Origin of the sequence: Shewanella sp. c952 (assembly GCF_019654975.1) — a bacterium.
GTDB lineage: Bacteria > Pseudomonadota > Gammaproteobacteria > Enterobacterales > Shewanellaceae > Shewanella.
On record NZ_BPEW01000015.1, the window covers coordinates 1 to 57,671 of the forward strand.

Annotated in this window: 49 protein-coding genes (1 of these 49 running past the window's edge); 18 read left to right on the plus strand and 31 right to left on the minus strand. The window is 43.0% G+C overall.

Going from position 1 to position 57,671, the window contains the following annotated elements; genetic code table 11:
* Window positions 1-421: 421 nt before the first annotated feature.
* Window positions 422-1,843 (minus strand): cytochrome c oxidase accessory protein CcoG, encoded by a 1,422-nt coding sequence (gene ccoG / locus K5R16_RS11555; RefSeq protein ID WP_220737724.1) that lies wholly within the window; start codon window positions 1,841-1,843, stop codon window positions 422-424.
* An 88-nt stretch (window positions 1,844-1,931) separates the two neighbouring features.
* On the opposite strand from ccoG, the gene K5R16_RS11560 reads away from it, so the two are divergent.
* The 3 genes from K5R16_RS11560 to K5R16_RS11570 all read left to right on the plus strand — a co-directional run bounded on the left by K5R16_RS11560 (window position 1,932) and on the right by K5R16_RS11570 (window position 3,808).
* Window positions 1,932-2,285: a hypothetical protein gene (locus K5R16_RS11560; protein ID WP_220737725.1), complete on the plus strand. Its 354-nt coding sequence runs from the start codon at window positions 1,932-1,934 to the stop codon at window positions 2,283-2,285.
* A gap of 241 nt (window positions 2,286-2,526) precedes the next feature.
* Window positions 2,527-3,429: a 1,4-dihydroxy-2-naphthoyl-CoA synthase gene (locus K5R16_RS11565; RefSeq protein ID WP_220737726.1), complete on the plus strand. Its 903-nt coding sequence runs from the start codon at window positions 2,527-2,529 to the stop codon at window positions 3,427-3,429.
* A 181-nt stretch (window positions 3,430-3,610) separates the two neighbouring features.
* A complete protein-coding gene (locus tag K5R16_RS11570) occupies window positions 3,611-3,808 on the plus strand; it encodes a DUF2061 domain-containing protein (RefSeq protein WP_220737727.1) in 198 nt (65 codons plus the stop codon).
* A 15-nt stretch (window positions 3,809-3,823) separates the two neighbouring features.
* Here the strand turns inward: K5R16_RS11570 and K5R16_RS11575 are convergent, their stop codons facing one another.
* Window positions 3,824-5,020, minus strand: coding sequence for a potassium/proton antiporter (locus K5R16_RS11575; RefSeq protein WP_220737728.1), 1,197 nt, complete (start codon window positions 5,018-5,020; stop codon window positions 3,824-3,826).
* A 517-nt stretch (window positions 5,021-5,537) separates the two neighbouring features.
* On the opposite strand from K5R16_RS11575, the gene K5R16_RS11580 reads away from it, so the two are divergent.
* The 5 genes from K5R16_RS11580 (at window position 5,538) to K5R16_RS11600 (ending at window position 9,768) form a co-directional block, all read left to right on the plus strand.
* Window positions 5,538-6,347, plus strand: a complete 810-nt coding sequence (locus K5R16_RS11580; protein ID WP_220737729.1) for a phosphate ABC transporter substrate-binding protein — start codon at window positions 5,538-5,540, stop codon at window positions 6,345-6,347.
* A gap of 83 nt (window positions 6,348-6,430) precedes the next feature.
* Window positions 6,431-7,336 carry a phosphate ABC transporter permease subunit PstC gene (gene pstC / locus K5R16_RS11585; RefSeq protein WP_220737730.1) on the plus strand — a complete coding sequence of 302 codons (906 nt, stop codon included), beginning with the start codon at window positions 6,431-6,433 and terminating at the stop codon, window positions 7,334-7,336.
* Window positions 7,336-8,193: a phosphate ABC transporter permease PstA gene (gene pstA / locus K5R16_RS11590; protein WP_220737731.1), complete on the plus strand. Its 858-nt coding sequence runs from the start codon at window positions 7,336-7,338 to the stop codon at window positions 8,191-8,193. The genes pstC and pstA overlap by 1 nt, the downstream gene beginning before the upstream one ends.
* A gap of 12 nt (window positions 8,194-8,205) precedes the next feature.
* On the plus strand, window positions 8,206-8,955 hold the full coding sequence (gene pstB / locus K5R16_RS11595) for a phosphate ABC transporter ATP-binding protein PstB (protein ID WP_220737732.1): 750 nt from the start codon (window positions 8,206-8,208) through the stop codon (window positions 8,953-8,955).
* Window positions 8,956-9,492: 537 nt separating this feature from the next.
* Window positions 9,493-9,768: a hypothetical protein gene (locus K5R16_RS11600; RefSeq protein ID WP_020915085.1), complete on the plus strand. Its 276-nt coding sequence runs from the start codon at window positions 9,493-9,495 to the stop codon at window positions 9,766-9,768.
* Window positions 9,769-9,832: 64 nt separating this feature from the next.
* On the opposite strand, the gene glmS is transcribed toward K5R16_RS11600, so the two are convergent.
* The 19 genes from glmS to mioC all read right to left on the minus strand — a co-directional run bounded on the left by glmS (window position 9,833) and on the right by mioC (window position 30,149).
* On the minus strand, window positions 9,833-11,662 hold the full coding sequence (gene glmS / locus K5R16_RS11605; RefSeq protein ID WP_220737733.1) for a glutamine--fructose-6-phosphate transaminase (isomerizing): 1,830 nt from the start codon (window positions 11,660-11,662) through the stop codon (window positions 9,833-9,835).
* Between the two features lie 84 nt (window positions 11,663-11,746).
* Entirely contained in the window at window positions 11,747-12,517 is a 771-nt protein-coding gene (locus K5R16_RS11610) for a DeoR/GlpR family DNA-binding transcription regulator (RefSeq protein ID WP_220737734.1), read from the minus strand.
* 158 nt (window positions 12,518-12,675) lie between these two features.
* Window positions 12,676-14,823 carry a TonB-dependent siderophore receptor gene (locus tag K5R16_RS11615; protein ID WP_220737735.1) on the minus strand — a complete coding sequence of 716 codons (2,148 nt, stop codon included), beginning with the start codon at window positions 14,821-14,823 and terminating at the stop codon, window positions 12,676-12,678.
* 297 nt (window positions 14,824-15,120) lie between these two features.
* Window positions 15,121-16,488, minus strand: coding sequence for a bifunctional UDP-N-acetylglucosamine diphosphorylase/glucosamine-1-phosphate N-acetyltransferase GlmU (gene glmU / locus K5R16_RS11620; RefSeq protein ID WP_220737736.1), 1,368 nt, complete (start codon window positions 16,486-16,488; stop codon window positions 15,121-15,123).
* 98 nt (window positions 16,489-16,586) lie between these two features.
* Window positions 16,587-16,943, minus strand: coding sequence for a DsrE/DsrF/TusD sulfur relay family protein (locus K5R16_RS11625; protein WP_220737737.1), 357 nt, complete (start codon window positions 16,941-16,943; stop codon window positions 16,587-16,589).
* Between the two features lie 616 nt (window positions 16,944-17,559).
* A complete protein-coding gene (locus K5R16_RS11630; protein ID WP_220737738.1) occupies window positions 17,560-17,988 on the minus strand; it encodes a F0F1 ATP synthase subunit epsilon in 429 nt (142 codons plus the stop codon).
* 44 nt (window positions 17,989-18,032) lie between these two features.
* Window positions 18,033-19,409, minus strand: coding sequence for a F0F1 ATP synthase subunit beta (gene atpD / locus K5R16_RS11635; RefSeq protein WP_020915095.1), 1,377 nt, complete (start codon window positions 19,407-19,409; stop codon window positions 18,033-18,035).
* A gap of 35 nt (window positions 19,410-19,444) precedes the next feature.
* Window positions 19,445-20,305, minus strand: a complete 861-nt coding sequence (atpG, locus tag K5R16_RS11640) for a F0F1 ATP synthase subunit gamma (protein WP_220737739.1) — start codon at window positions 20,303-20,305, stop codon at window positions 19,445-19,447.
* 48 nt (window positions 20,306-20,353) lie between these two features.
* Window positions 20,354-21,895 carry a F0F1 ATP synthase subunit alpha gene (atpA, locus tag K5R16_RS11645; RefSeq protein ID WP_220737740.1) on the minus strand — a complete coding sequence of 514 codons (1,542 nt, stop codon included), beginning with the start codon at window positions 21,893-21,895 and terminating at the stop codon, window positions 20,354-20,356.
* Between the two features lie 14 nt (window positions 21,896-21,909).
* Window positions 21,910-22,443 carry a F0F1 ATP synthase subunit delta gene (gene atpH, locus K5R16_RS11650; protein ID WP_220737741.1) on the minus strand — a complete coding sequence of 178 codons (534 nt, stop codon included), beginning with the start codon at window positions 22,441-22,443 and terminating at the stop codon, window positions 21,910-21,912.
* Between the two features lie 16 nt (window positions 22,444-22,459).
* Window positions 22,460-22,930, minus strand: coding sequence for a F0F1 ATP synthase subunit B (gene atpF, locus K5R16_RS11655; RefSeq protein WP_220737742.1), 471 nt, complete (start codon window positions 22,928-22,930; stop codon window positions 22,460-22,462).
* A 37-nt stretch (window positions 22,931-22,967) separates the two neighbouring features.
* Window positions 22,968-23,219 (minus strand): F0F1 ATP synthase subunit C, encoded by a 252-nt coding sequence (gene atpE / locus K5R16_RS11660; protein ID WP_011639455.1) that lies wholly within the window; start codon window positions 23,217-23,219, stop codon window positions 22,968-22,970.
* Between the two features lie 65 nt (window positions 23,220-23,284).
* Window positions 23,285-24,079 (minus strand): F0F1 ATP synthase subunit A, encoded by a 795-nt coding sequence (atpB, locus tag K5R16_RS11665; RefSeq protein WP_220737743.1) that lies wholly within the window; start codon window positions 24,077-24,079, stop codon window positions 23,285-23,287.
* A 12-nt stretch (window positions 24,080-24,091) separates the two neighbouring features.
* Complete coding sequence (locus K5R16_RS11670) at window positions 24,092-24,475, minus strand: ATP synthase subunit I (protein ID WP_220737744.1); 384 nt, start codon at window positions 24,473-24,475, stop codon at window positions 24,092-24,094.
* A 224-nt stretch (window positions 24,476-24,699) separates the two neighbouring features.
* Entirely contained in the window at window positions 24,700-25,587 is an 888-nt protein-coding gene (locus tag K5R16_RS11675) for a ParB/RepB/Spo0J family partition protein (protein ID WP_220737745.1), read from the minus strand.
* 9 nt (window positions 25,588-25,596) lie between these two features.
* The gene (locus K5R16_RS11680) at window positions 25,597-26,385 is read right to left on the minus strand and encodes a ParA family protein (RefSeq protein WP_020915103.1); all 789 of its coding nucleotides are present in this window, start codon (window positions 26,383-26,385) and stop codon (window positions 25,597-25,599) included.
* A 230-nt stretch (window positions 26,386-26,615) separates the two neighbouring features.
* A complete protein-coding gene (gene rsmG, locus K5R16_RS11685; RefSeq protein WP_220737746.1) occupies window positions 26,616-27,239 on the minus strand; it encodes a 16S rRNA (guanine(527)-N(7))-methyltransferase RsmG in 624 nt (207 codons plus the stop codon).
* Between the two features lie 119 nt (window positions 27,240-27,358).
* Complete coding sequence (mnmG, locus tag K5R16_RS11690; RefSeq protein ID WP_220737747.1) at window positions 27,359-29,248, minus strand: tRNA uridine-5-carboxymethylaminomethyl(34) synthesis enzyme MnmG; 1,890 nt, start codon at window positions 29,246-29,248, stop codon at window positions 27,359-27,361.
* A gap of 460 nt (window positions 29,249-29,708) precedes the next feature.
* On the minus strand, window positions 29,709-30,149 hold the full coding sequence (gene mioC / locus K5R16_RS11695; RefSeq protein WP_220737748.1) for an FMN-binding protein MioC: 441 nt from the start codon (window positions 30,147-30,149) through the stop codon (window positions 29,709-29,711).
* A 274-nt stretch (window positions 30,150-30,423) separates the two neighbouring features.
* Here mioC and K5R16_RS11700 point away from each other — a divergent pair, with 274 nt between their 5' ends.
* Window positions 30,424-31,839 carry a sodium:alanine symporter family protein gene (locus K5R16_RS11700; RefSeq protein WP_220737749.1) on the plus strand — a complete coding sequence of 472 codons (1,416 nt, stop codon included), beginning with the start codon at window positions 30,424-30,426 and terminating at the stop codon, window positions 31,837-31,839.
* 105 nt (window positions 31,840-31,944) lie between these two features.
* Here K5R16_RS11700 and K5R16_RS11705 read toward each other — a convergent pair whose 3' ends face one another.
* On the minus strand, window positions 31,945-32,586 hold the full coding sequence (locus tag K5R16_RS11705; RefSeq protein ID WP_220737807.1) for a LysE family translocator: 642 nt from the start codon (window positions 32,584-32,586) through the stop codon (window positions 31,945-31,947).
* Between the two features lie 241 nt (window positions 32,587-32,827).
* On the opposite strand from K5R16_RS11705, the gene K5R16_RS22615 reads away from it, so the two are divergent.
* Both K5R16_RS22615 and K5R16_RS11715 read left to right on the plus strand, forming a co-directional pair.
* A complete protein-coding gene (locus K5R16_RS22615; RefSeq protein WP_220737750.1) occupies window positions 32,828-33,337 on the plus strand; it encodes a type II secretion system protein in 510 nt (169 codons plus the stop codon).
* 285 nt (window positions 33,338-33,622) lie between these two features.
* Entirely contained in the window at window positions 33,623-34,552 is a 930-nt protein-coding gene (locus K5R16_RS11715; protein WP_220737751.1) for a DUF1186 domain-containing protein, read from the plus strand.
* Window positions 34,553-34,723: 171 nt separating this feature from the next.
* Here the strand turns inward: K5R16_RS11715 and K5R16_RS11720 are convergent, their stop codons facing one another.
* A complete protein-coding gene (locus K5R16_RS11720; protein WP_220737752.1) occupies window positions 34,724-37,882 on the minus strand; it encodes a DUF3427 domain-containing protein in 3,159 nt (1,052 codons plus the stop codon).
* Window positions 37,883-38,056: 174 nt separating this feature from the next.
* Between K5R16_RS11720 and K5R16_RS11725 the strand changes: the two genes are divergently transcribed.
* Window positions 38,057-40,564, plus strand: a complete 2,508-nt coding sequence (locus tag K5R16_RS11725) for a helicase-related protein (protein ID WP_220737753.1) — start codon at window positions 38,057-38,059, stop codon at window positions 40,562-40,564.
* A 468-nt stretch (window positions 40,565-41,032) separates the two neighbouring features.
* Here K5R16_RS11725 and mnmE read toward each other — a convergent pair whose 3' ends face one another.
* From mnmE to rpmH, 5 genes are all read right to left on the minus strand, one after another.
* Window positions 41,033-42,394: a tRNA uridine-5-carboxymethylaminomethyl(34) synthesis GTPase MnmE gene (gene mnmE, locus K5R16_RS11730; protein ID WP_220737754.1), complete on the minus strand. Its 1,362-nt coding sequence runs from the start codon at window positions 42,392-42,394 to the stop codon at window positions 41,033-41,035.
* Between the two features lie 117 nt (window positions 42,395-42,511).
* The gene (gene yidC, locus K5R16_RS11735) at window positions 42,512-44,140 is read right to left on the minus strand and encodes a membrane protein insertase YidC (protein WP_220737755.1); all 1,629 of its coding nucleotides are present in this window, start codon (window positions 44,138-44,140) and stop codon (window positions 42,512-42,514) included.
* Window positions 44,141-44,143: 3 nt separating this feature from the next.
* Window positions 44,144-44,398, minus strand: coding sequence for a membrane protein insertion efficiency factor YidD (gene yidD / locus K5R16_RS11740; RefSeq protein ID WP_079891898.1), 255 nt, complete (start codon window positions 44,396-44,398; stop codon window positions 44,144-44,146).
* Window positions 44,365-44,721, minus strand: coding sequence for a ribonuclease P protein component (gene rnpA / locus K5R16_RS11745; protein WP_220737756.1), 357 nt, complete (start codon window positions 44,719-44,721; stop codon window positions 44,365-44,367). The genes yidD and rnpA overlap by 34 nt, the downstream gene beginning before the upstream one ends.
* 15 nt (window positions 44,722-44,736) lie before the next feature.
* Window positions 44,737-44,874 carry a 50S ribosomal protein L34 gene (rpmH, locus tag K5R16_RS11750; RefSeq protein WP_011867659.1) on the minus strand — a complete coding sequence of 46 codons (138 nt, stop codon included), beginning with the start codon at window positions 44,872-44,874 and terminating at the stop codon, window positions 44,737-44,739.
* A gap of 445 nt (window positions 44,875-45,319) precedes the next feature.
* Here rpmH and dnaA point away from each other — a divergent pair, with 445 nt between their 5' ends.
* The 5 genes from dnaA to K5R16_RS11775 all read left to right on the plus strand — a co-directional run bounded on the left by dnaA (window position 45,320) and on the right by K5R16_RS11775 (window position 52,622).
* The gene (dnaA, locus tag K5R16_RS11755) at window positions 45,320-46,705 is read left to right on the plus strand and encodes a chromosomal replication initiator protein DnaA (protein WP_220737757.1); all 1,386 of its coding nucleotides are present in this window, start codon (window positions 45,320-45,322) and stop codon (window positions 46,703-46,705) included.
* 19 nt (window positions 46,706-46,724) lie between these two features.
* A complete protein-coding gene (dnaN, locus tag K5R16_RS11760) occupies window positions 46,725-47,825 on the plus strand; it encodes a DNA polymerase III subunit beta (protein WP_220737758.1) in 1,101 nt (366 codons plus the stop codon).
* A gap of 116 nt (window positions 47,826-47,941) precedes the next feature.
* Complete coding sequence (gene recF, locus K5R16_RS11765) at window positions 47,942-49,024, plus strand: DNA replication/repair protein RecF (RefSeq protein ID WP_220737759.1); 1,083 nt, start codon at window positions 47,942-47,944, stop codon at window positions 49,022-49,024.
* 16 nt (window positions 49,025-49,040) lie between these two features.
* A complete protein-coding gene (gyrB, locus tag K5R16_RS11770; protein ID WP_220737760.1) occupies window positions 49,041-51,458 on the plus strand; it encodes a DNA topoisomerase (ATP-hydrolyzing) subunit B in 2,418 nt (805 codons plus the stop codon).
* 123 nt (window positions 51,459-51,581) lie between these two features.
* Window positions 51,582-52,622, plus strand: coding sequence for an HDOD domain-containing protein (locus K5R16_RS11775; RefSeq protein WP_220737761.1), 1,041 nt, complete (start codon window positions 51,582-51,584; stop codon window positions 52,620-52,622).
* Window positions 52,623-52,700: 78 nt separating this feature from the next.
* Here the strand turns inward: K5R16_RS11775 and glyS are convergent, their stop codons facing one another.
* Together glyS and glyQ are read right to left on the minus strand one after the other, a co-directional pair.
* Entirely contained in the window at window positions 52,701-54,770 is a 2,070-nt protein-coding gene (gene glyS / locus K5R16_RS11780) for a glycine--tRNA ligase subunit beta (protein WP_220737762.1), read from the minus strand.
* An 11-nt stretch (window positions 54,771-54,781) separates the two neighbouring features.
* Window positions 54,782-55,687 carry a glycine--tRNA ligase subunit alpha gene (gene glyQ, locus K5R16_RS11785; protein WP_220737763.1) on the minus strand — a complete coding sequence of 302 codons (906 nt, stop codon included), beginning with the start codon at window positions 55,685-55,687 and terminating at the stop codon, window positions 54,782-54,784.
* Window positions 55,688-55,804: 117 nt separating this feature from the next.
* On the opposite strand from glyQ, the gene K5R16_RS11790 reads away from it, so the two are divergent.
* Window positions 55,805-56,371: a DNA-3-methyladenine glycosylase I gene (locus K5R16_RS11790; RefSeq protein WP_220737764.1), complete on the plus strand. Its 567-nt coding sequence runs from the start codon at window positions 55,805-55,807 to the stop codon at window positions 56,369-56,371.
* Between the two features lie 362 nt (window positions 56,372-56,733).
* Here the strand turns inward: K5R16_RS11790 and K5R16_RS11795 are convergent, their stop codons facing one another.
* On the minus strand, window positions 56,734-57,671 hold the end of the coding sequence (locus K5R16_RS11795; protein ID WP_220737765.1) for an amidohydrolase family protein. 2,257 nt of this gene lie beyond the right edge of the window; 938 of the gene's 3,195 nt are visible here — the last part of the coding sequence; the start codon falls outside the window, past its right edge; the stop codon is at window positions 56,734-56,736.

The following is a 57,671-nucleotide window of genomic DNA, read 5'->3' on the forward strand; positions in this document are numbered from 1 at the left end:
GCGTGAAGTCATCTTTCATACTTCGCCGAAGACGCTAGGTCGTTGGCTTGAGGAGGCGTATTCTACACTCTCCAGTGGCGGCGTCAAGCGCTTATTTTAAGAAGTTTTTCAAGCGATGATTTCTTAATCACTCTCGTGAAAAGAAGCATTACCCGAAGCCCTTAAAGCGTTTGTCACCTGAGGTTAATTTCCGAAGAAGTTAATCTCTCTAACACCGCTGCAAGTCCCGTGCTACCTAAGCTTTCGTTTAGTTAGTTGGCCTGCTGTGCCGTGTCAGTGGATGCGCATTATAGGCAAATCCTGACAGAGCACAAGGGGCTAAATGAGAAAAAATGAAATAATACGTCTAAGCGGACATTTCTCAAACGATACGCACAAAAAAGGGGCTAAAAGCCCCTTTTTGTCTGTTTAAACCGTTCTATTAGTTACCAAAGAAGCGCGACTCTTGTTTTGCTTCAATCTCACCATCATCAGTTTCAACTTCAAAATTGATATGCGTCATGGCTCTAGAAAGCTCAACGGGGTCTACCGCAATACTGATTGGAAGCGTTAATACCTCACCGCCACTGAGCGTTACCTGTTGTGGGCCAATCCATTTGTAATTCGATAAGCCTTCTACACTCAAGTTATATATATGGGTATCTTCGGTCTTATTGAGGACCTTTAAGGTAAAGGTATTCTCAATCAGCCCAGCATCCGTTTCTCTGAATAGAAGATTACGGTCACGGATAACATCAATACGAATAGGCGCAATTGTGGCTGTAGCATATACAAAGACCAAAACCATCACCGCTAAAATGACGCCATAGCCAACAAGCTTAGGACGGAGAACTTTCTCTTTTATACCTTCAAGCTTATTTTCAGTAGTGTAACTAATCAGCCCTTTGTCATACCCCATCCTGCTCATGGTAGTATCGCAAGCATCAATACAAGCTCCACAGTTAATACACTCATACTGCAGGCCATTGCGGATATCGATGCCAGTCGGACATACTTGCACACATAAATCACAATCAATGCAGTCACCTAAACCCAACTCTTTTGGATCTGCTTTGCGAGATCTAGGACCTCGGGTTTCGCCGCGCTGAGTATCGTAACCCACTATATAAGTATTCTTATCAAACATGGCAGACTGGAAGCGTGCATATGGGCACATATGCAAACACATAATCTCTCGCATCCAACCCGCGTTCCCATAAGTGGCAAACGTAAAGAAGATAACCCAGAAATAGACTGAACCGCTGGCATTAAGCGTGAATACCTCTATATATACTTCCCTTGTAGGAACGAAGTAAGAGACAAACGTCATTGCAGTAAGTAGTGAAATTAGTAGCCAAGCACCATGTTTTGCCGTTTTTCGCTTAAGTTTGTCGAAGCTCCATGGCATTTGATCCTGCTTCATGCGTTTATTACGTGAGCCTTCGAGCTTTTCTTCAAACCACATAAAGATAAAGGTCCACACGGTTTGCGGGCAAGTATAACCACACCAAACTCGACCTAAGTAGGTGGTCACGAAAAACAGACCAAAAGCGGCAATCATTAATAGGGCAGCCAAGAGAGTGAAATCTTGCGGCCAAATAGTGAGTCCGAATACATGGAATTTTTGTTCGGCAAGATTAAACCAGACCGCTTGACGATCCCCCCAAGGGATCCATGGAAGCAGCAAAAAGAACAGCATTGCTATCCAACCTAAACGACGACGCAAGGTTGTCCATAAGCCTTCAACCGCTCTCACATAAATTCGGTTACGCGGATTAAACCTGTCCGCTTTATTGGCGTCAGGTTGATGAATTTTGATTCTTTCTACTTTTGAAAAGTCTTTTTTATTTTGCTCTGCGCTCATTTTGTAGCCTTACAGCTTTAATATTGCTAGAAAACTAGCTTATTATAACGCTTATACTACAAGTTATTCACCTATATAGGACTAATTGATGAAAGGCTGGATTTTGTTGGCGCTAATTGGCGGTATTCTTTATTACCTTTATACCGAGACCGATACACTGGATGAACCTGTAGCCGAAGTTCAAGCTATTTATCAACAAGCTGAAGATAAGCTTGATAGCATGACAGGGACTCAACTGAAGCGGATCGACCATAAGGTGGATCTTCTTAAAACGGATATAGTAGATAGACTATCAGCCGCTGAGCAACAGACGCTGCAAGTTATCACTCAATCACAAACCAAGTTAGATGAATTCAAACAGGATTATTGTGGTAACGGGGCTGATAAGCACAGTAGCTTTAGTAAAGAAAATCAAACCTATATATGCGATAAACTGAACTAAAGCAGCTCAGAATCGCCTGTTAGGGGTATTTTGAGCTTGCTACTTCTGCGGCGAATAAATTCATAAGGGAACAACCATTATGTGATTTATTCGCCTTGAACTAGTTCGTCAAAAACACGCTTAATTGATCAACCTCTTATACTGATTGGTATTAGTGGCTAATCTAATTGACCTGAGATCTGATTCCGCCTAGCCTTTACTCATTATTTGTTAATAAACCAAATGAAAAGGCTAGCCACTCATGACTGAAAAAGTATCTGACATTTTTGACCCTGCATTATGGGATGTCGTACCTGGATTTAATTTCGAAGATATTACCTACCACAGAGCTAAAGATCAGGGAACGGTTCGGGTGGCAATAAACCGTCCGGACTGCCTAAACTCATTCCGCCCAAAGACGGTAGATGAACTATACACTGCACTTGATCATGCTCGCCAATGGTCAGATGTAGGTTGCGTATTGATTACTGGTAATGGTCCATCAGCAAAAGGACAACACTCTTTCTGCGCTGGCGGCGATCAACGGATCCGTGGCAAAGACGGTTACAAGTATGAAGGTGCAGAAGAGGGTACCGCTGACGTTGCTCGTATGGGCCGTTTGCATATTCTGGAAGTACAGCGCTTAATCCGCTTTATGCCAAAAGTCGTCATTGCGGTTGTACCTGGCTGGGCTGTTGGTGGTGGCCATAGCTTACACGTAGTTTGTGACCTCACCTTAGCATCAAAAGAGCATGCAGTATTCAAGCAAACCGATCCAGATGTTGGCAGTTTTGATTCAGGTTATGGCAGTGCTTACTTAGCCAAAATGATTGGACAGAAACGTGCACGCGAGATTTTCTTCCTAGGCTTTAACTACACTGCTGAAGAAGCTTTTGATATGGGTATGGTTAACCGTGCTATTCCACACGCAGAGCTTGAAACGGAAGCTTTAAACTGGGCAAAAGAGATCAACTCAAAGTCACCAACGGCAATGCGCATGCTTAAATACGGTTTTAACCTTCCAGATGATGGTTTAGTGGGTCAACAACTGTTTGCGGGTGAAGCTACTCGTTTAGCCTATGGCACCCCAGAAGCACAAGAGGGGCGTGATGCATTCTTAGAAAAACGTGAGCAAGACTTCTCATCTTTTCCATGGCACTACTAATTTACAGTGTTAGTCGCTAATTAGAATACGCGTAAACCCATCAATACATTAATGTTATTGATGGGTTTATAACCAATTTATCTTTCTAATCGAATAGTCCAATCAAACTTATCTATATAAGCCCCTTTAAAACGCAAATGATAATCGTTATCATCTATGTAACTTTTAAAGGAGCACCATTATGACTAAAACCATGACTTTTGCGATTCTTCACTTTAGCGTTGCATTCACGATTACTTATCTATTAACCGGTAGTATTGTTATAGGTGGTGCTGTTGCTTTAATCGAGCCCGCTGTAAACACTGTTGTTTTCTATTTCCATGAAAAAGTATGGAAAGGCATTGAGTCTAAAAATGCCCTTCAAAACGCTACTGTATAACTAATTGATACCCTCTTAGTCTTTGTCAGCGTTATTCAAGCCGAGTTTATTTGCCAGTGGCGCAATAGCTCCCCCTTGGATAAACACAGAAAACAGTACGATAAAGAACACCATATGCACGATATCAAGCGCCCCAGGAACTCCTGCAGCAGCAGGGATCAGTGCAAATACAATAGGAGTTGCTCCTTTTAAACCTATTGATGAGATAAATAAGCGCTTTTTCCAGCTTGCTTTAACAAAAGGTAAGTAACAGATCTGTACAGCTAAAGGCCTAGCGACCAGTATCAATAAAATAGCTGGTAATAGGGAGCTCATAAATACTCCCGCTAATGACTGAGGGAAGATCTGTAAGCCCAACACAATAAACATCAACGCTTGCGCTAACCAAGATAAGCTATTAAAGAAGTGCTGATTAACTAACTGCCCTCGTTTAATCCCATTACCAATCACTACACCGGCAATGTATGAAGCCAATAAAATATTGCCTCCGAGAACTTCTGCACCATAAGTCGCAATAATAAAACTCGCTAATACAAACACAGGAATGAGGCCAAACTCAGATAGGTGTATACGGTTCAATAACCAAACAGCCACCTTAGCGATACCGAAACCGACTACCATAGCGACACCAATTTGGGTTACGAGCTCTAAAGCTATCTCAGATGCCACCACACTCTTACTCGTAGACAGTGCCATATCGGTTAAGAAGATTACCAGTAACATAGCAACTGGATCGTTGGTAGCCGATTCAAACTCTAATACTGTGTCGGTTTGCTCTTTTAGTTTGAGTTTTTTAGATTCAAGAATTGAGAATACCGCTGCGGCATCAGTTGATGACACTATGGCAGCAAATAGCAAACAAATGATAAAGTCAAAATCCAATAACCAATATAGAATTACCGCAAAAAACAGGGTGGTAAACAGCACCCCAAAAGAGGCCAAAACCCCTCCCTCTTTATAGGCCACCTTGATCTTGTCTGTTGAGGTATTGATACCACCAACAAACACAATCATGTTCAGTGCTAAACCGCCTATCCAGGCCGTTTTATCTAAATCATCGTAAACAAAGTTAAACTCTCCATTACCTAACAGTAAGCCCACACCCATAAAAATAAGCAACGAAGGAATACCTAAGGTTCTTGAGGGATGATGCAGCAATATTCCGACCACGATCAAAATAGACATACCAATCATGATCATTTCAGTGGTCATAAAATTTCCTTAAGTAAAAGTGGTGTTGCTGGGCGAAAACAGTTTATGAAGCTTAGTATAGTTATATTGCTATAGCTGATACCTAAGATAGAGAGTAAACCAAGCCAATTAGAGTCAAATAGTGACTGTCATAAAAGATTAATAATTAATTTATCAAACATTCTTTAGCACTAAATATACTACAAAAAGCCTATTAGATTATTAATTTAAGCTGAAACAAAAGTGAACCCCAATAAGGCCCGCATTTATTTAGCTGCGAAACTTAGCTTTCAGCTACTACCGTGGTGCAGATACTGTTCCAAAAAGTGATTTAAGAAATCTAGTCTTAAACTTTGTTAATTTTAGAAAGCCCATCAACTTTACTCAAGTAATGCCAATATTCACCAGCCAGCCATCAGCGTTGCCTCTAAAAAGCTGTCACTTAACTGTCATATTTCTCTGTCTTAATGCAATCGCCTTCAGTGAGGCACTAATTTGGTTTCGTATTTAGACAACTTAAAGAAGAGTAGGAAAAGTAATGAAAAAAGTTATTGGCTTATTAACTGCTGTAGGTTTGATGGCATCACCACAAGTTCTAGCGGGCACCGTTACCGTTTCAGGCTCAACTTCCGTAGCTCATGTAATGGAAGTACTGGCTGAAAACTATCAAAGCGTGACGGATAAGAATGTTGAAGTGCAGAGCACGGGTTCTTCTGCAGGTATTCGTGCCGCCAAGAATGGCACCAGCATGATAGGCATGTCATCACGCAATATAAAACAGAGTGAACTCAGCAGTGATACCAAAGAGATTGTCATCGCACGAGATGGTATTGCAGCAGCAGTTAACAATGCAAATCCAGTTAAAAACTTAACCCAAGAGCAAATATCAAAAATCTATCGCGGTGAAATTAAAAACTGGAGTGAAGTTGGCGGAGAATCTCGCCCAATAGTTGTGGTTACCCGTGAAAATGGCTCCGGTACCCGCGGCGCTTTTGAAGAGATAATGAAACTACAGCGTACGATTAACGGCCACAAGGTCACCGCTATTACTCCAACCGCACAAGTTGGCAATGGCAACGGAATGATTAAAACCATCGTGGCTAACAACCCTTTTGCAATCGGCTATATCTCACTCGGCAGTGTTGATAGCAGCTTACGCGCAATCGATGTTGACGGTGTGGCTGCAACTGATGACAACATCGCCGCTGGCGACTACCAAATTGCTCGCCCATTTATTGTATTAGTGGACAAAAATGCCCCAAGCACTGCACAAGAATTCATTGAATACATCATGTCAGCTGACGGCCAAGGTATTGTCGCAAGCGAAGGTTATATCCGCGTTCAATAACCATCAACAATAAACAAAGAGGAGTTTAAGCTTCTCTTTGTTCATTCCATTTAGCGTCAGCCGTAATATGTCGAGACAAAGTGATGAACACAGCCAGTAAAGCCCGAGCGCAAGGAATGCAACTCGCCCCAGCAAAGAACTTTGATTGGAAGGAGATGTTTTTCCATCTGCTTTTCTTAGCAAGCGCCATGGTAGGTGTGATCTCTGTAGCCACTATAGGGTGGTTTGTATTCCAAGAAGGACTACCCGCTTTTAAAGAAGCTGGCGTGGTTAACTTGGTACTAGGGCGGGAGTGGTTACCACCAGCTCTATACGGCATATTCCCGATGATAGTATCAACCCTAATATCAACAGCTGGCGCTGTTGTAATAGGTGTGCCTATCGCAATATTAACCGCTGTATTTTTAGCTGAGCTAGCCCCCAAATGGCTGGCAGATATAGTTCGCCCAGCAGTCGAACTATTGGCCGGTATACCTTCAGTGGTATATGGTTTTTTCGGTCTAGTGATAATAGTCCCAGCTATCGAAACGTTATTTAATATCCCTGCAGGTAACACCATTCTCGCTGGGATTATCGTACTGGCAATAATGATTCTGCCAACAGTGATAACCATTTCAGAAACTTCATTACGCGCATTACCACCGGTATATAAAGAGGGTGCACTTGCACTCGGTGCATCGCATATTTACAGCATATTTAAAGTACTTATTCCTGCTGCACGTAGTGGCATATTTACCGGAGTGGCATTAGGTATCGCTCGTGCTATCGGCGAGACCATGGCCATTATAATGGTGATGGGAAACGCACCGGCAATGCCAGGTTCCATACTCGAACCCGCTAGAACATTAACCGCCAACATTGCAATGGAGATGTCTTATGCCACAGGTATTCACTCCAGCGCACTCTACTCTACAGGCATCGTCCTATTGGTATTCATTGTGTTACTTAACGCCAGCTTGTTATACCTAAACCGTAAGAGGAGCTACTAATGCTTCAAGATAAGCGCATTTTTAATAGAGAGCGACAAGACAAACTGCTATTTGCAGCTATCTGGGGCGCTGCAGCCATCACCATCTTGTTCTTACTCTGGGTGGTCTGGCATATTCTAAGTAACGGTTTAGCATATGTGAGCTGGGAGTTCATTACAGGTGCTTACACCCGTATCGGTGAAGCTTCTGGTATTTGGGCCATGATAGTTTCTACTGTTTATATGGTGGGACTGTCACTCGCTATCGCAGCCCCCATCGGCATTATGACCGCAATATACTTAACCGAATATGCTGCGCCAGGCAGTAAAGTGGTCAAAACTATTCGTTTCTGTACCGAGTCTCTCGCCGGGATACCATCAATTGTGTACGGTCTATTCGGTATGACATTCTTCGTCACCACCCTAGGTTTAGGCTTCTCAATACTTTCGGGTTCACTGACCTTGGCAATGTTGATCTTACCAGTAATTATTCGTACCACAGAGGAGGCATTACTGGCAGTGCCGATGAGTTACCGTGAAGGTGGATACGCCCTTGGTAGCTCTAAAATCTATACGATATATCGCCTTATTTTACCTAGCGCCTTGCCCGGCATTGTCACCTCAATAATCTTAAGCACGGGTCGAGTGATTGGCGAGTCAGCGCCGGTCTTTTTAACCGCAGGCATGGTCACCCAAATCCCAGAGTCAGTGCTTGATTCAGGCCGAACCTTAACCGTTCATCTGTATAAGCTAACTCAAGAACTATTTACTCAACATGAATGGGACCAGGCCTACGCAACAGCAACCGTGCTGATTGTATTGGTACTACTACTCAACATGACCACCAAATTTATTGCTACACGCATGAACAAACATTAAAAGGTTATCCCAATGAATAAGCTAGAAGTGAACAACTTAAACCTATTTTATGGCGACAACCATGCGCTAAAAGATATCTCTTTGCCAATACCTTCACGCCAGGTTACCGCATTGATTGGCCCGTCAGGTTGTGGAAAATCAACACTGCTTCGCACTTTAAATCGCATGAATGACTTAGTCGCGGGTGTAAAGATTGAAGGTGATGTGATGTTTGAAGGTAACAACATCTATCAAGACGTCGATGTTAAGCAACTAAGAATGCGGGTTGGTATGGTCTTTCAAAAGCCCAATCCTTTTCCAATGAGCATTTATGAAAATGTGGCCTTTGGGCTCAAAGCTCAAGGGGTAAAAGACAAAAAAGTATTAGATGATGCCGTCGAGGAAGCATTAAGCAGTGCTGCATTATGGGATGAAGTTAAAGATAGGCTCGACTCACCAGGTCAAGGTTTATCAGGTGGACAACAGCAAAGGCTTTGCATCGCCCGCACGATTGCAATGAAACCAGAAGTGATATTAATGGATGAGCCCACCAGTGCGCTCGACCCAATTGCTACTCATAAAATAGAGGAGCTGATGGACGAGCTGCGACAGAAGTTCACCATAGTGATAGTGACCCATTCAATGAATCAGGCTAAGCGGATCTCAGATAAAACGGCTTTCTTCTGGATGGGCGAATTAGTCGAACACGGTGAAACTAATCAAATATTCAATCAACCAGTCGACAAACGTACCCAAGGTTATGTCAGTGGTGAGTTTGGATAAACGGTTACTAATCAATGTCACGCTCATCCCCTGTATGAGCGTGACAGTTCTGTACTAGATAAAATGCTCCCCCATTAAAAGATCGACTTAACGCTATAAAGCGTTAATACTTGCCAAATTGAATCAATAGCGTAAATTCAGCAGCCTGCTTGCTGACTCCGTCAACTCGCACCTCAATCCAGTAGTAGCCGATTAATACTGTGTCTATAGGACGTATATGCAGGTCGAATTTTACAATACAAAATCCCATGTTTCGGAAACAAAACATATCTCGCAAGCATTACTTATTTTGCTGTCTAAGGGCTTGGCCCTAGAGGATCTGCCAAAAGCCAAGGCGCTAATACTCGCGGGTGATAAATTCCAATTTAGAAATACTTACAGTATTAGCCTACTCACAAAGAAATAGTATAAAAGCATTATTAATTCGTCATAACTCCCCCTCAAATGAGCTAACTTTTGCAGGCTAACTTGTTTAAATTATGTTAATCGGTTAGCTTCGAACTATGGGTTAAATCATATACAGGGGTTACAACTTATATGGAAAGAATCAGAGAAGCTCAAGAACACTTAAAAAGTGAATTCGAAATTTATAATAATGCCTCAGCTAAAAAGCTCCCTCCTCTCGATATTGATTGCCCAGAAAAGCTCGAAACCATGCTTGAATTTGTCACTCGGCGAGAATCTTTAAAACAAGCTAAAAAACTCAGCTCGCCACCAGCAGGCAAACTTAAAGCCGCAATAGCAGACACACTATTGTTGCTAGATAACTTCGATATAAAAATTTCGAAAGAGAAAGGTGCTGCAGAAAAGTAGCTTTTATCAGTATAAAAAAGCCTCCCAATTTGGAGGCTTTTTTATTGTCAGCAATAAGCGCTGTTTATTCTACGGTTACTGACTTAGCCAAGTTACGTGGCTGGTCAACGTCAGTACCTTTAATTAATGCCACATGATATGACAATAACTGTAGGGGAATAGTGTAGATAAGCGGTGCCATAAATTCATCACAATGAGGAACAGGGATCACCTTCATGGTGTCGTCTGACTCAAACTCTGCATCTTTATCAGCAAAGACATACATCAAACCGCCACGAGCACGCACCTCTTCAACATTAGATTTAAGCTTTTCAAGCAACTCATTGTTTGGTGCAACGACAATAACAGGCATATCGGCATCAATAAGCGCTAATGGACCATGTTTAAGCTCACCTGATGCATAAGCTTCGGCGTGAATGTAAGAGATCTCTTTCAGCTTCAACGCACCTTCCATAGCAATCGGGTATTGATCGCCGCGACCTAAGAATAATGCATGATGCTTATCGGCAAAGTCTTCTGCCAGTTCAGCAATTGCATCATCTAAGCTCAGTGCTTGTTCAACTTTTGCAGGCATAGATTGCAAGCTTTGAGTTATCTCAGCTTCCATCTCTGCTGACATACCATTGTGACGACCAATTGCAGTCGTTAGCATCAGTAAACCAGCTAGCTGTACTGTGAATGCTTTGGTTGATGCAACCCCAATCTCTGCGCCCGCTTTCATCATATAAGCCATGTCCGACTCACGAACCAGCGATGAACCCGGTGCATTACAGATAGTCAGCGTCGCTTTATATCCCATCTCTTTGGCTAAACGCATAGCCGCTAACGTATCAGCCGTTTCGCCTGATTGTGAGATAGTTACCAACAAGCTATTAGGGAATAGATGTGATTTGCGGTAACGGAACTCAGATGCTATTTCAACGTTACAAGAAACACCCGCCCAATCTTCTAACCAGTAACGTGCAGCCATGCCAGCGTGGTAACTAGTACCACAAGCAATGATCTGTACATGCTTAATGTCTTTTAAAAACTCAGCGGCATTTTCACCAAAGGCAGAATCTAAAACTTTACCTGCCGCAATACGGCCTTCAAGCGTATGAGCGATTGCCGTTGGCTGCTCATAGATCTCTTTTAGCATGTAGTGACGGTATTCACCTTTGTCACCGGCATCATGAGTAACTTCTGACTCTTTCACTTCACGCTCAACCGCATTACCGTCAACATCAAAGATATTAACTTCACGACGAGTAACCTCTGCCACATCACCTTCCTCGAGGAAAGCAAAAGAGCGAGTCACTGGTAGCAATGCTAGTTGATCAGAAGCAACAAAGTTCTCACCTAAGCCATAACCAATAACCAGTGGACTACCTGAGCGTGCAACAATCATGCGCTCACTATCAGTGCGGTCGATAACTACAGTGCCATAGGCACCTTCGAGCTGCTTAACCGTAGCTTGTACCGCAGTCAGTAAGTTGTCATGGCTTTTAAGTTCGTGATGGACTAAATGGCAGATAACTTCTGTGTCAGTGTCAGATGCGAAGCTATAACCTAGGGCTTTTAGCATTTCACGCAGCTTATTGTGGTTTTCAATAATGCCATTGTGCACCACGGCTATATTGCCTTCTGACTCATGTGGATGCGCATTACGCTCACTTGGTTCACCGTGTGTGGCCCAGCGAGTATGTGCGATACCAGTACCACCCGTTAGTGGTTGTTCATCAAGTGCAGATGACAACTCTTGCACTTTACCTACACGTCGAGTGCGGCTTAGCTCACCATTGTTAAGTACTGCTACACCTGCTGAGTCATAACCGCGATACTCAAGTCGTCTTAATCCTTCAACTAGAATTTCTGCAACATCCCTTTGCGCTACTGCGCCAACTATTCCACACATACTATTTTCCTAGACTCTGTCAGAGTTAATTTGAAACTAAAATTAAAAGCTAAATTTAAAATTGGGCTGCCTCACTTAGAGGTGCTAGCCAGCATAAGGTGCAAGAATGACTCGCACCCCATGTTTTGCAATACTGTCGACCGCTTCACTTGGTAACCTGTCATCAGATACCAGCACACTAATATTGCCCCAAGGCAACTCCAAATTAGGAATGCGTCTACCGAGCTTTTCTGACTCCAACATGACGATCACTTCTCGCGATACTTCCGCCATCACCTTACTCAGGCCTGTTAATTCATTAAAGGTGGTAGTACCGCGCTCAAGGTCGATACCATCAGCACCGATAAACAACTGATCAAAGTTATAAGAGCGCAGTACCTGCTCAGCAATTTGTCCCTGAAATGATTCCGAATGCGGATCCCAAGTACCGCCTGTCATCAGCAGTGTTGGTTCGTTCTCAAGCTCATGGATAGAGTTTGCAAGCGCAAGTGAATTAGTCATCACCAGTAAGCCGCGCTTACTATTTAGCTCACCAATAAGGCCTGATGTAGTACTGCCACTATCGATAATAATACGGTTGTGGTCATTAATTAGAACCGCTGCTGCTTTTGCTATTGAAAGCTTATTTGGCGCAACCTTGGCACTAAACTGCTGAGTAACTTCATCAGGCACAGCGACGGCGCCGCCGTATCGACGTAAAAGCAGGCCGGTCTTTTCCAAAGTGGCGAGATCTTTGCGAATGGTCACTTCAGAAGTTTCGAAACGTAAGGATAACTGCTCAACACTCACTTCACCTTGCTCATTGAGCAGGCTAATAATGCTATGACGACGCTGTTGAGTGTTTCGTTTATTCATAAAACCTTTCGCTAAGTTTCGTTTCGAAAGGGGCATTATAGGTAAATGAAACTTAATTGCTAGTTTTTGCTTAATTTATGACTCTAAATGTGCAAATTACAGATAAAAAAAAGCCTCAACGAGATGTTGAGGCGATTTAAAGGCTTTTAGCAATCAGTTTAGAATTTAGCTTCCAGTGACAAACTAACGTGACGACCTTCGCCAACGGTTACATCTTTATAAGAGCCACCCGCTAGATAATCAACATCAAATAGGTTCTTAACGTTCATGCGAACACTGACATCACTGCCCATGATATCCATGGTGTAAGCGGCGCCCATATCAAAACGAACATAGCTATCTTTAGTAATAGTGTTATCGGTACTAGCGAAACGTTCACCCACATAAATAGCACCAAAGTTTAGCGCTAAATCTTCAGTCATTTCGTAACGCGTCCAGATGTTAGCAGACCACTCTGGTGCATCTACTGGAGTCATACCATTTAAGCCATCACTCTCAGGTCGAATATATTCAGCGTCAAGATACATCATTGAACTAGTCATGAACCACTGATCACTGATCTGCCCCTGAGCGCCCATCTCAAAACCTTTATGGCGCTGCTCACCACTTTGAGTGGTAATCTGCGTGTCATCACCAACTGGTGTTGCAAGATCTTCAGTAACTGTAACGTTTGATACGGTAATATCAAATACAGCACCGGTTAGTAGTAAACTGCCATCAAATAGCTCCCACTTGGTGCCAATCTCATACTGTTCACCATATTCAGGATCAAGGTTCATCTTGTCATTGACGTCATTCGGGTCATTAACAATACCTTGTGGTGTAAAGCTCTTTGAGTAGTTAACGTAAATACTACCGTTAGCGGCTGGTGAGTATATGACACCAAATTTAGGTGATACAGCGTAACTGTTATTACCTTCGCCATCTTTTTTCTGCTCGTCATAACGCACGCCAGCAAGTACTTGCCACTCATCGGTGATCGTTACTAAATCTTGCACATAGAAACCATAGTGCTTGTATTCACTTTCGTACTTAGTGCTATCGTTGTTGTAGTCAAGATCAGGTCTATCGATAGGCGTACCCGGTGTAACCGGAATAAAGTTATCACCACCTTCAGACACATAGCTATCTTTCAATTGGCCATAGTAGTAGTCAAGCATATTGGCACCAACAAGTAGTTGATGTTCAACGTCGCCAGTATAGAAGTTACCCGTGAAATCAACATAACCTGTTTTATGCTGCCAATCATCGTAACGGTCAAAGGGCTTAATAGTATAGCCGTCTGTCATTGCTGTTTCTGAGTATTGCGGAGATGAGTCTAAACGCTGGCGATTAAACTGTTGGTCGTTATAGCCCGCTTTAACCTGCCATGAATCAGAGATATGGTAAGTTAAATCAGCACCCATGTTGGTGATGGTGTTGTCAGTAAATGCCCAAGGTTGGTCCCAAATGATGTCACTTCCACCAATCAAGTCACCACTGCTGTCTAACCAACCACCAGTGTCAATACCAGTCTTGTCTTGGGTATGGTCATACTTCACCGATAGTAATAGGTCATCGGTAATATCAAACTCAAGGTTTAAGTAACCTAACCAACGGTCACGTTCTTGGTTTGAGCCATCTTGGTACTCACGCCAGTATTGAGTGTCTTGCTTAACTAACACTGTGCGGTAACGGATAGTTTCTGACTCGTTTAAGCTGCCACCGGCATCAAGTTGAAAACGGGTAGAGCCGTGCTCGTCGGTATCAAAACCAAAATCAAACATAGTTTCAGATGTTGGCTTTTTGCTCACCATGTTAATCAAACCACCAGGGCCTGATTGACCATAAAGCATGCTTGAAGGACCTTTTAGCACCTCAACTTGCTGTAAAGTCTCAATTGGCTGTACATAGTGAGACCACTGCTGTTGACCGTTTATCAAGAAGCCAGAACCTGAAGAAAGCTCAAAACCGCGAATGTTGAATACTTGACGATTCCACTTTTCACTGCCGCCGGTCACACTGGAGTCGTTAACCAATACTTCACCTAGATTTGTTGCTAGCTGTTCGTCAGTAACAAAGTCAGGAATTACGGTGACTGATTGTGGGGTATCTAAGATATCAATGTCACCACGCATAGCGCCTGACGATGAACCAACGTTATAGTCATTAAAGCTACGTCCAGTAACGGTAATACGTTCGATATTACTATCAACAGCAGCATTAGAATCGGCTGTCACTTCTTCAGCAAAAGAGGTTGATGAAGCTAAAGCTGCAACAACGGCAAGACCGATACGAGAAAATTTAAAAGACGCCTGAAAAGACATAACTAACCCCAAAGATGAAACTAATATGTAATATTTGGGTGCAATATAAATGAGAATTGTTTTTATTTAAGCTTCTTTACATGCCTTTACATTGGGAGGTGATCCTGATCTGTTCTAGATCTGAATATTAACCACACTTAACAGTGCCAACACAAATGATCGCTTGTGTATCATTAATTTGCGTTGCTAAAAAGAAAATAATTTCATCTTCTAATCTCTAACAACCAGATTAAAAAGTAAGCACTCACCAACAAAAAAGCGACCCGCTAAGGTCGCTTTAGTAATGCTAAATAAAGACTATTTTTTAGGGAGCTTTGCCGGACGAGCCCAACCTGAAATATGACGCTGCTTAACCCGCGTAATCACTAATTCATCAGCAGCAACATCTTTAGTGACAGTAGAACCGGCTCCCAAGGTCGCCCCTTTACCGATGGTAATTGGTGCAACAAGCTGAGTATCACTGCCGACAAATACATTGTCTTCAATAATGGTCTGGAACTTATTAGCACCATCGTAGTTGCAAGTAATGGTGCCTGCACCAATATTTACACCACTACCGATAGTAGCATCACCAATGTAAGCTAAATGGCCTGCTTTAGAGCCTTTACCTAGAACCGCTTTTTTCATCTCTACAAAGTTGCCTATATGCGCATCTTCTTTAAGCTCTGCACCTGGACGCAGGCGAGCAAATGGGCCGGCACTTGCCTTAACACCAACTTTGGCGTTTTCAACAATCGAGTAAGGTTTGATTTCAGCGTTGTCGGCAATGTCACAATTAATAAGAATGGCGCCAGCACCAATGGTCACGTTGTTACCAATATTGACCGTACCTTCAATCACCACATTGACATCAATCATCACATCCATACCAACGCTAACATCGCCGCGGATATCGATACGAGCAGGATCACGCAGGTTTGCACCTTCAAGCATTAGTTTTTCAGCTGCACGAGCTTGGTAAGCACGCTCAAGTTGAGCGAGCTGTACTCGGTTATTAGCACCTTCAACTTCAACGGCTGATTCAGGCTGTGCAGTGGTAATTGCAACACCATCTTTATGAGCCATAGCCACGATATCAGTCAGGTAATATTCACCCTGAGCATTATCTGATGAAAGCTGACCCAGCCAAGCTTTAAGCTGTTTACCGGGAGCAGCCATAATACCAGTGTTGATTTCACTAATAGCTAACTGTTCAGCATTGGCATCTTTTTGCTCTACGATGCCAACCACCTTGTTATCTTCACGTACGATACGTCCATAACCCATAGGGTTAGGTAAGTTAACCGTTAAGATAGCCAATCCATTATCTTCACGAGCAGCAAGCAGTGATTTAAGGGTCGATGCTTGAATAAGTGGCACATCACCATAAAGAATTAACACGGTATCATCGTCACTAATATTGTCGTTAGCTTGTGCCACCGCATGTCCGGTACCTAGCTGCTCAGCTTGTAATATCCAGTTAAGTTGCTGCTCACCAAGCTTAGCTTGAAGCTTGTCTGCACCGTAGCCGTAAACAAGCTGAATCGCATCGCTACCCACTTGATGTGCAGTATCAATCACGTGTTGAACCATGCTTTTATGGGCAATAGGATGGAGAACTTTGGGAAGATCAGAGCGCATGCGGGTTCCCTTGCCTGCTGCTAAAATCACGACATTCAGTGCCATTTGTTAATCCTTGAGCTGATGCTTGCTTATAAAATTTTTGAGCGCTGATTTTAAGCTAAATCAGCCATAAAAGCGACTCTAGCTAAATCAAGTCATGATTAAAAAGTAACAGCCTTATCAGCGATAAGAAGCCACTGAGCAAGATCATCCATAGTCGCCACTTCGCAACCTTCGATAACCTTTAACTCAGTGAGTCCACGAGAGTGCATACAAGAACCACAGAACTTAACTTGGCTACCTTGAGCGATAATAATCTCCAGCATCTGCTGGATGTTGTAACCTTCAGCAGGGTTTTGTTTTGGTATTACAGCGGTAATTGCATCGGACAGTAAAAACAAACTGACCTTGGCTGGTGGATTATCTTGCTCGTTGAGCTGAATAGCTAAGCGTAGAGCATTAAAGAGTCTTTCTGAACCATAAGGAGCGTCGTTAACGATAATAAGTATGTGCTGCATAAACAGGTCTCAGCCATTAGGTTAATCGCCAGAGGGTAGCACTCAAACTGAATAGAGGATTTTACTTGGATCACGTTCAAAGATAAATATAGGTACTAGGGGCTGTTGATCTTTCACGGTTGTTTTTGCCGCAGTTTATTGGCTATTTTGACAAGGCGGAGGCTATGCCGTTTAGTCATTCTCCACAAATAGTCTACAACACAGTAAAAATAGCCAAGAAACGCTGCCCTTTGGGTTCGTTTCAATTATTTTATTACTGCGTTACGAGCTTTTCGCTTAGCCAGCTAAGCATCATCGCTCAAGCCTTGTACTAAAATAATTGAATTCGAACAAAAACTAAGCTCGAAAGATCAACAGCCCCTAATACTCACTCCATTAAAGAGTTACTCATTAATGCAATTGGTATAACAAAGGACAGACCGGCAGAGATGGATAAAGGCAGATTAAAACTAATACAGAAAAGCGTTCAACGCATAAGTTGTAGGTCGGCATTTATGCCGTCATTAATGATGGACTCAAACCCAGCTTTACACCTTTCGGTAAAACGTTCATTTAGTCCTGACTTTCTTAAAACAAAAAAAGCGCCCTAGGGCGCTTTTTTTCATCAAACAATAACCTATCTGGTAATGTTCTTCTTGATGGTCTCGACAACGCGAAGCTGAGCAACTGCTTGAGCTAGCTCAATCGCTGCTGCTGCATAGTTGAAGTCTGCGCCAGCATCCGCCATAGCGGTTTCTGCACGACGCTTCGCTTCTGCAGCGGCTTGCTCGTCAATATCATCGGCACGCATAACGACGTCAGCCAATACTGAAACAGAAGAAGGTTGTACTTCCAGGATTCCACCTGAAAGGTAAAACACTTCCTCTTTTCCATCTTGCTTGACGATGCGCGCCATGCCAGGCTTGATATGTGTAAGCAGAGGCGCGTGACCAGGCATAACACCTAGATCACCTTCTGAACCAGTTACTTGTAGGTGTGCTACAAGACCAGAATAGATGCTACTTTCTGCACTTACAATATCAAGCTGTACTGTCATGGCTGCCATCCGTTCTCCTTAAACTAGTTTCTGTATTACTACAGAGTACTCAGTTATTTTTTGTTAGCTTTCTCAACGGCTTCGTCGATTGAACCAACCATGTAGAACGCTTGCTCTGGAAGGTGATCGAACTCACCGTCTAGAATACCCTTAAAGCCACGGATTGTGTCTTTAAGAGAAACGTACTTACCTGGAGAACCGGTGAATACTTCTGCAACGAAGAAAGGCTGAGAAAGATATTTTTCAATCTTACGAGCACGGAATACAGTTGTCTTATCTTCATCAGATAATTCATCCATACCTAGGATCGCAATAATATCTTTCAGCTCTTTGTAGCGCTGAAGTACGGTTTGAACACCGTTAGCAACATCGTAATGCTCTTGGCCAACAACCTGTGGATCTAGCTGACGTGAAGTCGAATCCAATGGGTCAACCGCTGGGTAAATACCCAGAGAAGCAATGTTACGTGACAATACAACAGTCGCATCTAAGTGAGCGAAGGTTGTTGCTGGTGATGGATCCGTTAAGTCATCCGCAGGTACGTATACGGCTTGAACAGAGGTAATAGACCCTGTCTTAGTCGATGTAATACGCTCCTGAAGTACACCCATCTCTTCAGCCAATGTTGGCTGGTAACCTACTGCTGATGGCATACGGCCTAGCAGTGCAGATACTTCAGTACCTGCCAAGGTGTAACGATAGATGTTATCAACGAAGAAAAGTACATCTTTACCTTCGTCACGGAACTTCTCGGCCATAGTTAGACCAGTTAGTGCCACACGTAGACGGTTTCCTGGAGGCTCGTTCATCTGACCATATACCATGGCCACTTTATCGAGAACACCAGAATCTTCCATCTCGTAGTAGAAGTCGTTACCCTCACGAGTACGCTCACCTACACCAGCGAAAACTGATAAACCAGAGTGTGCTTTAGCGATGTTGTTAATAAGTTCCATCATGTTGACGGTCTTACCAACACCAGCACCACCAAACAAACCAACTTTACCACCCTTAGCGAATGGACATACAAGGTCAATAACCTTGATACCAGTCTCTAAAAGTTCAGTGGTGTTTGACTGATCTTCGTATGAAGGAGCTTCACGGTGGATCACATAGCGATCTTCTTCACCGATAGGGCCAGCTTCATCTACTGGTTGACCCAATACGTTCATAATACGGCCAAGGGTTTTTTCCCCAACCGGAACAGTAATTGGTGAACCAGAGTTTACAACCTCAAGGCCACGACGCAGACCATCTGAAGAACCCATAGCGATGGTACGAACTACACCACCACCTAGTTGCTGCTGAACTTCCAGCACCAAGCCTTCACTTTTGATCTCTAGAGCGTCATATACCTGAGGTACGGCATCATGTGGAAACTCAACGTCCACAACCGCGCCAATTACTTGGACAACAGTACCTGTGCTCATGATTAATCCTCTAAAACTTGTATTCGTTACCTAGCCTAAACGGCGGCGGCACCTGAAACAATTTCCGACAGTTCCTGCGTAATCGCAGCCTGACGGGCCTTGTTATAGACCAACTCCAAGTCACTGATAAGTTCACCAGCGTTGTCTGTCGCAGCTTTCATAGCAACCATACGGGCTGCTTGCTCAGATGCGATGTTTTCAACAACACCTTGGTAAACTTGAGACTCCACATAACGAACCAACAATGTATCCAAAAGTTCTTTTGGATCTGGCTCGTATAGGTAGTCCCAGTGATGAGAAATCTCATCGTCTTCTGACTTAGGCAAAGGTAGCAGCTGCTCGATCACTGGGGTTTGAGTCATAGTATTAACGAATTTGTTAAATACTACGTACAAACGATCCAGCTTGCCTTCGTTGTATGCTTCTAGCATGACACGTACTGTTCCGATCAAGTCAGTTAACGACGGAGCGTCACCTAAACCTGAAGCGTGAGCAGAAACCTGTCCACCAAAGCTATTGAAGAATTGTACGCTGCGTGCGCCAATTGGGCAGAATTCAACTTCTGCACCGGCTTCACGCTGCTTCTTCACGTCTGCGACAACCTTTTTGAAAAGGTTGACGTTCAGACCACCACAAAGACCACGGTCGGTTGACACTACAATGTAACCAACACGCTTGGCTTCTCGCACTTCCAAATAAGGATGCTTATATTCGAGAGAACCTTGCGCCACGTGACCGATCACCTTACGCATATTTTCTGCATATGGACGACTTGCTGCCATGCGATCTTGTGCTTTACGCATTTTGCTCGCGGCAACCATCTCCATTGCAGACGTGATCTTCTGAGTGTTTTGAACACTCGCGATCTTGGTTTTAATCTCTTTAGCGTTGGCCATCTTTACTCTCCAATTCTGGACCTGAGGTGCCAGAGGCACCTCTAATTTTTACCAGGTTTGGGTTTCTACGAACTTGTCCAAGCTAGCCTTCAACTCACCTTCGATGTCGGCATTATAGTTGCCAGTCTCGTTGATGGTCTTCATTAGGTCAGCATGTTCACTGTTCATGAAAGAGAGCAGAGACGCTTCGAAATCACCAATCTTATTCATCGCAACACTCTTCAAGTAACCTTTCTCAGCTGCGAAAATAGACACAGACTGATCAGCGATACTCATTGGAGCATATTGCTTTTGCTTCATAAGTTCGGTAACACGCTCACCATGCTCAAGTTGAGCACGAGTTGCATCATCTAAGTCAGATGCAAACTGTGAGAACGCTGCAAGCTCTCGATACTGTGCAAGAGCGGTACGAATACCACCAGACAGTTTCTTGATGATCTTAGTCTGAGCCGCACCACCAACACGAGAAACCGAAATACCTGGGTTAACAGCAGGACGTAGTCCAGAGTTAAACAGGTCAGTTTCAAGGAAGATTTGACCATCGGTAATCGAAATTACGTTAGTCGGTACGAATGCAGATACGTCACCAGCTTGAGTTTCAATAATTGGTAGAGCAGTCAAAGAACCAGTTTGGCCTTTAACTTCACCTTTAGTGAACTTCTCAACATACTCAGCGTTAACACGTGAAGAACGTTCTAACAGACGAGAGTGAAGATAGAATACATCACCTGGGTATGCTTCACGTCCTGGTGGACGTTTTAGCAACAATGAAATCTGACGGTAAGCAACTGCTTGCTTAGACAGATCATCATATACGATCAGTGAGTCTTCACCGCGGTCACGGAAATATTCACCCATTGTACAACCAGAGTATGGAGCCAAGTATTGCAGTGCAGCAGCTTCAGAAGCTGTAGCAACAACAACAATGGTGTTCGCCAAAGCGCCGTGCTCTTCAAGCTTGCGTACTACGTTAGCAATTGTAGAAGCCTTCTGGCCTACAGCTACGTATACACACTTAATGCCTGAGTCTTTTTGGTTGATAATTGCATCGATCGCAAGAGCGGTTTTACCGATCTGACGGTCACCAATGATCAATTCACGCTGGCCACGACCGATTGGGATCATGGAGTCAACAGCTTTATAACCAGTTTGCACTGGTTGGTCTACTGACTTACGCTCAATTACACCTGGTGCAATTACTTCAACAGGAGAGAAACCATCGCTATCGATAGGTCCTTTACCGTCAATTGGTTCACCTAGAGTGTTGACTACACGGCCTAAAAGACCACGGCCAACAGGTACTTCCAAAATACGGCCTGTTGTTTTAACTTTGTCGCCTTCAGCCAAAGTGGCATAAGGGCCCATTACTACGGCACCGACAGAATCGCGTTCTAAGTTCAACGCGATTGCAAAACGGTTACCAGGCAGCTCGATCATTTCACCTTGCATCACGTCGGCTAGGCCGTGGATGCGGATGATGCCGTCACTTACTGCAACGATAGTACCTTCGTTGCGAGCTTCACTAACGACTTCGAACTGCTCGATCCGCTGTTTAATCAGATCGCTGATTTCAGTGGAATTCAGTTGCATGCTCAAACTCCCAATTACGACTGCAGCGTATCAGACAGACGCGAAATTTTTCCGCGAACCGAGCCATCTATGACTAGGTCTCCTGCCGTGATAATTACACCAGCAATAAGGCTGGCATCTATGCTGCAATTCAGCTTAACTTTGCGTGCTAGACGTTTCTCTAAAGAAGCGCTCATTTCCTGTTGTTGCTCAGAGGTAAGCTCTGTAGCTGAAACGACAAACGCTTCAACTTCTTTCGCATACTCGTGTTGCATCTCAACAAATAGTTGAGCAACAGCTGGTAGCACTACTAAACGACCGTTTTCAGCCATTACCTTTAACAGATTCTGAGCTTGCTCATTGATCTGCTCACCACAAACTCCAATAAAGAGTTCTGCAAGCTGACTACTGGCTAAAGAGCCAGACAATAGAGGCTTCATAGTTTCGTTTTCACTAACTAATGCAGCAAAATTAAGCATTTCTACCCAATTTTCTATTGCGTTTTGTTCAAGAGCAAAGTCAAAAGCTGCCTTTGCGTAAGGACGAGCGATGGTGGTTATTTCAGCCATAACTCAAACTCCTTATTTAAAGTTCAGCAACTAGTTTATTAACTATGTCACTGTGGGCGGCTTCATCAATCGAACGTTCAAGAATTTTTTCTGCGCCAGCAATAGCTAGTGCAGCAACTTGCTTACGCAAGTCTTCTTTTACGCGATTACGTTCAGCTTCAATTTCTGCTTGACCTTGAGCGATAATTTTAGCGCGCTCAGTGTCAGCTTCGGCTTTAGCTTCATCAACGATTTGAGCTTTGCGTTTGTTCGCAGACTCAATAATTTCGTTAGCAGTCGCTTTTGCATCTTTTAGTTGGTCAGTGGCTTTCGCCTGTGCCAACTCAAGGTCTTTCACGGCACGGTCAGCATCGGCTAGACCGTCGGCAATCCTTTTTTGGCGTTCTTCGATGGCATTCATCAAAGGGGGCCAAACAAACTTCATGCAAAACCACACGAAGAGAATAAAGGCAACCGTCTGACCGAGTAGGGTAGCGTTGATATTCACAACAGCCTCCTATTAAGTTTAAAGACAGAAGCGTTTATTAAAGCATTGCACCAAGAGGGTTAGTAAATAGCATGAATAATGCAATACCAACACCGATCATAGTTACGGCGTCCAAAAGACCCGCTACGATGAACATTTTAACTTGTAGCATAGGAGCCATTTCTGGTTGACGCGCAGCGCCTTCCAAGAACTTGCCACCTAGTAGGCCGAAACCGATAGCAGTACCTAACGCACCCATACCAATCAACAGAGCAACAGCAATAGCTGTCATGCCTAATACAGTTTCCATCTCTATCTCCAATATTCTAAATCTTTGTTATTAATGATTTAGTTTAAAAATTTCTACAGCAGTCCTTAATGATCTTCATGCGCCATGCTTAAGTAAACAATGGTCAACATCATGAAGATAAACGCTTGCAAAGTGATAACCAAAATATGGAAAATTAACCAACCTAGTTGTAATGTTACACCTAGAGTAGATAACGCCCAGTTAGCACCGTACATCAACGCAATAAGGATGAAAATCAACTCACCCGCATACAAGTTACCAAACAAACGCAGTGCCAATGAGATTGGCTTAGCGATTAAAGTAACTGTTTCTAGCAGGAAGTTGACGGGTATCATTGCCCAATGGTTAAAAGGCTGCATGGTCAGTTCTTTAACAAAACCTGAAACGCCTTTGACTTTAATGCTGTAGTAAATAATCAGCAAGAACACACCGATAGCCATGCTAAAGGTAATGTTTAAGTCGGTCGTTGGTACAACTTTCATGTATGGAATGCCAGCTAAAGCAGCAGCATGTGGGATCCAGTCAACTGGAACCATATCCATGAAGTTCATCATGAATACCCATACAAAAATCGTTAATGCCAACGGAGCAATAACAGGATTGCGGCCATGGAAGGTCTCCTTAACGCTATTGTCAACGAACTCAACTATCATCTCGACAAAACACTGAAGTTTGCCGGGAACACCGGTAGTTGCTTTCTTGCCAACGCTATGGAATAGCCACAAGAACAAAACACCAAGCCCAACCGAAAAGAACAACGAATCAATGTGCCATGTCCAGAAGCCTTCGCCAACACTTAGGTTGGTAAGGTGGTGCTGGATATAGCCCTGCGGTGTTAACGCTTCACCAGTTGCAGCCATGATTCATCCCACTTAACTTTGCTTGAAATATAAAGGAGCTGTCCAATGCACTACTAACGTTAAGGTGTAACAAACAAAAAGAGGCATAAAGCCGACTTCAATATTGATAAACACTAACGAAAACATTGCTATGGTTAACAGCATCTTTACCGCTTCCCCCCAGTAAAAAGTCTTAACAACTTTAGCTGCGGAGCTTGCTCCCGTATGGGAAAAAGCGAGGGTTGCGAATACAAAATTAGGGAGTACAGCAATAGCGCCACCTGCTAAAGCAGATAGTCCATACTGAGCTCCCCACAGAGCGAAAAAGAAAACTGAAACACTCCCAGCCAGCGCCGCCTGTATCAAAACCAATTTATAGGCTGACCATCGGCCACGTCGTGCTAAAACCTTGCTCAATTTATCTTCTCCGCATTATCACTTCCTGTTTCGATGACCGGACTACATATATCCGTATAAACCCGAGGTACAAAAAGCTTGCGAAAGTATACCGTTTCAGTGTTTCAAAGCAAGTTTAACAGCTAGAAAAAGGAGACTTTTAGCGTGATCTACGCCAAAAGTCTAAAAGTGTAAGATTAACAGATGTCACAAAGTTACATAATATAGTGTTAACTTTGTTTTTTTTAGCGGATTTTGCTGATAATACCCTCTAATTCAGCCAAATTTTGATAGTTAATTACCATTTTCCCCTTACCTTTCTTATTGTGGGTAAGAGAAACTTTAGCACCTAGCCTCTCAATTAATTGGCTCTCAAGACGTACTACATCGTGATCTTTAGCTGGTTTTTCGACGATTTCAGTTTGGTTTAAGGTTTTATTAACTAACCGTTCAGTTTCACGAACAGTTAATTCTTTCGAAACGACCAATCTTGCCAAATTTGTCTGCTCATCGCCTTCAATTGCGAGCAAAGCGCGACCATGTCCCATGTCAATATCGCCATATTCCAACATGCGTTTTACAGGTTCATTAAGCCCGTTTAAACGCAGCAGATTGGATACTGTTGCACGAGATTTACCGACCGCGTCAGCAATTTGCTGATGAGTAAGCTCAAACTCTTCAATCAAACGATTTAAAGCAATCGCTTCTTCCATAGCATTAAGGTCTTCACGTTGAATGTTCTCAATCAACGCAATAGCCACAGCGGCTTCGTCAGGGACTTGCTTAACAATACATGGGATCTTGCTTAGCCCAGCTAATTGAGATGCGCGCCAGCGACGCTCACCGGCAATAATTTCATATCCTTCAGCAGAAACCTTACGTACAACAATTGGCTGAATCACCCCTTGTGCTCGAATAGACTCAGCGAGTTCTTCAAGCGCTTCGGTAGACATATCCTTTCGTGGCTGATACTTACCCGGCCGCAATCTGTCTATATCTAATGTGATTAGATCATCATTTTTTATATCTTGCTCGCCTTCAGTGGTCTTAGGCTCTAATCTTTTACTGGCTGCATGGCTAGTACTCAAAAGTGCGTCAAGCCCTTTACCTAAGCCTCTTTTCTTCAATGTCATCTCTATTCCTTAGTCTTGCTCAGCCAGATCTAATTGCTCTGCACGGCGGATAATTTCCCCAGCCAATGCGAGGTAGGCTTTTGCTCCCGCGCTCGATTTGTCGTAATACATCGCTGGCGCTCCAAAACTTGGCGCTTCAGCAAGTCGAACATTCCTTGGGATCACAGTACGGTAAACTTTCTCACCAAAATGTTGCTTCAATTGATCAGACACATCATTAGATAATCGATTACGCGGATCGTACATAGTACGTAAGATCCCTTCGATATGCAGACCAGGATTAACCATAGAGCCTAACTTGCTGATGGTATCCATCAATGCCGTTAAACCTTCTAAGGCATAATATTCACACTGCATCGGCACTAATACTGAATCCGCTGCAGACATGGCATTAACGGTCAACATATTGAGTGATGGTGGGCAATCAATAAAGATAAAATCATAATCATCTTTAATAGGTGCGAGTGCATTACGCAGACGGATCTCTCTGGCGAAAAACTCCATCAACTTAATTTCAGCTGCAGTAACATCGCCGTTACCCGCAATAAGATCGTATTTTCCGTTTGTATCTCGGCAAACAACTTCTTCGAAAGACTTCTCTTCAACCAGCAGTTCATAGGCGGTATTTTCGACTTCATATTTGTCGATACCACTGCCCATAGTCGCATTACCTTGCGGATCGAGATCGATCAACAGCACTCGACGTTTGGTTGCTGCTAATGAAGCTGCAAGATTTACACAAGTCGTTGTTTTTCCGACGCCACCTTTTTGGTTGGCTACGGCAATTACTTTACCCACAATATCACCCTGTAAGTCACTTTTATTATGTTCCGGCCCTCTCTCATTGGCGGTGCTAAAAATGAGGGGGAAATTAGCGCATATACTGTTACCAAATTGCTTGAAGCGCTGAAAGAATGCAACTGTTCAGTACGCTTTATCTGCATTGCGCCAAGTTTTATGGCGCGAATAAACAACTTAATTCAATGCAGCAAGCAGGTATATGACCGGTTTGGCCATACACATTTTAATTAATCTTGTTTCACCACACGCAATAAATGGCGTTGCTCATCTAGCTTTGGAACCACAAGCTCTATGGTGTCAGTCACAACAAAACCTTCAGGCATGTTTGCCATCTCATCATCGCTCAACTGGCCTTTTAAGGCATAAAAACAGCCATCAGCCTTTGGCAAATGGTGACACCATTGCAGCATATCTTGAATAGAGGCAAACGCTCGGCTCAATACACCATCGAATAACTCTTCAGGTTGATAAGCTTCAACGCGGCTTTCAATCGATGAAATGTTGTTGATCCCAAGTTCAAATTGAACCTGTTTTTGAAAACGGATCCTTTTGCCCAAGCTATCGAGTAGCACAAACTCTTTGTCTGGGTTTAAGATCGCTAATGGGATCCCAGGTAAACCTGGACCGGTACCAACATCAATAAAACGTGAGCCTTTAAGATGTGGCGATACCACTAAGCTGTCCATGATGTGGCGTATTAGCATCTGCTCAGGATCACGTACAGAAGTCAGGTTAAATGCCTTATTCCACTTATTTAGCATGCCAACAAAGTCAACAAGTTGCTTTTTTTGCTGCTCGCTAGCATCTAGGCCAACTTCAGCCATATATTCATTTAACTGGGCAAATAACACTAGTCGTGTCCTCGAAACAAAGTAAATCAAATAATCTTAAGTATTATGAAGCGCCGAAAAGATGAAAGGAAGCCTCAAAGCTTCCCTTTATCGTGCATAACAGCGTTATATTGCGTTATTTAGGCGCTTTTTCTCAATAAACCGCGTTTTTTCAAATGAACCAGCAAAATAGAGATTGCCGCAGGTGTCATACCTGAGATACGGGAAGCTTGGCCAACCGTTTCAGGCTTGTGCTCATTCATCTTAGCTATCACTTCATTCGACAGTCCCGGAACCTCTTGATAATCAAGATCCAAAGGTAAACCAGTTGTCTCATGACGAATCGCTTTATCGATCTCATCTTGTTGACGTTGGATATAACCAGAATATTTCACCTGGATCTGCACTTGCTCGGCAGCACGTTGATCCTCAATACCTGGGCCAAAACCATCAATAGACATCAATGTTGGGTAATCCATTTCTGGACGACGCAGAAGATCTTCAAAGGTTGCTTCGCGTGCAATAGGTGTTTTTAGATGTGGATTTAACACATCTACAAGTGGTGATTTAGGGTGGATCCACTGGCCGCGCAAACGCTGCAATTCAGTTTCGATCGACTCCATTTTCTCACTAAATTTAGCCCAACGTTCATCGTCAACCAGACCTAACTCGCGGCCCTTCTCCGTAAGACGTAGATCAGCATTGTCTTCACGAAGCAGTAAGCGGTATTCCGCACGACTAGTGAACATTCGATAAGGTTCTTTAGTCCCTAAAGTTGATAAGTCGTCAACTAACACGCCAAGATAAGCTTGATCACGGCGTGGGCACCAAGTCTCTTTTCCTTGCACTTGCAATGATGCGTTCATGCCGGCCAATAAACCTTGAGCACCGGCTTCTTCATAGCCTGTTGTGCCGTTGATCTGTCCTGCAAAGAACAAACCATTGATGGTTTTGGTTTCGAGTGAATTTTTCAGATCTCGCGGATCAAAATAATCATACTCAATCGCATAACCCGGACGCATGATCTCAGCATTTTCCATGCCTTTGATCGAACGAACTAAATTTAATTGCACATCGAAAGGCAAACTGGTTGAAATACCATTTGGATAGATCTCTGTAGTATTTAAGCCTTCAGGCTCAATAAAGATCTGATGTGAATCTTTGTCTGCAAAACGGTTAATCTTATCTTCGATAGAAGGGCAGTAGCGTGGGCCAATGCCTTCGATTACACCTGAGTACATCGGGCTACGATCGAGTCCTGCACGAATAATATCGTGAGTACGTTCGTTGGTATGGGTGATATGACATGAAACCTGATCAGGATGTTGGCTAACATCGCCAATAAACGACATAACGGGAAGGGGATCGTCACCTTTTTGCTCTGTCATTTTAGAAAAATCAATGGTATTGGCATCGATGCGAGGTGGTGTACCGGTTTTTAGTCGACCAACACGGATCGGTAATTCTCGTAAACGATGGGCGAGGGCAATAGCTGGCGGATCACCTGCTCTACCGCCGCTGTAATTCTCTAAGCCAATATGGATCTTGCCGCTTAAAAATGTACCAGTAGTTAGCACAACTGCTGGTGCTTCGAAAGCTAGACCCATTTGAGTCACTACGCCAACCACCGTTTCGTTTTCAACAACAAGATCGTCTACCGCTTGCTGAAAAATACGTAAGTTCGGTTGGTGCTGTAAAATCTCTTGGATCTTGTGTCGGTACAGTGCTCTATCTGCTTGAGCACGAGTAGCACGCACCGCAGGGCCTTTGCTTGAGTTCAATGTTCTAAACTGAATGCCTGCGTAGTCGGTGGCAATTGCCATTGCTCCGCCTAAGGCGTCAATTTCTTTAACCAGGTGTCCTTTGCCTATGCCGCCGATAGCTGGATTACAGGACATCTGTCCTAAAGTATCTATGTTATGGGTTAGCAAAAGTGTTTTGGAGCCCATTCTGGCAGAAGCTAACGCCGCTTCTGTTCCAGCATGACCACCACCAACAACGATTACATCAAACCGTTCATGAAAATGCATTCGACAGCCTTCGATTGGTAAAAGGATAAAAAACCTGTTTCTGAGCCGGTTATTTTAGCATTTGCTTTGCCGAAGGTGAACGATCTATTTTGCCTGTTTTGATCAAACCGATCTGCTTAATAGATCTTAAGATCTTTAAATAGATCTCTTATTATGTTTACTATTAGGATCGCCTTTTTCGGTGGATAACCTTATTTTCCTATTAAAATCATAAATTAACGCGTGATCAAACCTGTGATCTGATCGCGATCTAACTGGCGTAAGCTTGGGGATAGATCGGCTAGTTATCCACAAGGTGGATCATTGAGCAGATCGGGTGTGAATTAATACAGGGTTTGATCAGATCAAAATAATAGCTTATCCACATATTTATACTTTTAAACTCTAATATGTGGATAAGTTCGATCTAAACTGTGCATTCTTCGAAAGTTAATAGATAAAAACGATCAACAAAAGGATCTTAAAGTTGATCTTGCCAAGTGCTTAGCCAAGCCAATGCAGGTTCTTCTGGAATTGGATCGTATTGCACATCGATCTGGATCTTATCCACAAAAACTTGTGCACCGCATAAGCTCAGTGCATCCACCAGCTTTTCTGGTCCCTGACAAAAAGTATCGTAGCTGGAGTCACCAATTGCGCACAATGTAAATTTGGTTGCTGCCAGATCGGGTTTTCTAGCTAAGATCTCGTCCAGAAAAGGCACTATATTGTCTGGAAGATCACCTGCTCCATGAGTAGAAGAGGCGATCAACCACAGCGAATTAGGGTCAAGATCATCAAGATTAGGGGTCAAATGTATGCGAGTTTCATGGCCTAGATCGATCAATTGGTCTGATAATTCATCGGCTACGTACTCTGCACTACCCAAAGTTGTGCCCACTAATAGTTCTATTTTTGCCATTTTACTTCCTAAATTAAGCCAACTTTAACAACGTTTATGTAGTGCATGATAGGTGAAAAGTGGTCTTCAAGCTAAGTGATATTAACCATTTAATGTGTAAATTTGAGCTGGATTACAACTGTTTTCTAGTCAAAATATCTGGGTCTCAGCTATCGAACTTCAACGTAATGACAGCTTGTGTTCTAGTACATTACTGATAGCTTATGGTGTCATAACAAAAACATAACAATTGAAGGCTTTATAGTTAAGTCTATCAATAATAAAGAGTATTAATATGACGTTAGCTTCTGTAACAGGTCAGTTTGCCGACATGGCTTGGGGACCACACATGCTGGTGCTACTGGTCGGTGGTGGTCTTTTCTTCCTTATCTATTCACGTTTTGTCCCCTTCAGATATATAGGGCATGCCATTGCTATTTTGCGTGGAAAGCACCCCGATAAAGGCGCTCAGGGGCAAATTAGCCATGCTGGTGCGCTCTCCAGTGCTATGGCTGGAACGGTCGGAATGGGCAATATTGGTAGTGTGGCTGTAGCAATTATGGTCGGTGGTCCAGGAGCTATTTTTTGGATGTGGATCAGTGCGATAGTCGGGATGGCAACTAAGTTTTTCACCTGCACCTTAGCCATTATGTACCGTGGTAAAGATGAAAATGGCCAACTGCAAGGTGGACCCATGTACATCATTACCGAGGGCTTAGGCCCTAAGTGGCGCTTTCTTGCGGTGTTCTTTTGTCTGGTGGGGTTAGTGGGTAACTTTCCACTATTTAATACTAATCAATTAGTACAGATCTTAAGAGAATGGCTAGTGATCAAACCCGGCTTTTATAGTGCAGATCAAAATACATTTTGGCTCGATTTTAGTATGGGGATCGTCGTTATGCTGCTGGTAGGTAGCGTGATTTTAGGCGGAATAAAGCGTATAGCCAGTGTTGCGCAAAGTGTGGTGCCAACAATGATCTTTATTTATATGGGCTGCGCGCTATACGTGATTGGTAGTCATATTAGTGAGATCCCAGGGTATTTCAGCTTGATTGTTACTGAAGCTTTCTCGCTTGATTCTGTCGGCGGGGGGATCTTAGGCACCATGTTAATAGGTATTCGCCGTGCTGCATTTTCTAATGAAGCGGGGATCGGAACTGAGGTGATGGCACACGGCAGTGCTAAAACCAACGAGCCAGTAAAAGAGGGGCTGGTTGCCATGTTAGGCCCTGCAATTGACACCTTGTTAGTTTGTACTGCAACCGCAATGATTATTTTAATTTCTGGAGTGTGGCAAGGCAGTGAAGCTGCAGGAGTTAATCTGTCGGCACAAGCTTTTGAGTTAACCATGCCTGGCGTGGGTCCATATCTACTTATCTTGTGTGTTTTCTTCTTTAGTATTAGCACTATATTCACTCAAGCATTTTATGGCGGTCAGTGTTTTAGTTTTCTATTTGGCGCCAAAAGGCTACGTAAATATCAGTATGTATACCTGCTGACTATACTATTTGCTGCTACGGCGACTTTAGATGAGATCATTAACCTTATCGACGGAGCGTACGCATTAATGGCTATCCCGACCATGGTATCGGCCTTGTTATTGGCGCCAAAAGTTAAGGCAGCAGCCGATGACTATTTTGGCCGATTAAAGCAAAAGCAGCATACGGATATGACAGTACTTGGGAATATATCTGAAAAAGAGGGCGGTTAACTCGCTTGTCGTTTTAAGCAAAAAGGCTCTGCCATAAGCAGAGCCTTTTTGTAGTTAATTTGTTGTTCATAAATGAGCGACAGACACTCATTATCTGTCGGTAAACTATGCTACTGCTTGTACTTGAGAGCCCAATAACCAGATGGCCAAAGCAATAAAGATCAGGCCCATAAACTTGTTCTGGTAGGTACGGAATTTTTCATTCTTAAGCAGTGGTTTACCTAAGCTACCAACCAAAGCGACCAATAATAGGTTAAAGCTCAAACCCATCACATTAAGCAGCAAGCCAAGTGCTAACATCTGCTCGCCCGAACTTGCAGCTAATTGAGTCGATACAAACTGTGGTAAAAACAGTACAAAAAAGATCAGTGCCTTAGGGTTGAGTAAATTACTCATTACCGCGCGGCGATAGAGTTGCTTGGCGAGGTTATTTTGCTGCTCTATTTCTGGTGCATCGGCAGCAGAGCTACGCATGCAATCCCAACCCATCTTAAGCAGGTATGCGCCGCCTAAAATCCGCAGTAGTTCTAATGCCAACGGATTCACCGCCACTAAAGCCGATACGCCCATAGCTGCAAGTACCGTTAAAATGAGCCCTGAAGTGGCATTGCCAAAGCTGGCATAAACACCGACTTTTTTGCCGTAACTCAAGCTAGAACTGGCGATAAGTAGCATGTCAGGCCCTGGGATTAGTAGTAGGGCAACCACAGTCGTTAGGTATAAAGGAAGTAAAGCCAGATCGATCATCAGTAATGCACTACATAAAGGGAAAGAAACAAACAAGGCGCGGATTCTACAGTTATCCAACATGAATGAAAGTCATGTTGCGTTTAAATGAGAGGTTAAGTTGGCAGGGTTTGTTTACGGTCTATATTAGTAGTGGTTAACTTTTTCAAACGGATATGTTTTTTTGATTCAGTTCCTATATAAAGTTTTATTTTTTCAATATAATATGGACGTAATTAGCTTAGATAAAAAGTCGTATTAAATGTTAAAAAATGGATTTACTCTTATTGAGCTCGTCGTGACGATTATTATTTTGGCCATTCTTTCCGTTGTCGCTTTACCGCGTTTTATTGAATTACAATCAGATGCTAGAATTTCATCTTTGAATGGGTTAAAAGCAGAGATGCATGGTGCAATGAGCGTATTGTACCCAAAATCAGTTTTAGAAGGCTTAGAAAAAAAGCCGGCACCAGCCCCTGGTGAAGAAAACGTAATTATCATCGATGGTGATAAAATTCATTTGGTTTACGGTTATCCAGCCGCTGACGCTGCTAATAGCTGGAGCAAACTGATTATGGCTAAATTTGAAGACTCCGTTTTTAATCCTGATAGACCTGCTGATTGGTATTTTCATAATAGTAGCGGACAGCCTTTTATCCGTTTTATGCCTCAAACCAAGAAGTTTAGCGGTGACAATTGCTACCTTAAATACACTGAGGCGCAGAGTCCTACTACTCCTCCAGTATTTGAGATTGTTGAATCTGGTTGTTAGCTCAGGTTATTAATAGAGCATCGCCAGTGGCCTGTTTTTCAGCATTTTCCAGGGCTCGTTGACAATAGATTCATACAGTTCCCAAGTTGACCTAAGCAAACTTATCATTCCTATCGTACTCCCATTGTCGGCTCTATTGGATTCATACACTCAAAGCATGAGTTTTTTACTCATCTCTTTATGTTGAATATAGGCTTATCCGTTGTTAGAACCATTTTACTTGGGGCTTTGTAGCGCTCTTTTGCTACTCTATGAGCCATAATCACCTTTTACCTTGAATGTAATATGAAATTAGATGAGATAATTACCACTTTGAGTCGCGGCGACTTAACAGAACTCCCCATTGGTGCTCTACAGGCGGCTAGGCTGCAGTGGTCTGAGTTACTGCCAGTTATTGAAGCATTGATGCAAAGATTTATTGCTAAGGAGACATTGTCTGATACAGAGTCTAATCTGCTTTTTTTCGGCATCTGTCTTATTGCCGATCGTAAGCAATATAACAGCTTAGACTCTCTGATTAATCTTACCAATAAAGATGATTGTAATAGTCCGTTAGAAGCGCTGCTTGGAGATTTTATCGCTTCAGATCTTGCTACCGCTTACTACATTTTGGCGCAAGGACAGCCTGAAAAACTGTGCTTTTTGGTTAACTCTGACCAAGCTGGCGAAATGGTTAAAGTAGCCGCTTTAAATGCATTGTTTACTCAATTACATACAAGCCAAATTGATAGAGCGACACTTGATCAATACGTTGCAGATTTTATCGATAATCTTGTCGAAAACGATCACTCCATCACTCTGTTTGAGCTGATTAATCTATTAATTTCTAATAAGTTTAATCAATATCATGACCAGTTTGTAGGTTATGTAGAAAGTAAGCTCATCGATGAAGGTCCTGCTGAGAATCAGTGCATCCTTGATTGGGATAATCAATCTATCGGCTATTCAGCATGGGAAAGTGGCCTAATAAGCGCAGATTATGATGTTATTGATTCCCTCAGCCAGTGGACTGGATTTAACTCAGAGTCAGAGATGAATGATGATGATCTTATGGCCGTTTTCGATGACCTAATGAGTTCGCCTAGGGAAATTGACGATAGCTACTTTGAAAGCCTCGATGCTAAGCTGCCTTTTATCGCCGATATTCAAGCAGGTCGCAATGATCCTTGCCCCTGTGGCAGCGGCAAAAAATACAAGAAGTGCTGTTTGAATTAGCACGGAAATTTTGGATGTCTATATGCTTTATAGGCATTTTCGTATCCAAATGGAAATGCCTAATTTTTGTTAAAAAAGAGTGCCTGTATGTTCGAAGATAATATTCATTTTTTAACGGACATAGCATTTTTCGCCGCTTATATCTAGAAAGTAGATGGTTACTACTAGAATTTAACTGTTTGCTAATTTTGCTGCATCTTTCCAAAGGTAACTAGGCATTGGCTCATGCAATTCCCAAGTGATGTTCATTGGTTGTGAACCGCAAGCCTCTGCTAAGTTTACCCATCCCAAGTTCACAAATCCCATCGTATTTCCATTTTCGTCTTTATTTGATTCTCGCACCCAAAGCATGATTTTTTTGCCACTATCTTTATGTTGAATATAGGCCAATCCTTTGCCTTTATCTGGTCTAGCTGAATTTTGAGTTTGCCAATGGAACTGAGTAGGGCTCATTGCATAATCATGGTAAAGCGTCGTAGGAGAAAAATGCTGATCTGACTTTTGCAACGTGACAAATAGTAATTCTACGTTGAGCTCTCTTAAGTTGAATACTCCTTCGCGGCTCACTGCTTGTTTTTCAAAACTTGAGCCACCCATTCCTGTAATTATTTGCTCTCGAGTGTAGCGAGCATTGAGTTGTAGTGGGCAAGGAAAATCTGCGTGAAACTTTTGAATTTGAGTATCGTTATTATCTAATAAGTAATTGATAACTTCTATTAATTCATTTCTATATTCAGGATGGTAAAGTGCTGATAAGCTTTCAGATAAAGATTTATAACCTAGCTTATCTCCAGCACAATTCCAAAAATCATAGTGACACATTAGGGCCATTTTTTGCTCTATTGGGTCACCATTATCTATCCAGTTAAAGTTATTAATTGCTAGTGAACGAATAAATGTTAGATAAGTTCTAGCATCACATCTCATCAAGCTGTTGCTAATAGCCTTGTGATAAATTTCAGCTATAGGGGTTTCATCTACTTTTTGTATTAGTTTTAGATTACTTAAAAGGCGTGTCCACCCTCCACCTTTACTAGGCTTATTTTTGTAAATATCAAGTATTTGAATGTTAGTGTAGAAATTTAAGAAATTACTTAATGTCAGTTTTTGATTTGTATGATGTTGAAAGTTCTCAATGTGGGATTTTAGTTTTTGTTGATTTAATATGGCTTTCTTAATGTTTGTTAAAATTATTTCTTTGGTTTTTTTCTGCAGTTCGATGTGACAACCAAGCGGAAGATGAGGAAAGCCATGCTCTATTTCTTTGCTTATGGCTGTATGGGTCTTTCCTATTAAAGCTCTAAATTTTTGTGAGAAATCATATTCAGCTTTAGCATTACCAACAAAATCCAATACTGTGACACACTCTTTACCATCGCTGTGGCGTAAGCCTCTGCCTAGCTGTTGTAAAAAAATAGTCAAACTTTCTGTTGGTCGTAAGAAGAGTAGGGTATCTATTTCTGGAATATCAACGCCTTCATTGAATATATCTACAACGCAGAGGATATTAATATTACCTCGCTGCAGTTCTTGTCTTACTGCGTGCCTTTCAGAAATGTTTTTACTGGTAAGTACCGCACTTGGTATACCTTTGAGACAAAACTTTTCTGCCATATATTGAGCATGATCTTGGTTGACACAAAAAGCCAATGCACGCATTTCTAAGGGCTTAGTGACAAGCTCTTCAATATTTTGCAGTATTTTTTGTAGTCTTTGATCATTTTGGGTATAGAGTTGAGTTAACTCACTTGGGTTGTAGCGGCCGTTTTCCCACTTTATCTGACGTAGGTCGGTATTATCATCTATACCAAAATATTGAAAAGGACATAAATGCCTTAGATTAATTGCTTCAGGTAATCTGAGTTCCGCAGCTATCACCCCTTCAAAATCACCTAATATGCTGTTGCCGTCATGACGTTCGGGGGTAGCGGTAAGCCCTAGTAAAATAGTAGGGGAAAAGTGGTTAATGAATTTTCGATAACTATCAGCTGATACATGATGAACTTCGTCAATCACTATGAAATCATAATAGTCTGAGTTTAGCTTTATATTATTTATTTGATTATTGAAGCTCTGGATTGATGCAAAAAGGTGATTGTATGAATCTGGTTTATGTTGTCCTACCCACAGTTCACCAAAATTAGGTTGTTTTAGTACAGCTCTAAAACTTTCTATTGCCTGTTTTAATATTTCTTCTCTATGAGCAATAAATAGAATTTTGGCCGTCGGGTTATTCTGATAGAAACGTTTGAAATCGAAAGCTGATATCAAGGTTTTCCCAGTACCTGTAGCAGCTACAATCAGGTTCCTATTTCGACCATGAATATTCCGCTCTGAATCTAAACGTTCTAAAATTTCTATTTGATGTTGATGAGGGCTTAAATCGAAGAATACTGTACTTGAAAAATCTTTATCTCCACGACCAGCACTAAGAGACCGCTTTAGCTTGTTGCTCGCTTTCTCTGAACCATCGAAAAACTCAAATTCAGGTTGCTGCCAATATGTTTCAAATGTACTGAATGTTTTATCTATGATGTGTGGGATTTCTTGATTGGTAATCTTCAAGTTCCACTCTAGTCCATTTGTTAACGCGGACCGTGAAAGGTTTGATGAGCCAATATAGCCAGTATGAAATCCAGAATCTCGCATGAACAAATAGGACTTAGCATGGAGACGTTCTTGGTTATGGTTATAGCTTAGTTTAACTTCGGTATTAGGAAGTTGGGCTAACCATTGCACAGCTTTAAGATCTGTCGCCCCCATATATGATGTCGTAATTATTTGAAGCTTATGTTTGCTGTTACTCGAAAAAGTTCGCAGTTCATCCATGAAGATTCTGAGACCGGTCCATTTGATAAATGAAACAATCCAGCAGATTCTATTAGAAGATAATATTTCACGCTTTATTTCACTTTCCAGTGAAATTCCTTGGTTACTTCCGCAGAACAACTCACTCTGTGTGAGACCGGTAAGAGGGGTTACTTTATCAATATGTGCGGATAATTTAGCTGAAACAGGATCTTGTTTGTCAAATATTGCAGTAAGAAGTTTTGCTGGCTGGTTAATGGTGAAACTTGATAAGTCGAGATTATCAATTCTTTCTTGGAGCCAGTAGATAAGCTCATTAGCGAGCTCTATTTGGGTTAACGGAGAATCTTTCGTATTTTTTGATTCAGATATTGCAAGGTGGAATACCTTTACTAAAGCGCGAGTAAGCCAGAGAGTTTGCTCTGTTGTATCCATATTTCTTTCTGCGATAAAGAACTTGTTTTTATCTAACTTATGGCTAATAACTTTAGTTATAAGCTGTTCGTAAATACCTGTTTGCATTGAAAAACTCTGGCCATCTATATTGATATAAACTATGCCAGGAAACCTATCTAATGCAAGTTATTACTGAATAGTAATATCACCATATTTATTGATCTTTAATTTGTCAGGATATACCTAATTTCCTGAGCTACGCGTTATTATAGTTTCAACTTTATTGTTCAGAATATTAGTATGCCCATTTTAGAAAAACTAACACTTCCTATAGACGCTCTCTACCAAGAGTTTAAATCTTCTATTAAAGACAATCACTTAGTGGTTGAGTCTGATACAGGCTCGGGCAAGTCGACTCGTTTACCACTGTGGTGTACTGAAGCTGATGGGCAAGGGAATAAGAAGAGGGTGTTGGTGGTTGAGCCACGGCGAGTGGCGTGTTTGGCACTGGCAGCTTTTGTGGGCGAGTCAGCTAAGCAAGATACTGATTATAATCATTTAAATGTTGGTCATGCTATTCGCTTTGATTCTACTGTTGATGAAAACACTGATATTGCCTTTGTAACCCCAGGTATTGCGCTGCGCTGGCTGTCTATGGTACTAGATGGTCAGGATGAAAAGGCGGGCTTAGCTTGTTTTGATACGGTGATTATTGATGAGTTTCATGAGCGCCGTTGGGATACCGATCTGCTATTAGCGCTACTTAAACAGCGCGCTCAACATCGTTTGATTTTGACATCAGCAACCATTGACGGTGCAAGACTAAATGACTACCTGTCTGATTCTATTGGAGTTAATTCAAAGAGGTTGTTGGCAAAAGGTAATATGTTTCACGTGGAACTAACGTACCAGTCAAGCGATAGTCAGCAGTTAGCGGATATCAGCGGTATCGAGCAAAAAGTAAAAGCGGCCGTTAGCTCGTTACTCAGTCAAACAGCCGGTGACATTTTAGTATTTTTACCGGGTAAAAAAGAGATTAAACAGTGTTTACAAGCTTGTCAGTCGTTATCTTCTTTATCTAGCGACAACGCGGCAGACATCTATTTAGTGGCATTGCATGGCGGCATTTCGGCGACAGAACAACAAGCATTACTGGCAAGCTCCGATAAGCAACGAATTATTTTCGCTACTAATATTGCTGAAACCTCGTTAACTATCCCAGGTGTTACGGCGGTGATTGATTCTGGGCTTGAGCGCCGTACTCATCAGCGTAATGGTCGTACTGTGTTGTCGCTTGCACGAATATCAAGGGCCAGCAGCGAGCAGCGCAAAGGCCGTGCAGGTCGTACGCAAGCGGGTTTGTGTGTGCGCTTGTGGGGCGAGCATGCGCCGATGGAGGCGATGACACCGCCAGAACTGCAGCGTGAAGAACTGGTGGAACCTATGCTGGCAGCAGCTTGTAGCGATATGAAGCTAGCCGATTTAGTTTTTGTTGATGCTATTGGCATTAAGCCGCTCGCTATTGCCCATGAGCGCTTGTTGGCTATGGGGGCGATTGATGCTCAAGGGCAAGTCACTGCTCATGGTAGAAAGCTGTTTCCATTACCGATAGATACTCAGTTTGCCCATTTGATTAGTGCTATGCCCGATATTGAGTGCACAGAGTTAATGGTCGATTTGGCGGCCGCTATTAGTGTGCCGCAGCGTTTGTACCAGCAACCTAGTGCAGAATATGACATTAAGTCGCTACATGATTGGGAGCCACTGGGCTGCGATGCTTTTACCTTAATTAAACTGCTGCGCGAGCCAGCGGTTGATTCTATTGATATTGAACAGCATGCGGTAAAAGAGGCGCGTCGCTTAGCTAACCAGATAAGACAAGGCTTAGGTTTAGAGAGTTTACATAAAGCGGTGGTGCTAGACCACAAATCAGAAGCGTTGCGAAGCCGTTGGTTACTGGCGGTAGTAAAAGCATTACCTGAACTTGCTTTTATTCGACGTGTTAAACGAGTACAGGCGTTGGGCAATGGTTTTAGCGAAGTGCAGATTGGCCGAGATAGCCGTTTTAGTCCCGAACTTAAAGATTTTTCCGGTAAGGATGCTGCCATTGCAGCAGTGGTGTTTGATCAACACTCACTGGCAGGTAAAGGAGTAAAGCAGACGCTAAATCTGGCTTCTGTAATGGCACCCATTTCAACAGAACTGCTTTATCAAGCTGGTTTAGGTGAAGATAGACTGGCAGAAAACAAAGAGCAGGCGGCGACCCATAAAGTGCTGATAGAGCGAATATATGCTGGCAGAGTGATAGATTCTCGGTTTGAGCGCGCATCGGGCGAACAGGCGATAGATGCGATTACACGCAGTATTATTCAAGGGCGAGAGTTTGCAGGTATTGCTAAGCGTTTAACCGCAGATATAGCGGCTTGGAATATATGGTTTGCGCTAGGAAAAACCACTGAGTTTGACAGTGAAATTAATCAGTCTTTGGTGCTTGAACCCTATCTTAAACAAAAGCTCGTTCAGCTAGGGGTGGAGAGCTTTGAAGATTTAGCTTTGGTTGAAGCTGAAGATCTACTATTTGAAGGTATTCCTGATTGGCAACGTGAAGAGTTTGATGGTCTTTATCCTGCTCAATTAGCGCTAGCAGAACTTAAGCTCGCTGTGAGTTATGAGCCTAAACGAAAGTTGGTGCTACTCGACTACTTAAACGGCAGCCGTAAACAGGGTCCTAAACGCTGGGAGTTACCTCGTTGGCTAGGTTGGAAGATCCAATATCGCAAAGCTAGTCGTGTGGTTGATGTAAAATAACTAGCTCATCTAGGTTTGCGATCTCGTTGAAAAGATCGTTAGCACTAAATGCTGATTTTAACCACAGGAAATCCACTTTTACACAGGTTTAATTTTTAACTATTTTTTTTCTGAGTATAACTTATCGAGAAAGATCCATTTTAAGCTTGTTTTTTTTGGATCTTGATCTAGAGTTTATAATGCTTAATCATTATAAAACAATAACTTATTCGGTTATTGTTAAAAGGTTTTAGATCTGTCCACAGATCGTGCTTGCTTGTTGATATCTCTGTTGATACTTGTGATTAACGATCTTGCTTTAGCAGTAGATATGCTGAGGTTTACAGTAGACGATCCATTTGCGATCGCACTGTAAATTTAGGCTTACAGGGTGGGGTGAAGATGAATCTAGATCTTAATATATGATCTAAATTCACCTTATCTTAAAGCGGTAATTACTGCTTAGAGTTGGTTACAAAGAGGAATTGTTTACTTACCGATACAGAAAGAGCTAAAGATTTTTCCAAGTAAGTCATCAGAGGTAAATTTACCGGTGATTTCCGATAAAGCTAGCTGTGCCATTCTTAACTCTTCCGCGAGTAATTCACCAGCTTGATAAACTTCTAGTTGCTCTCTACCTAAATCTAAGTGGCTACTTGCAAGGTCGAGTGCTTCTAGGTGGCGGCGACGGGCGATAAATCCACCTTCGAGGTTACTTTGATAACCCATTAAAGATTTTAGGTGTTGTTGCAATGCTGCTACGCCTAAACCTGTTTTGGCTGAGATGCGGTGAACAGGATGGCCAGCTTCTTCGGTTATATCCAATGTCTCACCGGTGAGATCGGCTTTGTTACGTACCACGGTAACCCCTAAATTTTTAGGTAAGCGATCGATGAAATCTGGCCAAATCTCGTGTGGATCAACTGCGGTAGTCGTGGTGCCATCAACCATAAACAGCACTTGATCCGCCGTTTTGATCTCATCCCATGCGCGCTCTATACCAATTTTCTCAACGGTATCAGCGGTATCACGCAGACCAGCGGTATCGATGATATGCAATGGCATACCGTCTAGGTGGATATGTTCACGCAGTACATCACGAGTGGTACCGGCAATTTCGGTGACAATGGCAGACTCTTTACCTGCTAAAGCGTTTAGTAGGCTTGATTTACCGGCATTTGGACGACCAGCAATCACCACTTTCATCCCTTCACGAATGATAGAGCCCTGCTTGGCACTTGCTTGAACGGTATCGAGTTTGGTGATGATACGGTTGAGTGAGCCAGATATTTTACCGTCAGAAAGGAAGTCGACCTCTTCGTCGGGGAAATCAATGGCTGCCTCGACGTATAGACGTAGATTCGTGACCTGTTCGACGAGTTCATGTACTTGGGTCGAGAACTCGCCCTGTAGCGAGTTTAACGCGCTTTTAGCGGCTTGTTCGCTGGTTGCATCAATAAGGTCGGCAATCGCTTCTGCTTGCGTTAGGTCGAGCTTATCGTTCATAAAGGCTTGCTCACTGAACTCGCCTGGTTTGGCGATGCGTAAACCTTGGGTTTCCATCACGCGCTTAATTAACATATCAAGTACGATTTGACCGCCATGGCCCTGCAGCTCAAGAACATCTTCACCGGTAAATGAATTAGGGCCTTTAAAGTACAGCGCAATACCTTGGTCAATAACGTCGCCTTGTTGATCTTTAAAGTCACAGTAATCGGCATAACGGGTTTTAGGGATATGCCCAAGTACCGCCATAGCAACATTGCTCGCTAAGTCGCCAGATACGCGAATAATACCTACACCGCCACGCCCTGGAGCGGTCGCTTGTGCCACGATAGTATCTGTTGTCATTACTGTGTTTCCTAATCTGTTTTCAGAGTGAAGTTAAAAGTATTGTCTCTACATAGATAGCAAAAAAGCGGTCAATACTGAGTATTAGACCGCTTTTTGTTAGTCGGAGCTAAGGGATTATTTTAACCCTTTTTTCTCCAGTCCAGCATAGATAATCTTCTGCTGGGTAATCGCGACTAAGTTACCTACCAACCAGTATAGAACCAGACCTGCTGGGAACCATAGGAAGAATACGGTAAAGATAACTGGCATCCACTGCATCATCTTAACTTGCATTGGGTCCATAGTCGGTGCCATTGGTTGCATCTTCTGCATAATAAACATCGATACACCCATCAAGATAGGCATGACATAGTATGGATCTTGTACCGATAAATCGGTGATCCATAACATGAATGGTGCGTGACGTAGCTCGTAGCTTTCAAGCAACACCCAGTATAGTGCGATGAAAATTGGCATCTGTAGCAAGATTGGAAGACAGCCACCCATGGGGTTTACTTTCTCTTTCTTGTACAGTTCCATCATAGCTTGCCCCATCTTCTGACGGTCATCACCAAAACGCTCTTTCATATCAGCGAGTTTTGGTTGCAAGTTACGCATCTTAGCCATTGAAGTGTATTGCGCTTTAGTTAGTGGGTATAACATGCCACGAACAGTAAGCGTAATAAGGATAATAGCCACACCCCAGTTACCCACAAATGATTGATAGAACATCAATAACCAGTGAATTGGGATTGCTAACCACCATAGGAAGCCGTAATCAACTACTAGGTTCAATGACTCAGAAAGTGCAGATAGCGCTTCTTGATCTTTAGGACCAACATAGAATTGAGCTTTAATCGATTGTTCAGCACCTGGTGCAATATCATAGAGTGCGCCGCGGAAACCGATATTAGCTAAACCACCAGCACTCACACTTGAAAAGATAATGTTCTTATCATTTTCTGGTGGCACCCAAGCTGATACAAAGTAGTGCTGTAGCATTGCTACCCAGCCACCAAGTGTCGACTTGTTTAGGTTCTTGTCAGCCATGTCGTCGAAGCTGTATTTCTCATAGCGAGTATCTGCTGTTGAGAAAGCCGCACCACGATAAGTTGGCATCATCATGCTACTTTCGCTTTTCTTGATGCTGTGCTTGATCTGTCCATACATCTGAACTTGTAGCTGCGCATCAGAAGTGTTGTTGATTTTGTAATCAACATCAACATTATGCTTGCCGCGGTAGAAGGTAAATAGCTTGGTATAAGTAACACCGTTAGCAGCTAAATAAGTTAAAGGAACCTCTAACGTATCTTGACCTGCTAGGTCATACTCACGAGAAGCGCTATCGAAATGTGCGCGACCAGTAGTACTACTATCAATACCATCACGACCGATTAGACCACTTTGAGCGATATAATAAATATCGTTTGTTTGCTCAAGTAGTACAAATGGGTCATCACCATCTTGCTCAAGTTTATGAGAAAGCAGTGCGGAATGAACGATGTCACCGCCAACTGGATCAATTTTAAGAATAAATTGGTCTGTAGTGACAGTGATTAACTCTTTAGATGCTGTAACAGTTTCAGGTAATGCAGAGTCTGCATCAGGTACATCTGAACTGTGAGCATCCGCAACAGTAGACGCTGCTACTGAAGATTGCGTTTGAGCAACCGGTTGAGGAGCTTTATCTGCTTGCCATTGTTGCCATAGTAAAAAGCTGACAAAAAGCAGACCGATAAGCAATATATTGCGTTGAGATTCCATAGCCTATTTATCGCACCTATGTTTTTTGTGAGGGACGGGATCTTCTCCGCCCGGATGTAAAGGGTGACATTTTAATATGCGTTTCGCTGCAAACCAACACCCTTTCACAACTCCATGCAAACGAATTGCTTCTATTGCGTAATGTGAACACGTCGGATTGAACCTACAACGAGGTCCCAGCATGGGACTTATTAGTACTTGGTAGCCACGAATAATCGCAGTTGCTAGCCATTGTAACGGCGAGAGAGTTTTCGCCATAGCTTTTCTACCAATTTTTTGAGTTCTGCGTTTTCCATATCAAGCACGCCATTTCTGACAAGCACAACGATATCTACAGCGGGTAGTTCATGCTGATGCAAACGAAAATTATCTCTAATGATACGTTTGATTTTATTTCGTTGGTGAGCTTTTTTTACGTAACGCTTAGCAACAGTTAACCCCAAACGAGGATGCTGTTCAGAATTAGGAATTGCAAGTAGGGTTATTTCAGCGGAAGACGCTTTGATAGGTTTGGTAAAAACAGATTTAAATTGCGCGGGAGTTAACAGACGTAACTCCCGCGTAAAGGTATAGCTAGTCACTTGCATCTCTACTTATTAAGCAGAAAGACGAGCGCGACCTTTAGCACGGCGACGTGCGATGACCTTACGGCCACCTACAGTAGCCATACGAGCGCGGAAGCCGTGAGAACGCTTGCGCTTCAGGTTGCTAGGTTGAAAAGTACGTTTACTCATTATGGCAATCCGTCTTTGTTAGGTTAATAAACCTTATTCTCTACAAAATAGAGGTAAGGGCAAAAAAGAGGCCGAATTGTAATCACTTTAACTATGTACGTCAATAAGGAATCGACTCAAGTGATTAAATAATGCCATCTTGGTTATTTCTTCGAAAGTAAAAAGCTACTAGGATTTGTGGATAACTCTGTGAGTTACCACTACATCTTGTGGTTTAGTAGATAAGAAATTAGATCGAAGCGTGTCTATTATAGATCGATCTGGATCGCTTTATAAAGCTGGTTTTGAGGGTTTCTGCTATTTTTTTGATCGTCAGCGATCGCTTAAGATCGTGATCTTATCGTTTCATTGATCTATCTGGGGATAAATATACGTAAAGGATAGCGATCAGCGTGATCTCACTATAGAATACACCTCTTTTGTATGATCTTTTGGGGATAAGTACGTGGCGGTTTCACTTTGGCAACAATGTATCGCAAGGCTGCAAGATGAGCTTTCTGCTCAGCAATTCAGTATGTGGATAAGACCGTTACAGGCAGAAATGGAAGGCGATACGCTTGTCATCTATGCACCTAACCGTTTCGTTTTAGATTGGGTTAGAGATAAATACCTTAATATCATCAACCAGTTTTTTACTGAGCAGATGGGAGCTGACGCGCCTAATTTGCGTTTTGACATCGGTAGTCGTCCGTCTGCTAAGCCAGTTGTTCAGGCTACAGCGGCTATTAGACCTAGACCTGCAGCAAGCAAAGCGGTAGAAAGACCTACTTTTAATGCCCCTCAAGCTGAGCCTGCTATTACAGCTAACCATCGCAGTAATATTAATCCAACCTACCAGTTTGATAACTTCGTAGAAGGTAAGTCAAACCAGCTAGGTAAAGCGGCAGCGCTACAAGTATCTGAAAATCCCGGCGGTGCTTATAACCCATTGTTCCTTTACGGTGGTACTGGTTTGGGTAAAACCCATCTACTGCACGCCGTGGGTAATGGCATTATTAAGAACAAGCCAGATGCAAAAGTGGTTTATATGCATTCAGAGCGTTTTGTACAGGATATGGTTAAAGCCCTGCAAAACAACGCGATTGAAGAGTTTAAGCGTTACTACCGCAGTGTCGATGCTCTGTTTATTGATGACATTCAATTCTTTGCTAACAAAGATCGATCTCAAGAAGAATTCTTCCATACCTTTAATGCATTGTTAGAGGGTAACCATCAGATCATTTTGACCTCTGACAAATACCCGAAAGAGATCGACGGTGTTGAAGATCGTCTTAAATCTCGATTTGGTTGGGGTCTAACGGTTGCTATTGAGCCACCGGAGCTAGAAACCCGTGTGGCGATCTTGATGCGTAAAGCACAAGAGAGTGGCATTAACCTGCCTGATGAAGTGGCATTCTTTATTGCTAAGCGTTTACGTTCGAATGTTCGTGAGCTCGAAGGCGCGTTAAACCGTGTTATTGCCAATGCCAACTTTACAGGTCGTCCGATTACTATCGATTTTGTGCGTGAAGCACTGCGTGACTTACTGGCGTTGCAAGAGAAGCTGGTTACTATCGATAATATTCAAAAGACCGTTGCTGAATACTACAAGATTAAGATGGCCGATATGTTGTCCAAGCGTCGTTCACGTAGCGTGGCGCGTCCAAGACAGATGGCGATGGCATTATCAAAAGAACTTACTAACCAGAGCTTGCCAGAAATTGGCGATGCATTTGGTGGTCGTGACCATACAACTGTTTTACATGCATGTCGTAAAATTGCGCAGTTGCGTGAAGAAAGTCATGACATTAAAGAAGATTATGCTAACTTGATAAGAACCTTATCTTCTTAATATCAGGGATTTGAAACCAATGAAATTTTCTATTGATAGGGACGCCCTATTAAAGCCACTGCAGTTAGTCAGTGGCGCAGTGGAAAGACGACACAACTTGCCTATTCTGGCAAACCTCTTGGTAGAAGTAAGTGCTCACTCACTAAAGTTAACCGGTACCGATTTAGAAGTTGAATTGGTCGGTGAAGTGCAACTTGAAGGTGAAGTACTTGAAGGTCGTACAACTGTACCCGCTAAGAAATTCCTAGATATTGTTAAGTCTTTACCTGATCAGGTTGAGCTTAAAATAGAGCAACAAGAAAACCGTCTATTGTTACGTTCTGGTCGTAGCCGCTTTACCTTGGCAACTTTGCCTGCGGAAGAGTACCCGAATGTAGAAGCATTTGAAGCTGAAATCGAGTTTACCCTCAAACAAGGCACCATGAAGTCCTTGATTGATGCGACTCAATTCTCAATGGCTAACCAAGATGTGCGTTATTACCTCAATGGTTTGCTGTTAGAGACAGAAGGCAACGTTTTACGCGCTATTGCGACAGATGGTCATCGTTTGGCGTTGAGCCATCGAATGATCGAAGCTTCTTTACCTGAAAAGCAGGTGATTGTGCCGCGTAAAGGCGTACTAGAGCTTATGCGTTCATTTGAAGGTGATGACTTAGATGTCACCATCGCTATTGGCGATAATGCTATTAGAGCGACCACTGCCACTGCTGTATTTACCAGTAAGCTAGTTGATGGTCGTTTCCCTGATTATCGCCGTGTGTTGCCAAAAGGCGGCGATAAGATTGTTATCGCGAGTCGCCAGCAACTTAAACAGGCTTTACTGCGCGCTTCTATTCTGTCTAATGAAAAGTTTCGTGGTGTGCGTGTACAGTTAGAGAATAACCTCATTAAGATCACTGCTAATAACCCTGAACAGGAAGAAGCGGAAGAGATCTTAGACGTTGAATACGAAAACACCCCGTTAGAGATTGGTTTTAACGTCAGCTATTTGCTTGACGTACTAAACAACCTACCGTCTGATGACGTGCGTATCACGTTAATTGATGGCAACTCTAGTGCGCTTATCGACAACCACATAGAGCAAGACTCTATGTATGTCGTCATGCCTATGCGTTTGTAGCAGGCTGTATTACTCTGCTTTAGATACCAGATAAAGTTTCTAAGACACTCCGTCGGCTTTATCTGGTATAAATACCACTTCTTAAATTTTTGTCCCCGCAGCGTTAAAAGGTATCAATGAGTCTTAACCGTCTTCATATTGAAGCATTCCGTAATATTAGCTCGGCGCAGTTGCAGCCAGGTGAAGGGCTAAATGTTATTTATGGCCAGAACGGTAGTGGCAAGACCAGCATTTTAGAGGCTATTTACTTTTTAGGAATGGGGCGCTCTTTTCGCAGCCATTTATCGCAACGAGTTATTCAGAATGATACTGATGCACTGACTTTGTTTGCCAATATGGTGAGTGCTGAGGATGAGAGTAAAATTGGTCTCAGACGTTTTAGAAGCGGTGAGATTGAAGTTAAAATTAATGGTGATAAAGTAAAGCGACTATCGACGTTAGCTGAAACATTACCGATTCAAGTTATTACCCCGGAAAGCTTTTCGTTGCTTTTTGAAGGTCCAAAATCTAGACGTCAGTTTATAGATTGGGGCGCGTTTCATTCCGACCCTCGCTTTTATGCTGCATGGGTGAATGTACGACGTATTTTGAAGCAAAGAAATCAGTTACTCAGAGACGAATCACCCTATAGTTCGATTCAATTTTGGGATAAAGAATTTATTCGTTATGCTGAACTGGTTACTGAGATACGAAAGCAATATGTAGACTCGTTAAATGAGCTACTTAAGGGTATAATCGAAGAGTTTTTACCTCAGGTTGATGTTAAGGTTTCTTTTACCCGAGGATGGGATAGTAAAACAGAGTATGCACAGCTGCTCGAGACGCAGTATCCCAGAGATTTAGCCACAGGCTTTACCGTTAGCGGACCTCATAAAGCGGACTTAAGGTTGCGGGTAGGAACTCTACCTGCACAAGATGCTTTGTCCCGTGGACAGTTAAAATTGTTAGTCTGTGCATTGCGTATTGCACAAGGAAAGTTGCTCAAACAACAAATAGATAAAAAAAGTATTTATCTGGTGGATGACCTTCCATCGGAGTTGGATGCACAGCATAGGAAACTATTGCTGCAGCAGTTAGCAGATACCGGCGCACAAGTTTTTGTCACGGCAATTGAACCTGCAGCCATAGTTGATTCGTTAATCACGCCGCCAAGTAAGATGTTCCATGTGGAACATGGGCGTGTAACGGTAATTGAATAACCGACGAGAGAATAATATGTCAGAGAATAGTTATGATTCTTCGAGTATTAAGGTATTAAAAGGCCTTGATGCGGTACGTAAGAGACCTGGAATGTACATCGGTGATACCGATGATGGCACCGGTCTACATCACATGGTATTCGAAGTGGTCGATAACTCTATCGATGAAGCGCTAGCGGGCCACTGTAACGACGTCATTATTACCATTCATGCCGATGGTTCTGTATCAGTAAAAGATGATGGCCGTGGTATTCCTGTTGAGATCCACCCTGAAGAGGGTGTGTCGGCTGCAGAAGTTATTATGACGGTACTGCATGCTGGTGGTAAGTTCGATGATAACTCTTATAAAGTATCAGGCGGTTTGCATGGTGTAGGTGTATCGGTAGTAAATGCACTATCACACAAGTTGCAGTTGACTGTTCGTCGTGAGGGTAAGTTATATGAGCAGTTTTACACTCACGGCATACCTGATGAGCCTATTAAAGAGATTGGCGATGCAATCAATACCGGTACAGAACTAAGATTCTGGCCTAGCCCAGATACTTTTACCGATGTTGAGTTCCATTTTGACATTCTTGCAAAGCGTGTTCGTGAGCTGTCTTTCCTTAACTCTGGTGTTGGTATTCGTCTAATTGATGAACGTGACAACCGTGATGAGTTCTTCAAGTACGATGGTGGTATCAGTGCATTTGTTGACTACTTAAACGTTAACAAAACACCAGTAAATAAAGAGGTATTCCACTTTATTCAAGAGCGCGATGACGGTATTACCGTTGAAGTGGCGATGCAGTGGAATGATGGCTTCCAAGAGAACATCTTCTGTTTCACTAACAACATCCCACAGCGCGATGGTGGTACTCACTTAGCGGGCTTCCGTGGTGCGTTGACTCGTAACTTGAACAACTACATGGAACGTGAAGGTTTTAACAAGAAGGGCAAGACTGGCGCAACCGGTGATGATGCTCGTGAAGGTTTGACTGCTGTTATCTCTGTTAAAGTACCGGATCCTAAGTTCAGTTCACAGACTAAAGACAAGTTGGTATCAAGCGAAGTTAAGTCTGCTGTAGAGCAAACAATGGGTGAGCAGTTAGGTGATTACCTAATGGAACATCCAAACGAAGCTAAGCTGATTGTTGGTAAGATTATTGATGCTGCTCGTGCTCGTGAAGCGGCGCGTAAAGCCCGTGAAATGACCCGCCGCAAAGGTGCACTCGATTTAGGTGGTTTGCCTGGTAAATTGGCCGATTGCCAAGAGAAAGACCCTGGTCTTTCTGAAATCTACATAGTGGAAGGGGACTCTGCTGGCGGATCAGCCAAGCAGGGACGTAACCGTAAGAACCAAGCGATTCTGCCACTTAAAGGTAAGATCTTAAACGTTGAAAAAGCACGTTTTGATAAGATGTTATCTTCGCAAGAAGTTGCCACGCTAATTACCGCTTTAGGTTGTGGTATTGGTCGTGACGAATATGATCCAGATAAGACGCGTTACCATAACATCGTCATCATGACCGATGCCGACGTCGATGGCTCGCACATTCGTACCTTGCTATTGACCTTCTTTTTCCGTCAAATGCCTGAGCTTATCGAACGTGGTTATATCTATATTGCACAACCACCTTTGTACAAAGTTAAGAAGGGTAAGCAAGAGCAGTATCTGAAAGATGATCCTGCATTGACTGAGTACCTAACGACTCAAGCACTCGATAATGCAAATGTTTATCCAGCACAAGGTGCACCTGGCATATCGGGTCTGCCATTAGAAGCATTGGTTAATCAGTATCGTGAAGTGGAAGCTATTATTGAGCGTCTAGAACAACGTTACCCAACTAACATTACCGATTTGATGCTATACCACCCAGCATTGACTAATGAAATGTTGAGTGACGAAGCACAAGTTAAAGTTTGGTCTGACACTTTTGTTACTGCGCTAGAAGAGAAAGAGACTGGTGGTATTTTATATAGTGCTGAACCAGTACTTGATCCTGAGCGTCAAGTTTACCTGCCAAAGATTACGATCCGTAAGCATGGTATTGATACTCACTTCTTGTTCACGTATGACTTCTTCCAGTCTAACGACTACGCGACAATTGTTAAGTTAGGCGCTGAGATCAGCGGGCTAATTGAAGAGAGTGGCTATGTTCAGCGTGGTGAGCGTACTAAAGACGTTAGTAGCTTTGTTGAAGCGCTAGAATGGTTAATGAGCGAGTCTAAGCGTGGTCAATATATCCAGCGTTATAAGGGATTGGGTGAGATGAACCCTGAGCAATTGTGGGAAACGACAATGGATCCTGAATCACGCCGTATGTTGCAAGTGACCATCGAAGATGCGATTGGCGCCGATCAGCTATTCACCTGTTTGATGGGTGATCAAGTTGAGCCTCGTCGTGACTTTATTGAGTCTAACGCGCTTAACGTGGCTAACCTAGACGTTTAGTTTTATTGCGAAAGCTATTACTTTGCAAATAGTGAAATCGGCGCTTCTAGCGCCGATTTTTTGTTGTATTGCATTTTGATATAAGCTGCCAAACTTGGTGTCTTATATGTCCGGTCATATCAAGTGTTAAAGAAAGCATTTAAAAAACTGTTTAATATCAGAGATAAAGTCGTCGTTGAAAAGCCAAAGAGCTTTTCTTCTCAGCCAGAGCTTTATCAAACTTCCCCGCCAAAACTACAGCCAAGTAATATTCAGCCAGAGGTTGTTCAAGTTACTGCTGTGGATGTTACTTCTCTTTTCTACAGTTTGTTGTTTCCTAGTATTCAGCAAAGCGGTGTGGCGAATGAGCTAGAGAAAAATGTATTTAGGCGGGTAGAAGCTGCGTTGTCGGCCCCCAAAGCTATAGCTGAAAGAGTATTAAAGTTACCGACACAAGTGGCGGCTCTAGATAAACAACTAGCCAATGAGGCTAGTGATACTCAAGCCTTGTTAGTGTTGATAGAAAAAGATCCTCTACTAAGTGTTGAGGTGCTTAAACTATGTAATAGCCCGTTGTTTAGGCGCAGCGAAAAAGAGATCACTAGCTTGCAGCAAGCATTAGTGCAGCTAGGCCGCGAGCAGATAAGACGTTTTGTGACGACAAGTTTGCTGCGTGGATGCATCGACATTAAGCCTATCTATTTCCGCCGCTTTGGGTCGCAGATTTGGCGTCATTCAATGCAAGTCGCCTATTTGGCAAGTGAGCTGTTTGAAGAGGATAGTGAAAGTGCCTTCATGTTGGGGTTAATCCATGACGTTGGCAAAATAGCGATCTTTAAATTGTTGTTAGAAGCGTTTAAGCAAGCCGAACCGGGCGAACAGCCTTGTTCCAGCCTATTTAGGCAGGTGATGACTGCTAAATCACTAAGCCTAAGCGCCTTATTGGTACAGCATTGGGAGTTACCTGTAATATTCAAGTCAGAGCTTAGTCGGTTAGCGATTGTTGATTCTAAGCCTGTTGGAGGCCCTGCTGAAGCGGTATGGCGAGCAAACTTAATCAGTGAATGCTCGATGTTGCTAGAGGTTGGAAAGTTGCAGGAACAGCAACTAAATCGTTTACTCATCGATACTGGTATTGATAGGCCTGGCTTTGATGAATTACACCAGAAGCTGATCCAGTTCTAAGCAATAACAGCCGTTAGTTTTAACACACAAAAAAGCCCCTAAAATAGGGGCTTTTTAATAGCTAATGACTACCAGCCTTTACTGTAGCAATGAGATATCAGCAGCATGTAAGAACTGGTCGCGTAGGCTAGAAAGTAACGCTAGGCGGTTGTTCTTTAGGGCTTCATCATCAGCCATTACCATTACATCTTCAAAGAAGGTATCAACACTTTCACGCAAGCTAGCGAGTAGTGCCAGTGCTTCTTGGTAGTTAGCAGCAGCGAATAATGGTGCCAATTGAGGCTGTAACTCAGCAAGCTTTGCTGCAAGCGCTTTTTCAGCAGCTTCAACCAGTAAGCTATCATCGATAGTCGCAGGTAGTTCACCTTCCACTTTAGCCAAAATGTTTGATACACGCTTGTTAGCTGCCGCAAGTGCAGATGCTTGTTCAAGGGTTCTAAAGTGAGCAACGGCCTTAATGCGGCTTTCAAAATCAGCAGGAGCGGTTGGGCGGCGAGCTAATACAGCAAGTATTACGTCCACACCAACACCTTGATCTTGATACCATGCACGGAAGCGTCCCATAAAGAACTCAAGTACCTGCTCCGGCGCTTTGTCGTTAGTGAGATTTTCGCCATGTAGCGCTTGTGCTTGAGCAATCAAATCGACCAGATCAAGTGGTAAGTTGTTTTCTAAACAAATACGCAATACACCAATCGCAGCACGACGCAGTGCGAATGGGTCTGCAGCACCTTTAGGCGCTTGGCCAATACCAAAAATACCCACGAGTGTGTCGAGCTTTTCAGCCAGTGCGACACAGATAGATACTGGTGCCGTAGGCACTGTATCGCCTGAGAATTTAGGTTTGTACTGCTCAGCTAGTGCAACAGCTACCGCTTCAGTTTCACCATTTAGACGGGCGTAATGCATGCCCATAGTGCCTTGAAGATCAGTAAACTCCATCACCATGTTGGTCATCAAGTCTGACTTACACAGTAGACCTGCACGCGCAGCCTCTTCGCTATTAGCGCCGATGCTGGTGGCAATATATGCCGCCAATGTAGAGATGCGTTCAACGCGTTGCTTGATGGTGCCAAGCTGCTTTTGGAACACTACGGTTTCTAAGCTGCTAAGGCGAGATTCAAGAGTGTTCTTTTTATCTGTTTCGAAGAAGAACTCAGCATCAGCAAGGCGAGGGCGAACGACTTTTTCGTTGCCTGAAATAATCTGTTGCGGATCTTTCGATTCGATATTGGTAACAAATATAAAGTTAGGCAACAGTTGACCAGCATCATCAAATACAGGGAAGTATTTTTGATCGCCTTTCATGGTGTACACCAAGGCTTCTGCTGGTACGTCGAGAAACTTCTCTTCGAAACTCGCTGTTAATACCACTGGCCACTCGACGAGTGATGTAACCTCTTCAAGCAGGTCATCTTCTAGATCCGCTACACCACCAATTTTAGTCGCAGCAGCTTCAGCATCAGCTTTAATTTGTGCTTTACGCGCTTCATAATCCGCATCGACTTTGCCTTGCTCTTTCAGTGCTGACAAATAGTTGTCTGCATGATCGAGCTCAAAGCTTGGTTTACCCATAAAGCGGTGACCACGGATGATACGGTCAGACTTAATGCCTAATAGCTCACCTTCAACGACTTCGCTACCTAATAGCATCGTGACTGTGTGCACTGGGCGAATAAACTGGGTGGTATTGCTACCCCAACGCATTGGCTTAGGAATTGGTAGTTTGTCTAATGAGCGCTGTGCCATTGCCGCAATCAAGCTCTTAGTGTCAACACCAACCACTTTTGCCTGATGCAGTAACCATTCACCTTTGTCAGTCTTAAGGCGATCAGCTTGCTCTACAGTAATACCATTACCACGAGCCCAGCCCATGGCTGCCTTAGTTGGATTTCCTTCAGCATCAAAAGCTTGCGCGACTGCTGGGCCACGCTTTTCAACCACCTTGTCTGCTTGAGCAAGTGCAAGTTGGTTGATGTTTATTGCTAGGCGACGAGGAGCCGCGTGCCAAACTGCTGACTCAAAAGTCAGTTCAGCTTTCTTTAATTCATCGGTAAAATTGCTAAGAAAAGACTCAGCCAATTTACGCAGTGACTTTGGTGGCAGTTCTTCAGTACCGACTTCAATCAGTAAGTTTTCAAAATTCATAAGTTAATCCTCTACTTACCTATAGGGAAGCCAAGAGCTTCACGAGATTGATAGTAAGCTTCGGCAACGCCTTTAGCCATGGTTCGAACGCGTAAAATATAACGCTGGCGTTCAGTAACAGAAATCGCGTGGCGAGCATCAAGTAAGTTGAATGCATGAGAGGCTTTCATCACTTGCTCATAAGCAGGTAGCGCAAGCGGTTTTTCTAATGAGAGCAGGTGTTGGCAAGCAACTTCGCAGTCATCGAATGCTCTAAATAAGACTTCAACATTGGCATGTTCAAAGTTATAAGCTGATTGCTCAACTTCATTTTGATGGAAGATATCGCCATACATCACTTTGCCCATTGGGCCGTCAGTCCATACTAAGTCATAGACGTTATCTACTTCTTGGATATACATGGCAAGACGCTCTAGACCATAGGTTATCTCACCGGTAACGGGCTTGCACTCTAGTCCACCCACTTGTTGGAAGTAAGTAAATTGCGATACTTCCATACCGTTAAGCCATACTTCCCAACCAAGACCCCACGCACCTAAAGTAGGTGATTCCCAGTTGTCTTCTACAAAGCGAACATCATGGATGTTCATGTCGATGCCTGCAGCTTCCAACGATCCAAGATAAAGCTCTTGGATATTATCTGGTGAAGGTTTTAGCACGACTTGGAATTGATAAAAGTGCTGTAGACGGTTTGGGTTGTCGCCGTAGCGGCCATCGGTAGGACGACGACTTGGTTGTACATAGGCACAACTCATCGGCTCTGGGCCTAGCGCTCTTAGGAAGGTCATAGGGTGGAATGTTCCCGCGCCTACTTCCATATCTAATGGTTGAACAATTGCGCAACCTTGCTGCGCCCAGTATTCCTGTAGGGTCATAATAAAACCCTGGAATGTTTTTACGTCGTGTTTGGTCGTCATATCCGCTTGTCTACTGCCTGGAAGCCTAAATAGAAAATGGTTTCGATTATACCTTGTAGAATAGCGCTTATGTAGGTTATTTTTTATCTGGTTGGTTAAAATTATAGGATTTGTACTATGGAAGTAATACGTTGTGCTTGGGTGGGAAAAGATCCTATCTATGAGGAGTACCATGACCAAGTATGGGGTAGACCGGTATTTGATAGTCGAGAGCTATTTGAAAAGCTCTGTCTTGATGGCCAGCAAGCCGGTTTGTCTTGGATTACTATCCTAAAGAAGCAGCAAAATTATGAGGCAGCTTTCGCTAATTTTAACCCTGATATTATCGCTACATTCGATGCCGATAAAGTTGAGGCGTTACTGCTTAACCCTGGGATTGTTCGTAACCGTTTAAAGGTTAATTCAATAATCAGAAACGCGAAAGCGTATTTGGCTTTTGTCGAGCAGGGTAATGATTTTTCTACCTTTTTATGGGATTTTGTCGATGGCGAGCCTAAAGTTAATCATCCCCAATCGATGAAAGAGGTGCCAGTACAAACCCCCGAATCAGAAGCGATGTCGAAAGCACTTAAAAAGCTAGGTTTTAATTTTGTCGGACCGACAATTTGCTACGCTTTTATGCAAGCGGTTGGCATGGTCAATGACCACACCACAGATTGCTTTTGCCATCGCTCGCAAAGCTAAGATCAGGTGCTGCGCTGTAATAGAGAATGGAACTAGGTTTAGAAAAGATTGGTGTTCGTTTTTAGGAAGCACAATGACAGTGAAGCCAGAGCATTATCACTTTTGTAGGTTGGGCTTTAGCCCATCAATTACGGTTTATGTTAGAAGCTAGAACCACTAATGCTTAAGTCCAAAACAAAAAAGGATGTTCCACGTGGAACATCCTTTTTATTTTTCATTAGATAATAACTTTTTAATAGTTTTTACAACAAAAAATATTTTTCCTGAAATATTTAAACCAGTGTTAAGTTACTCAGAATTAAAATTTTAAAAAAGCCAGTTTTCAGTAAAAAAGGCTATTTCCAAAAACTATTCAGCGAAAGCTATTTCTCAAAAAAGAATGGCTTCCTCTGTTTACCGCTATTTTTGTTGCCGCCATTGAGTTGATCCATTGTCTCGGCATTATAAAGTTTGCCGTTGACCATGGTGTAAGTGACGCGATCTGTTACCCGAATATCGTCAAGCGGGTTACCATCAATTACAATTAGGTCTGCTAGCTTACCTTGTTTAATTGAACCTATCTGATGATCCATCGCAAAATGCTTCGCTGGGTTAATGGTTGCGGTTTTAAGTACTTCAAGATTACTCATACCACCTTGAGCAAACATCCACATTTCCCAGTGAGCCGCTAATCCTTCACGTTGACCATGTGCACCAATGTTCGGCTTAATGCCAATGTCATTCAGTTCATTGGCAACGCGGGCAACATTGAAATGGTTGTAATGTTCATCAGGCGCAGTAGGGCGACGCATTGAGCGAGCATCTAGAATATCTGATGGTACATACATAGACAGACGCGGGTGAGCCCAAACATCGGTTTTGTCATACCAGTAGTTTTCACCTGAGATACCACCGTAAGCCACAACGAGAGTCGGTGTGTAGCCAACGTCAGTCTGTCCCCAGAACTGCTTTATATCACTGTAAATGTTTGCTGCTGGCAAGGAGTGTTCAATACCAGTATGACCATCGGCAATCATGGTGAGGTTGTGTTGCAGTAAGCTGCCACCTTCAGGCACAACCATCATCTCAAGTTCTCGCGCAGCGGCTATCACTTGTTGACGTTGGTTACGTCGCGGCTGGTTGTAACTCTTAACACTGAATGCACCGACTTTTTTCAGACGTTCTAAATGAAACTTAGCATCATCTAGAGAGTCGATATGCGAGGTATAACCAGGCGCATTTGCACCATATAAAATAGTACCTGTTGAGAAAATACGTGGGCCGGCAATGTTACCTGCTTTTTGCTGTTCAGATGCAGCAA

Coding starts and splice junctions, on each gene's coding strand:
- pstB (WP_220737732.1), top strand. CDS start 8,206: ATGAATAAGCTAGAAGTGAACAACTTAAACCTATTTTATGGCGACAAC.
- yidC (WP_220737755.1), bottom strand. CDS start 44,140: ATGGAATCTCAACGCAATATATTGCTTATCGGTCTGCTTTTTGTCAGC.
- K5R16_RS11580 (WP_220737729.1), top strand. CDS start 5,538: ATGAAAAAAGTTATTGGCTTATTAACTGCTGTAGGTTTGATGGCATCA.
- K5R16_RS11610 (WP_220737734.1), bottom strand. CDS start 12,517: ATGAATAAACGAAACACTCAACAGCGTCGTCATAGCATTATTAGCCTG.
- K5R16_RS11615 (WP_220737735.1), bottom strand. CDS start 14,823: ATGTCTTTTCAGGCGTCTTTTAAATTTTCTCGTATCGGTCTTGCCGTT.
- pstA (WP_220737731.1), top strand. CDS start 7,336: ATGCTTCAAGATAAGCGCATTTTTAATAGAGAGCGACAAGACAAACTG.
- atpA (WP_220737740.1), bottom strand. CDS start 21,895: ATGCAACTGAATTCCACTGAAATCAGCGATCTGATTAAACAGCGGATC.
- K5R16_RS11625 (WP_220737737.1), bottom strand. CDS start 16,943: ATGCAGCACATACTTATTATCGTTAACGACGCTCCTTATGGTTCAGAA.
- K5R16_RS22615 (WP_220737750.1), top strand. CDS start 32,828: ATGTTAAAAAATGGATTTACTCTTATTGAGCTCGTCGTGACGATTATT.
- K5R16_RS11630 (WP_220737738.1), bottom strand. CDS start 17,988: ATGGCAGCCATGACAGTACAGCTTGATATTGTAAGTGCAGAAAGTAGC.
- dnaN (WP_220737758.1), top strand. CDS start 46,725: ATGAAATTTTCTATTGATAGGGACGCCCTATTAAAGCCACTGCAGTTA.
- rpmH (WP_011867659.1), bottom strand. CDS start 44,874: ATGAGTAAACGTACTTTTCAACCTAGCAACCTGAAGCGCAAGCGTTCT.
- K5R16_RS11725 (WP_220737753.1), top strand. CDS start 38,057: ATGCCCATTTTAGAAAAACTAACACTTCCTATAGACGCTCTCTACCAA.
- K5R16_RS11575 (WP_220737728.1), bottom strand. CDS start 5,020: ATGACCACTGAAATGATCATGATTGGTATGTCTATTTTGATCGTGGTC.
- atpH (WP_220737741.1), bottom strand. CDS start 22,443: ATGGCTGAAATAACCACCATCGCTCGTCCTTACGCAAAGGCAGCTTTT.
- K5R16_RS11560 (WP_220737725.1), top strand. CDS start 1,932: ATGAAAGGCTGGATTTTGTTGGCGCTAATTGGCGGTATTCTTTATTAC.
- glyQ (WP_220737763.1), bottom strand. CDS start 55,687: ATGACGACCAAACACGACGTAAAAACATTCCAGGGTTTTATTATGACC.
- ccoG (WP_220737724.1), bottom strand. CDS start 1,843: ATGAGCGCAGAGCAAAATAAAAAAGACTTTTCAAAAGTAGAAAGAATC.
- K5R16_RS11720 (WP_220737752.1), bottom strand. CDS start 37,882: ATGCAAACAGGTATTTACGAACAGCTTATAACTAAAGTTATTAGCCAT.
- K5R16_RS11675 (WP_220737745.1), bottom strand. CDS start 25,587: ATGACATTGAAGAAAAGAGGCTTAGGTAAAGGGCTTGACGCACTTTTG.
- atpD (WP_020915095.1), bottom strand. CDS start 19,409: ATGAGCACAGGTACTGTTGTCCAAGTAATTGGCGCGGTTGTGGACGTT.
- mioC (WP_220737748.1), bottom strand. CDS start 30,149: ATGGCAAAAATAGAACTATTAGTGGGCACAACTTTGGGTAGTGCAGAG.
- mnmG (WP_220737747.1), bottom strand. CDS start 29,248: ATGCATTTTCATGAACGGTTTGATGTAATCGTTGTTGGTGGTGGTCAT.
- atpE (WP_011639455.1), bottom strand. CDS start 23,219: ATGGAAACTGTATTAGGCATGACAGCTATTGCTGTTGCTCTGTTGATT.
- atpB (WP_220737743.1), bottom strand. CDS start 24,079: ATGGCTGCAACTGGTGAAGCGTTAACACCGCAGGGCTATATCCAGCAC.
- yidD (WP_079891898.1), bottom strand. CDS start 44,398: ATGGCGAAAACTCTCTCGCCGTTACAATGGCTAGCAACTGCGATTATT.
- pstC (WP_220737730.1), top strand. CDS start 6,431: ATGAACACAGCCAGTAAAGCCCGAGCGCAAGGAATGCAACTCGCCCCA.
- atpG (WP_220737739.1), bottom strand. CDS start 20,305: ATGGCCAACGCTAAAGAGATTAAAACCAAGATCGCGAGTGTTCAAAAC.
- K5R16_RS11705 (WP_220737807.1), bottom strand. CDS start 32,586: ATGATCGATCTGGCTTTACTTCCTTTATACCTAACGACTGTGGTTGCC.
- K5R16_RS11790 (WP_220737764.1), top strand. CDS start 55,805: ATGGAAGTAATACGTTGTGCTTGGGTGGGAAAAGATCCTATCTATGAG.
- recF (WP_220737759.1), top strand. CDS start 47,942: ATGAGTCTTAACCGTCTTCATATTGAAGCATTCCGTAATATTAGCTCG.
- glyS (WP_220737762.1), bottom strand. CDS start 54,770: ATGAATTTTGAAAACTTACTGATTGAAGTCGGTACTGAAGAACTGCCA.
- K5R16_RS11715 (WP_220737751.1), top strand. CDS start 33,623: ATGAAATTAGATGAGATAATTACCACTTTGAGTCGCGGCGACTTAACA.
- gyrB (WP_220737760.1), top strand. CDS start 49,041: ATGTCAGAGAATAGTTATGATTCTTCGAGTATTAAGGTATTAAAAGGC.
- K5R16_RS11600 (WP_020915085.1), top strand. CDS start 9,493: ATGGAAAGAATCAGAGAAGCTCAAGAACACTTAAAAAGTGAATTCGAA.
- K5R16_RS11570 (WP_220737727.1), top strand. CDS start 3,611: ATGACTAAAACCATGACTTTTGCGATTCTTCACTTTAGCGTTGCATTC.
- glmU (WP_220737736.1), bottom strand. CDS start 16,488: ATGGCACTGAATGTCGTGATTTTAGCAGCAGGCAAGGGAACCCGCATG.
- glmS (WP_220737733.1), bottom strand. CDS start 11,662: ATGTGTGGAATAGTTGGCGCAGTAGCGCAAAGGGATGTTGCAGAAATT.
- mnmE (WP_220737754.1), bottom strand. CDS start 42,394: ATGACAACAGATACTATCGTGGCACAAGCGACCGCTCCAGGGCGTGGC.
- K5R16_RS11700 (WP_220737749.1), top strand. CDS start 30,424: ATGACGTTAGCTTCTGTAACAGGTCAGTTTGCCGACATGGCTTGGGGA.
- K5R16_RS11565 (WP_220737726.1), top strand. CDS start 2,527: ATGACTGAAAAAGTATCTGACATTTTTGACCCTGCATTATGGGATGTC.